The 57,171-nt window shown below is 67.6% G+C and carries 46 protein-coding genes, 1 rRNA gene, 2 pseudogenes and 1 other annotated feature (2 of these 50 only partly in view); of the genes and pseudogenes, 28 read left to right on the top strand and 21 right to left on the bottom strand.

The annotated features are described in order from the left end of the window. The 9 genes and pseudogenes from rseP to C1926_RS17195 form a co-directional block, all read left to right on the top strand. A protein-coding gene (gene rseP, locus C1926_RS17235) for an RIP metalloprotease RseP (protein WP_108760040.1) crosses the window boundary here: on the top strand, window positions 1-715 show its 3' portion. The gene continues 644 nt to the left of window position 1, outside the view; only the last 715 of its 1,359 coding nucleotides appear in the window; the start codon falls outside the window, past its left edge; its stop codon occupies window positions 713-715. 74 nt (window positions 716-789) lie between these two features. Further along, window positions 790-3,213: an outer membrane protein assembly factor BamA gene (bamA, locus tag C1926_RS17230; RefSeq protein ID WP_108760039.1), complete on the top strand. Its 2,424-nt coding sequence runs from the start codon at window positions 790-792 to the stop codon at window positions 3,211-3,213. 424 nt (window positions 3,214-3,637) lie between these two features. Then, window positions 3,638-4,660 carry a UDP-3-O-(3-hydroxymyristoyl)glucosamine N-acyltransferase gene (gene lpxD / locus C1926_RS17225; RefSeq protein WP_079221249.1) on the top strand — a complete coding sequence of 341 codons (1,023 nt, stop codon included), beginning with the start codon at window positions 3,638-3,640 and terminating at the stop codon, window positions 4,658-4,660. Beyond that, complete coding sequence (gene fabZ / locus C1926_RS17220; protein WP_108760038.1) at window positions 4,657-5,112, top strand: 3-hydroxyacyl-ACP dehydratase FabZ; 456 nt, start codon at window positions 4,657-4,659, stop codon at window positions 5,110-5,112. The genes lpxD and fabZ overlap by 4 nt, the downstream gene beginning before the upstream one ends. A gap of 19 nt (window positions 5,113-5,131) precedes the next feature. Further along, complete coding sequence (lpxA, locus tag C1926_RS17215; RefSeq protein ID WP_108760037.1) at window positions 5,132-5,923, top strand: acyl-ACP--UDP-N-acetylglucosamine O-acyltransferase; 792 nt, start codon at window positions 5,132-5,134, stop codon at window positions 5,921-5,923. A gap of 92 nt (window positions 5,924-6,015) precedes the next feature. Continuing rightward, window positions 6,016-7,179: pseudogene (gene lpxB, locus C1926_RS17210) on the top strand (lipid-A-disaccharide synthase); the annotation flags it as partial. After that, window positions 7,176-7,847: a ribonuclease HII gene (locus C1926_RS17205; protein WP_108746291.1), complete on the top strand. Its 672-nt coding sequence runs from the start codon at window positions 7,176-7,178 to the stop codon at window positions 7,845-7,847. The pseudogene lpxB and the gene C1926_RS17205, both read left to right, overlap by 4 nt. A 198-nt stretch (window positions 7,848-8,045) precedes the next feature. Next, entirely contained in the window at window positions 8,046-11,645 is a 3,600-nt protein-coding gene (dnaE, locus tag C1926_RS17200; RefSeq protein ID WP_079221244.1) for a DNA polymerase III subunit alpha, read from the top strand. Window positions 11,646-11,776: 131 nt separating this feature from the next. Continuing rightward, window positions 11,777-12,736, top strand: coding sequence for an acetyl-CoA carboxylase carboxyltransferase subunit alpha (locus C1926_RS17195; RefSeq protein ID WP_079221243.1), 960 nt, complete (start codon window positions 11,777-11,779; stop codon window positions 12,734-12,736). Between the two features lie 133 nt (window positions 12,737-12,869). On the opposite strand, the gene C1926_RS17190 is transcribed toward C1926_RS17195, so the two are convergent. After that, window positions 12,870-13,325, bottom strand: coding sequence for a CopD family protein (locus C1926_RS17190; protein ID WP_079221242.1), 456 nt, complete (start codon window positions 13,323-13,325; stop codon window positions 12,870-12,872). Between the two features lie 189 nt (window positions 13,326-13,514). Here C1926_RS17190 and C1926_RS17185 point away from each other — a divergent pair, with 189 nt between their 5' ends. Both C1926_RS17185 and phaZ read left to right on the top strand, forming a co-directional pair. After that, window positions 13,515-14,105 carry a class I SAM-dependent methyltransferase gene (locus C1926_RS17185; RefSeq protein ID WP_108760035.1) on the top strand — a complete coding sequence of 197 codons (591 nt, stop codon included), beginning with the start codon at window positions 13,515-13,517 and terminating at the stop codon, window positions 14,103-14,105. Window positions 14,106-14,198: 93 nt separating this feature from the next. Continuing rightward, complete coding sequence (gene phaZ / locus C1926_RS17180; protein WP_108760034.1) at window positions 14,199-15,506, top strand: polyhydroxyalkanoate depolymerase; 1,308 nt, start codon at window positions 14,199-14,201, stop codon at window positions 15,504-15,506. A 109-nt stretch (window positions 15,507-15,615) separates the two neighbouring features. On the opposite strand, the gene C1926_RS17175 is transcribed toward phaZ, so the two are convergent. Both C1926_RS17175 and C1926_RS17170 read right to left on the bottom strand, forming a co-directional pair. Then, on the bottom strand, window positions 15,616-16,593 hold the full coding sequence (locus C1926_RS17175; RefSeq protein ID WP_108760033.1) for a sensor domain-containing protein: 978 nt from the start codon (window positions 16,591-16,593) through the stop codon (window positions 15,616-15,618). Continuing rightward, complete coding sequence (locus C1926_RS17170) at window positions 16,590-16,955, bottom strand: PadR family transcriptional regulator (RefSeq protein WP_079221238.1); 366 nt, start codon at window positions 16,953-16,955, stop codon at window positions 16,590-16,592. The genes C1926_RS17175 and C1926_RS17170 overlap by 4 nt, the downstream gene beginning before the upstream one ends. Before the next feature lie 220 nt (window positions 16,956-17,175). On the opposite strand from C1926_RS17170, the gene C1926_RS21585 reads away from it, so the two are divergent. Continuing rightward, entirely contained in the window at window positions 17,176-17,649 is a 474-nt protein-coding gene (locus C1926_RS21585; protein ID WP_159095135.1) for a lytic transglycosylase, read from the top strand. 131 nt (window positions 17,650-17,780) lie between these two features. Further along, a complete protein-coding gene (locus C1926_RS17165) occupies window positions 17,781-18,683 on the top strand; it encodes a peptidylprolyl isomerase (protein WP_108760032.1) in 903 nt (300 codons plus the stop codon). 67 nt (window positions 18,684-18,750) lie between these two features. Here C1926_RS17165 and C1926_RS17160 read toward each other — a convergent pair whose 3' ends face one another. Continuing rightward, on the bottom strand, window positions 18,751-19,623 hold the full coding sequence (locus tag C1926_RS17160; protein ID WP_108760031.1) for a DMT family transporter: 873 nt from the start codon (window positions 19,621-19,623) through the stop codon (window positions 18,751-18,753). 115 nt (window positions 19,624-19,738) lie between these two features. Here C1926_RS17160 and C1926_RS17155 point away from each other — a divergent pair, with 115 nt between their 5' ends. Both C1926_RS17155 and C1926_RS17150 read left to right on the top strand, forming a co-directional pair. Next, complete coding sequence (locus C1926_RS17155; RefSeq protein WP_108760030.1) at window positions 19,739-20,683, top strand: LysR substrate-binding domain-containing protein; 945 nt, start codon at window positions 19,739-19,741, stop codon at window positions 20,681-20,683. Between the two features lie 68 nt (window positions 20,684-20,751). After that, on the top strand, window positions 20,752-21,045 hold the full coding sequence (locus C1926_RS17150) for a hypothetical protein (protein WP_079221233.1): 294 nt from the start codon (window positions 20,752-20,754) through the stop codon (window positions 21,043-21,045). A gap of 63 nt (window positions 21,046-21,108) precedes the next feature. Here the strand turns inward: C1926_RS17150 and C1926_RS17145 are convergent, their stop codons facing one another. Next, window positions 21,109-21,903, bottom strand: a complete 795-nt coding sequence (locus C1926_RS17145; RefSeq protein WP_108760029.1) for a DUF4349 domain-containing protein — start codon at window positions 21,901-21,903, stop codon at window positions 21,109-21,111. Window positions 21,904-22,062: 159 nt separating this feature from the next. Here C1926_RS17145 and C1926_RS17140 point away from each other — a divergent pair, with 159 nt between their 5' ends. After that, window positions 22,063-23,871: a DUF885 domain-containing protein gene (locus tag C1926_RS17140; protein WP_108760028.1), complete on the top strand. Its 1,809-nt coding sequence runs from the start codon at window positions 22,063-22,065 to the stop codon at window positions 23,869-23,871. 481 nt (window positions 23,872-24,352) lie between these two features. Here C1926_RS17140 and agp read toward each other — a convergent pair whose 3' ends face one another. The 3 genes from agp to C1926_RS17125 all read right to left on the bottom strand — a co-directional run bounded on the left by agp (window position 24,353) and on the right by C1926_RS17125 (window position 29,212). Continuing rightward, complete coding sequence (gene agp / locus C1926_RS17135; protein ID WP_108760747.1) at window positions 24,353-25,573, bottom strand: bifunctional glucose-1-phosphatase/inositol phosphatase; 1,221 nt, start codon at window positions 25,571-25,573, stop codon at window positions 24,353-24,355. A gap of 119 nt (window positions 25,574-25,692) precedes the next feature. Beyond that, entirely contained in the window at window positions 25,693-27,525 is a 1,833-nt protein-coding gene (gene smrA / locus C1926_RS17130; RefSeq protein ID WP_108760027.1) for a multidrug efflux ABC transporter SmrA, read from the bottom strand. A 112-nt stretch (window positions 27,526-27,637) separates the two neighbouring features. After that, window positions 27,638-29,212: a serine hydrolase gene (locus tag C1926_RS17125; RefSeq protein WP_108760026.1), complete on the bottom strand. Its 1,575-nt coding sequence runs from the start codon at window positions 29,210-29,212 to the stop codon at window positions 27,638-27,640. Between the two features lie 110 nt (window positions 29,213-29,322). On the opposite strand from C1926_RS17125, the gene C1926_RS17120 reads away from it, so the two are divergent. Both C1926_RS17120 and C1926_RS17115 read left to right on the top strand, forming a co-directional pair. Further along, window positions 29,323-29,766 carry a VOC family protein gene (locus C1926_RS17120; protein WP_108760025.1) on the top strand — a complete coding sequence of 148 codons (444 nt, stop codon included), beginning with the start codon at window positions 29,323-29,325 and terminating at the stop codon, window positions 29,764-29,766. Continuing rightward, the gene (locus tag C1926_RS17115) at window positions 29,763-30,626 is read left to right on the top strand and encodes a DUF72 domain-containing protein (RefSeq protein WP_108760024.1); all 864 of its coding nucleotides are present in this window, start codon (window positions 29,763-29,765) and stop codon (window positions 30,624-30,626) included. Before C1926_RS17120 ends, C1926_RS17115 begins: the two co-directional genes overlap by 4 nt. Here the strand turns inward: C1926_RS17115 and C1926_RS17110 are convergent. Further along, window positions 30,547-31,161, bottom strand: a complete 615-nt coding sequence (locus C1926_RS17110; RefSeq protein WP_108760023.1) for a Pr6Pr family membrane protein — start codon at window positions 31,159-31,161, stop codon at window positions 30,547-30,549. The two genes, C1926_RS17115 and C1926_RS17110, sit on opposite strands and share 80 nt — an antisense overlap. 79 nt (window positions 31,162-31,240) lie before the next feature. Between C1926_RS17110 and C1926_RS17105 the strand changes: the two genes are divergently transcribed. Next, window positions 31,241-32,188 (top strand): DMT family transporter, encoded by a 948-nt coding sequence (locus tag C1926_RS17105; RefSeq protein ID WP_108760022.1) that lies wholly within the window; start codon window positions 31,241-31,243, stop codon window positions 32,186-32,188. A gap of 103 nt (window positions 32,189-32,291) precedes the next feature. Here C1926_RS17105 and C1926_RS17100 read toward each other — a convergent pair whose 3' ends face one another. From C1926_RS17100 to C1926_RS17080, 5 genes are all read right to left on the bottom strand, one after another. Continuing rightward, window positions 32,292-33,362, bottom strand: a complete 1,071-nt coding sequence (locus tag C1926_RS17100; RefSeq protein WP_108760021.1) for a sensor domain-containing diguanylate cyclase — start codon at window positions 33,360-33,362, stop codon at window positions 32,292-32,294. A gap of 88 nt (window positions 33,363-33,450) precedes the next feature. Beyond that, window positions 33,451-34,173, bottom strand: a complete 723-nt coding sequence (locus C1926_RS17095; protein ID WP_079221222.1) for a pseudouridine synthase — start codon at window positions 34,171-34,173, stop codon at window positions 33,451-33,453. Window positions 34,174-34,207: 34 nt separating this feature from the next. After that, window positions 34,208-35,872 (bottom strand): sensor domain-containing diguanylate cyclase, encoded by a 1,665-nt coding sequence (locus C1926_RS17090; protein WP_108760020.1) that lies wholly within the window; start codon window positions 35,870-35,872, stop codon window positions 34,208-34,210. A gap of 685 nt (window positions 35,873-36,557) precedes the next feature. Further along, a complete protein-coding gene (locus C1926_RS17085; RefSeq protein WP_108760019.1) occupies window positions 36,558-38,975 on the bottom strand; it encodes an EAL domain-containing protein in 2,418 nt (805 codons plus the stop codon). Window positions 38,976-39,182: 207 nt separating this feature from the next. Then, complete coding sequence (locus C1926_RS17080) at window positions 39,183-41,138, bottom strand: DEAD/DEAH box helicase (RefSeq protein WP_108760018.1); 1,956 nt, start codon at window positions 41,136-41,138, stop codon at window positions 39,183-39,185. A 245-nt stretch (window positions 41,139-41,383) separates the two neighbouring features. On the opposite strand from C1926_RS17080, the gene C1926_RS17075 reads away from it, so the two are divergent. Next, window positions 41,384-41,605 (top strand): RNA-binding S4 domain-containing protein, encoded by a 222-nt coding sequence (locus tag C1926_RS17075; RefSeq protein ID WP_108760017.1) that lies wholly within the window; start codon window positions 41,384-41,386, stop codon window positions 41,603-41,605. Window positions 41,606-41,624: 19 nt separating this feature from the next. Here C1926_RS17075 and ubiM read toward each other — a convergent pair whose 3' ends face one another. From ubiM to C1926_RS17055, 4 genes are all read right to left on the bottom strand, one after another. Next, complete coding sequence (gene ubiM / locus C1926_RS17070) at window positions 41,625-42,803, bottom strand: 5-demethoxyubiquinol-8 5-hydroxylase UbiM (protein WP_108760016.1); 1,179 nt, start codon at window positions 42,801-42,803, stop codon at window positions 41,625-41,627. An 86-nt stretch (window positions 42,804-42,889) separates the two neighbouring features. After that, window positions 42,890-43,279 (bottom strand): MAPEG family protein, encoded by a 390-nt coding sequence (locus C1926_RS17065; protein WP_079221217.1) that lies wholly within the window; start codon window positions 43,277-43,279, stop codon window positions 42,890-42,892. Between the two features lie 12 nt (window positions 43,280-43,291). Further along, on the bottom strand, window positions 43,292-43,846 hold the full coding sequence (locus C1926_RS17060; protein WP_079221216.1) for a DUF4019 domain-containing protein: 555 nt from the start codon (window positions 43,844-43,846) through the stop codon (window positions 43,292-43,294). Window positions 43,847-43,904: 58 nt separating this feature from the next. Beyond that, on the bottom strand, window positions 43,905-45,071 hold the full coding sequence (locus C1926_RS17055; RefSeq protein ID WP_079221215.1) for a hypothetical protein: 1,167 nt from the start codon (window positions 45,069-45,071) through the stop codon (window positions 43,905-43,907). 353 nt (window positions 45,072-45,424) lie between these two features. Between C1926_RS17055 and C1926_RS17050 the strand changes: the two genes are divergently transcribed. The 3 genes from C1926_RS17050 to C1926_RS17040 all read left to right on the top strand — a co-directional run bounded on the left by C1926_RS17050 (window position 45,425) and on the right by C1926_RS17040 (window position 48,967). Then, complete coding sequence (locus tag C1926_RS17050) at window positions 45,425-46,903, top strand: DNA-3-methyladenine glycosylase 2 (protein ID WP_108760015.1); 1,479 nt, start codon at window positions 45,425-45,427, stop codon at window positions 46,901-46,903. Then, entirely contained in the window at window positions 46,900-47,391 is a 492-nt protein-coding gene (locus tag C1926_RS17045) for a methylated-DNA--[protein]-cysteine S-methyltransferase (RefSeq protein WP_108746268.1), read from the top strand. The genes C1926_RS17050 and C1926_RS17045 overlap by 4 nt, the downstream gene beginning before the upstream one ends. Window positions 47,392-47,722: 331 nt before the next feature. Then, on the top strand, window positions 47,723-48,967 hold the full coding sequence (locus C1926_RS17040) for an ectonucleotide pyrophosphatase/phosphodiesterase (protein ID WP_108760014.1): 1,245 nt from the start codon (window positions 47,723-47,725) through the stop codon (window positions 48,965-48,967). Window positions 48,968-49,191: 224 nt separating this feature from the next. On the opposite strand, the gene C1926_RS17035 is transcribed toward C1926_RS17040, so the two are convergent. Both C1926_RS17035 and C1926_RS17030 read right to left on the bottom strand, forming a co-directional pair. After that, window positions 49,192-49,371, bottom strand: a complete 180-nt coding sequence (locus C1926_RS17035; protein WP_079221211.1) for a 30S ribosomal protein THX — start codon at window positions 49,369-49,371, stop codon at window positions 49,192-49,194. A gap of 110 nt (window positions 49,372-49,481) precedes the next feature. Beyond that, window positions 49,482-49,895, bottom strand: a complete 414-nt coding sequence (locus tag C1926_RS17030) for a MerC domain-containing protein (RefSeq protein ID WP_079221210.1) — start codon at window positions 49,893-49,895, stop codon at window positions 49,482-49,484. A 135-nt stretch (window positions 49,896-50,030) separates the two neighbouring features. Between C1926_RS17030 and C1926_RS17025 the strand changes: the two genes are divergently transcribed. From C1926_RS17025 to C1926_RS17010, 4 genes are all read left to right on the top strand, one after another. Beyond that, window positions 50,031-52,232: a TonB-dependent receptor gene (locus C1926_RS17025; RefSeq protein WP_108760013.1), complete on the top strand. Its 2,202-nt coding sequence runs from the start codon at window positions 50,031-50,033 to the stop codon at window positions 52,230-52,232. Between the two features lie 302 nt (window positions 52,233-52,534). Then, window positions 52,535-53,101: a TetR/AcrR family transcriptional regulator gene (locus C1926_RS17020; RefSeq protein WP_079221208.1), complete on the top strand. Its 567-nt coding sequence runs from the start codon at window positions 52,535-52,537 to the stop codon at window positions 53,099-53,101. Further along, a complete protein-coding gene (locus tag C1926_RS17015; protein ID WP_108760012.1) occupies window positions 53,101-54,774 on the top strand; it encodes an MFS transporter in 1,674 nt (557 codons plus the stop codon). Before C1926_RS17020 ends, C1926_RS17015 begins: the two co-directional genes overlap by 1 nt. Before the next feature lie 10 nt (window positions 54,775-54,784). Beyond that, window positions 54,785-55,969, top strand: coding sequence for an HlyD family secretion protein (locus C1926_RS17010; RefSeq protein ID WP_108760011.1), 1,185 nt, complete (start codon window positions 54,785-54,787; stop codon window positions 55,967-55,969). 9 nt (window positions 55,970-55,978) lie between these two features. Here the strand turns inward: C1926_RS17010 and C1926_RS17005 are convergent. After that, window positions 55,979-56,134 (bottom strand): annotated as a pseudogene (locus C1926_RS17005) (integrase core domain-containing protein); the annotation flags it as partial. 31 nt (window positions 56,135-56,165) lie between these two features. On the opposite strand from C1926_RS17005, the gene rrf reads away from it, so the two are divergent. Further along, window positions 56,166-56,278: ribosomal RNA gene (rrf, locus tag C1926_RS17000) — 5S ribosomal RNA — on the top strand. A gap of 509 nt (window positions 56,279-56,787) precedes the next feature. Next, window positions 56,788-57,171, top strand: a sequence feature (16S ribosomal RNA rRNA prediction is too short) (it continues 114 nt past the right edge of the window).

Here is a 57,171-nt window from a genome sequence, read left to right as displayed (position 1 = left end):
GCAGGCCGCGCTGCAGCCGGCGCAGGTGGACAGCCTGACGGCCGATTCAGCTGTGGCCGGCCTGCTGCAGGCGGGCGACGTGATCGTGGCCATCGACGGCCAGCGCATCGACGGGGCCGACCAGGTCAGCCCGCAGATCCAGGAACTGGGCCGTCGTGGCGGGCCCGGCATGATCGAAGTGCTGCGCGGGGGCGAGCGCCTGGCGCTGGAAGTGACCCCGCGCCAGGGCAAGGACGGCCAGGGCAAGCCGGTCTGGCAGATCGGCGTGGCCTTCTCGGGCGCCTTCAGCCCCGCCTATGACACCCTGATGCGCTACGGCCCGCTCGATGCGGTGACCGTGGCCGTGCGCGAAACCGGCCGCCTGGCCTCCGATTCGCTGGGCATGATGGCCCGCATCGTCACCGGCAAGGCCTCGCTGCAGAACGTTTCCGGCCCGGTCACCATCGCCCGCGTGGCCAATGTTTCGGCCAAGCGTGGCCTCGACTGGTTCCTGCAGTTCCTCGCGCTGCTGTCGCTGAGCCTGTGCATCATCAACCTGCTGCCCATTCCCATCTTGGACGGCGGGCACCTGCTGTATTACCTTATCGAGTTGGTCAAGGGCAGCCCGCTGAGCGAGCGTGCCATCGCCGCGGGTCAGTACATCGGCCTGGCGTTGCTGGCCGGGTTGATGGGGCTGGCGTTCTACAACGACATCCTCGGCCTGGCCACGCGATGAACTTTTCCACGTTTTTGGCGTCTACAGCGCCGGCACCCCGTACCAATGAAATCGACCTTCCTACCGGACGTGACATGACGCGACTCCCCAATCGCCGCCTGCTGGCCCTCGCCCTCGCCGCCGTCACCGGCGCTCCCGCCCTGGCCCAGGCAGCCGAGCCCTTCACTGTCAGCGACATCCGCGTCGACGGCCTGCAGCGCATCAGCTCGGGTACGGTGTTCACCTACCTGCCGGTGGAACGTGGCGAGACGGTCACCGACAGCAAGGTCGGCGAGACCATCCGCGCCCTCTACAAGACCGGCTTCTTCGAAGACGTGCAGCTGGACCGCCAGGGCAACATCCTGGTCGTGACCGTCAAGGAACGGCCGGCGATCAACAAGCTGACCGTCACCGGCAACAAGGACATCAAGTCCGACCAGCTGCTGAAGGGCTTGTCCGACATCGGCCTGACCGAAGGCGGCACCTTCGACCGCCTGAGCCTGGACCGCGTGACCCAGGAACTGCGCCGCCAGTACAACGATCGTGGCAAGTACAACGTCGAGATCACCCCGACGGTGAGCCCGCTGGACCGCAACCGCGTGGACATCGCCATCGCGATCAAGGAAGGCAAGGCCGCCAAGATCCAGCACGTCAACCTGGTCGGTACCGAAAAGTACGACAGCAAGGACATCCTGGAAATCTGGGAATCCAAGGAGCACAACTGGGCGTCGTGGTACCGCCGCGATGACCAGTACTCCAAGGAAAAGCTGTCCGGCGACCTGGAAAAGCTCAACTCCTGGTACCTGGACCGCGGCTACGTCGATTTCAGCATCGACTCGACCCAGGTCTCGATCAGCCCGGACAAGCGCGACATGTTCGTGACGGCCGGCGTGACCGAAGGCAACCAGTACAAGATCTCCGACATCAAGGTCAGCGGCGACACCATCCTCCCGCAGGAAGATGTCGAGCGCATGGTCGTGCAGCGCGCCGGCGACACGTTCTCGCGTGCGCTGCTGGAGTTCAGCTCCGACGCGATCACCAATTCGCTGTCCAACATCGGCTACGCGTTCGCCAAGGTGAACCCGATCCCGACCACCAACCGTGCCGAGCAGACGGTCGCGGTGAACATGCAGGTCGTCCCCGGCCCGCGCGTGTCGGTGCGCCGCATCATCTTCAAGGGCAACACCCGCACCTCCGACGAAGTGCTGCGTCGCGAAATGCGCCAGTTCGAGAACACCTGGTACTCGCAGGCGGCGATCGATCGTTCCAAGATCCGCCTGCAGCGCCTGGGCTACTTCGAGTCGGTGGACGTTGAAACCCCGCCGGTCAGTGGCAGCAACGACCAGGTCGACGTGGTGTACAACGTCAAGGAAACCACGTCGGGCAGCTTCGTGTTCGGCCTGGGCTACTCGCAGTCCTACGGCATGACCACCTCGGTGCAGCTGTCGCAGAACAACTTCCTCGGCGGCGGCAACCGCGTGTCGGTCGAAGCCTCGCGCAGCAGCTACCTGCAGCGTTACGGCTTCAGCTACACCAACCCGTACTTCACCGATGACGGCGTGTCGCTGGGCTACAACCTGTCCTGGCGCGAACTGGATTACTCCGACTTCAACACCGCGCAGTACAACAGCACCAATGGTTCTGCGCAGGTGGTGTTCGGCGTGCCGCTGACCGAGACCGACAGCGTCTCGCTGATGTTCGGCATCGACAGCAACCAGATCACGACCTACCAGAACGCGACGCCGCAGTCGATCATCGACTACATCAATGCTCTGGGCACGAAGACGTTCCATGCGTGGCGCAGCGAGCTGGGCTGGGCGCGCGATTCGCGTAACGACTACTTCATGCCGACCCGTGGTACGTACCAGCGCATCGGCCTGGAAACCACCCTGCCGGGCTCGACCGTCGAGTACTTCAAGCTGAACTACCAGATCAGCAAGTATTGGCCGATCATGCCCTCGCTGGTGATCAACACGCGTGCTGAAATCGGCTACGGCGACAGCTACGGCAAGGACCAGATCCGCGACCTGTGCTGGACCGCGCCGAGCGAAGCCAACAAGAACCCGACGCAGACCGTCGACTGCAACCCGAGCTCCTCGGACTACGTGAAGACGGTCAAGGCCTCCGGCCTGCCCTTCTACGAGAATTTCTACGCTGGCGGCACCAACTCGGTGCGCGGCTTCGAGGACAACACCCTTGGCCCGCGTTCGGAAGCGATCAATGGTTACTCGAACGGCCAGCCGCTGGGTGGTTCGCTGAAGACCGTCGGGTCGGTGGAAGCCTATTTCCCGCGCCTGTTCGACAGCCCGTCGGCGCGCGTCTCGGCCTTCGTGGACTTCGGCAACGTCTACAACGGCGTGGACAACTTCAAGGCCAACGAACTGCGCGTGTCCACCGGTGTGGCCCTGCTGTGGCGCGCCCCGGTCGGCCCGATCTCGATCAGCTACGCGTTCCCGCTGAAGAAGAAGGACGGCGACGAAATCGAGCGCCTGCAGTTCACCTTCGGCGGGCAGTTCTGACGGACCGCGTCGCGGTTCGCCAGAACTGCACACGCATTCCACCTATCCCCCGCGCCGTTGGCGCGCCCCCCTTAACAGAAGGGGGGCTCTCCACCAGACGGGTTACGAAGCGCCGGGCTCTGCCCGGCGTTTTTGTTTGTGGAGCCCGCGCGAGCGCGGCGGGCGAACTGCTTTTGATTTTTTCTGTTTTTCCGTGGCTGGCACTCGCGCCAGACTGTCGGGGGTCGGACGGGTGGGGCCGGCGGGGGTGTGAGCCGCATGGATGCGGCGACCAAGGCTACATGGATGTACTTGCGCCGTCCCCCGCTGGCCCTACCCGTCCGACCCTGCCACGGGCCTTATCCTGCAAGCCACGAGGGGCCCTGCCGGTGGCCGTGGAACCGCCCCGCATGACCGGACTGGCGTCACACGTTAAACTCCCGCCGTGAATACTCCTACCTACACCGCCCAGCAACTCGCCGATCAGTTCGGCCTGCAGGTCCATGGCGACCCCGCCACCGCCATCCGTGGCGTGGCTACCCTCGCCCATGCCGGTGCCGGCCAGCTGACCTTCCTCGCCAACCCGCGCTACCGCGCCCAGCTGGCCGACAGCCAGGCCTCGCTGGTGGTCCTGCGTGCCGAAGACGCCGAAGCCGCCCCCGGCGCCGCCCTCGTCGCCAAGGATCCCTACACCACCTTCGCAAAGATCGCCGCGCTGTTCGACGTCGCACCCGTGCGTGAGCCGGGCATCCACCCCAGCGCGGTCATCGACCCGCAGGCCCAGGTGGCCGCCAGCGCCCACATCGGCCCGTTCGTCACCATCGGTGCGCGCAGCGTGGTCGGCGAGAACTGCATCATCGGCGCCGGCAGCATCATCGGCGAAGACTGCACCCTGGACACCGGCTGCGAGCTGATTGCCCGCGTTACCCTGGTCACCCGCGTGAAGCTCGGCAAGCGCGTGCGCATCCATCCCGGTGCCGTGCTCGGCGCCGATGGCTTCGGCCTGGCGATGGACGCCGGCAAGTGGATCAAGGTGCCGCAGCTGGGCGGCGTCCGCATCGGCGATGACTGCGAGATCGGCGCCAATACCTGCGTCGACCGCGGGGCGCTGGAAGACACCGTGCTGGCCGAAGACGTCCGCCTCGACAACCTGGTGCAGATCGCGCACAACGTGCAGATCGGCGCCCATTCGGCCATCGCCGGCTGCACCGGCATCGCCGGCAGCGCCAAGATCGGCCGTTACTGCCTGCTCGGCGGCGCCGTCGGCGTCGTCGGCCATCTGGAAATCTGCGACAAGGTCGTGATCACCGGTAAATCGGTGGTCCGCAACTCCATCACCGAACCGGGCGAATACTCGTCCGGGACGCCCCTGACCGACAACCGCACGTGGCGCAAGAACGCCGCGCGCTTCAAGCAGCTCGATGCACTGGCCCGTCGCATCCTGTCTGTGAGCAAGGAGAAAGAATGAGCCAGCCCCAGACCCTGCCGGACATGGCGCAGATCCAGACGCTGCTGCCGCACCGCTACCCGTTCCTGCTGGTCGACAAGGTTCTGTCGATCGACTACGACGCCCGCAAGATCGTCGCCACCAAGAACGTCAGCATCAACGAGCCGTTCTTCCAGGGCCACTTCCCCAACCAGCCGATCATGCCGGGCGTGCTGATCATCGAAGCCATGGCCCAGGCCGGCGGCGTGCTGACCCAGCTCACCCTGGGCCGCGATTCGCAGTCCAAGCTGTTCTACATGGTCAAGGTCGACAAGGCCCGCTTCACCAAGCAGGTGGTGCCGGGCGACGTGCTGGAAATGCACGTGGAGATCAAGCGCGTGATCCGCAACATGGCCGTGTATGACTGCGTGGCCAAGGTCGACGGCGAAGTCGTCGCCTGCGCCGAGGTGCTGTGCGCCGGCACCCGCGACTGACCCTGTACGGAGGACCGAGATGACCGATAGCGCTCCCCTGATCCATCCCACCGCCGTGATCGATCCGTCGGCACGACTGGCCGACGACATCCGCGTGGGCGCGTTCACGATCATCGGGCCCGACGTCGAGATCGGCGCCGGCACCGAGGTCGGTCCGCATTGCAGCATCCATGGCCCGACCCGGATCGGCCGCGACAACCGTTTCATCGGCCACGTCGCGGTCGGTGGCGAGCCGCAGGACAAGAAGTTTGCCGGTGAACGCACCGAACTGGTGATCGGCGACCGCAACGTGTTCCGCGAATTCGTCACCCTCAACCGCGGTACCGGCGGCGGCGGTGGCATCACCACCATCGGCAACGACAACTGGATGCTGGCCTACACGCACGTGGCGCATGACTGCCACGTCGGCGATTTCTGCGTGTTCTCCAACAACACCACCCTGGCCGGGCATGTCACCGTCGGCGACTACGTGATCATCAGCGGCTTCGCCGGTGCCCACCAGTTCTGCCGCATCGGTGCCCACGCCTTCCTGGGCATGGGCGCGCTGACCAACGGCGATGTGCCGCCATTCACCATGGTCGGCACCGATTCGCTGGGCCGCCCGCGCGGCATCAACAGCGAAGGCCTCAAGCGCCGTGGCTTCGATGCCGAACGCATCACCGCCATCAAGCGTGCCTACCGCACCCTGTACGTGGCAGGCCTGCCGCTGGCCGAAGCCAAGCAGCAGCTGGCCGAGCAGGCACAGGCCAGCGATGACGTCCGCTCCATGCTGGACTTCATCGAGCACACCGAGAGGCACCTGCTGCGATGAGTGCCACGACCGGCCAGGCGCCGGCCGGCGCCGCCGTCATCCCGCTGGCCTCGATGGCCGGCAGCGTGCCTGCGCAGCGGGTGCTCAGCGAGCGCCCGTTGCGGATCGCGCTGGTGGCGGGCGAAGCCTCCGGCGACCTGCTCGGCGCGGGCCTGGTGCGTGAGCTGAAAGCGCGCTTCCCGCATGCCGAGTTCGCCGGCATCGGCGGCGACGCGATGCGCAATGCGGGCTGCCAGACCTGGCACGATGCCAGCGAGCTGGCGGTAATGGGCCTGACCGAAGTCCTGCGCCACCTGCCGCGCCTGCTCAAGCTGCGCTCGGCGTTCCGCGAGCGGGCACTGGCGTGGCGGCCGGATGTCTTCATCGGCATCGATGCGCCGGATTTCAACCTGGGCATCGAGCGCTGGCTGAAGCAGCGCGGCATCCCCACCGTGCACTACGTCAGCCCCTCGGTCTGGGCCTGGCGCGAGAAGCGCGCGGAGAAGATCGGCAGCAGTGCCGACCTGGTGCTGTGCCTGTTCCCGATGGAACCGCCCATCTATGCCAAACACGGCATCGACGCGCGGTTTGTCGGCCACCCGATGGCCGATGACATTCCGCTGCACGGTGACCGCGATGCGGCCCGTGCCGCGCTCGGCCTGCCCGCCTCAGCCAAGGTGCTGGCGGTGCTGCCGGGCAGCCGCCTGGGCGAGATCTCACGCCTGGGCGAACCGTTCTTCGAGGCGGCCTGGCAGGTCTCCGAACGCATCCCCGGCCTGCACGTGGTGGTGCCGGCGGCCAACGCCGCCTGCCGCCGCCTGATCGAGGAACAGCTGTCACGCTCGGCGCTGCCGGTGGCGTACTCGCATGTTCTCGATGGCCAGGCCCGCACGGCGATGATCGCCGCCGACGTGGTGGTGCTGGCCTCCGGCACGGCCACGCTGGAGGCCATGCTGGTGAAGCGGCCGATGGTGGTGGGCTACCGGGTCAACGAACTGACCTACCGCCTGGTGAAGGCGCTGGGGCTGATCAAGGTCGACCGCTTCGCCCTGCCCAACATCCTCGCTGCGCAGGATCTTGCCCCGGAACTGATGCAGCACGACTGCACGCCGGACAAGCTGGCCGCGGCCATCCAGCAGTGGTTCGACCACCCGCAGCGCAGCGCCGACCTGCAGGGCACCTACGAGCGCCTGCACGAGCGCCTGCGCCGCAATGCCTCGGCGCGCGCCGCCGACGCGGTGGGCGAGCTGCTGGTCAGCAAGCAGGAAACCGCATGAGCCGTCGCGCGGCCGCGGCGGCCAGCCTGGCCCTGTTCGATGGCGCGGCGGTGGTCGAGCCCGAACGCCTGGTGGCCGGCGTGGACGAAGCCGGCCGTGGCCCGCTGGCCGGCCCGGTGGCCGTGGCCGCGGTGGTCTTTGACCCGTCGCGGCCGCGCATCAACGGCCTGGACGATTCCAAGCAGCTGACCGCCGCGCGCCGTGAGCAGCTGCACGACCGCATCATCGAACGGGCCCTGGCCTGGAAGGTGGTGCTGGTGGACGTGAACGCCATCGACCGCCTGAACATCTACCAGGCCACCCTGCAGGGCATGCGCGACGTGGTGGCCGCCGTGGCCCACGTGGCCGGCTTCGCCCGCATCGATGGCAACGTCGTGCCCAAGGGCCTGGTGCTGCCGGCGCAGGCGCTGGTGGGCGGTGATGGCATCGACCGCGCGATCATGGCGGCCTCGATCCTGGCCAAGGTCTCGCGCGACCGCTACATGCAGGAACTGCACGTGCGGCACCCGCAGTACGGCTTCGACCAGCACAAGGGCTATGGCACCCCCGCCCACCTGGCCGCGCTGCGCAGCCACGGCCCCTGCGACGAGCACCGCCGCAGCTTCGCGCCGGTGCGTGAATGCCTGGAAGCGCCGCAGGTTGTGGCGGCCGAGATCGCGATTGCCTGAACAACGGCCGCCGGGCATGGCCCGGCGCTACCCTGAACGCGTGACCGCGCCCGGCGGATCCGCGCAATCGCCGCACCGTCAAGTCCTTGTCGCCACCCCCTGCCCTCGTTACCCTGACCGGGCACTCCAGCGCTTCCCGACCCCGGTGACGATTTCCCCGTCAGCACCCGGGGCCCGCGCGCTCCAACCTGGTCCGGCATGTCCAACTCCCGCTTCGTACATCTCCACGTCCACACCGAGTTCTCGCTGGCGGACTCGACCATCCGCGTGCCGGCCAAGCCGGACCAGGCCGACCCGAAGAAGGCCAAGCAGGCCAATCTGCTGTCGCGCTCGGTCGAACTCGGCCTGCCCGCGCTGGCGGTGACCGACCTCAACAACCTGTTCGCCCTGGTGAAGTTCTACAAGGCCGCCGAAGGCGTGGGCATCAAGCCCATCGCCGGCGCCGACGTGATGATCGCCGAGGAAGGCCAGGACCCGTGGCGGATGACCCTGCTGTGCCGCGACCGCGAGGGCTACCTGAGCCTGTCGCGGCTGCTGACCCGCGCCTGGATGGAAGGCCACCGGCCCGAAGGCGGCGTGGCGATCCACCCGGACTGGCTGAAGGCCGGCAATGCCAACCTGTTCGCGCTGGCCGGCCGTGACAGCCTGGCCGGCCGCCTGGCGCTGGACGGCAAGCACGACCTTGCCGAGCAGCAGCTGGCCGACTGGCAGCGCGCGTTCGGCGACGGCCTGCACCTGGAACTGACCCGCACCGGACGCGAAGGCGAGGAAACCTTCAACCGCTTCGCGCTGATGGCCGCCGGCCAGCGCGGCCTGCCGGTGGTGGCCAGCAACGACGTGCGCTTCCTGGCGCCGACCGATTTCAGCGCGCACGAAGCGCGCGTGTGCATTTCCACCGGCCGCGTGCTGGACGACCCCAAGCGCCCGCGCGAGTACAGCGACCAGCAGTACCTGAAGTCGGCCGAGGAGATGTGCGCGCTGTTCGCCGACATCCCCGATGCCATCGACAACACGCTGGCGCTGGCCGAGCGCTGCAACATCGAGATGCGGCTGGGCACCTACTTCCTGCCCAACTACCCGGTGCCCGACGACGAGACCCTGGACACCTGGATCCAGAAGATGTCGCGCGACGGCCTGGAAGAGCGCCTGGAGAAGAATCCGCTGGCGCCGGGCAAGACCCGCGAGGAGTACTTCGAACGCCTGGAGTTCGAACTCAACACCATCATCAAGATGGGCTTCCCGGGCTACTTCCTGATCGTTGCCGACTTCATCCAGTGGGGCAAGAACCAGGGCATCCCGATCGGCCCCGGCCGTGGTTCGGGTGCCGGTTCGCTGGTGGCGTGGGCGCTGAAGATCACCGACCTGGACCCGCTGCCGTACAACCTGCTGTTCGAGCGGTTCCTGAACCCGGAACGCGTGTCGATGCCCGACTTCGACATCGACTTCTGCATGGACCGCCGCGATGAAGTGATCGACTACGTCGCGCGCAAGTACGGGCGCGAGCGCGTCAGCCAGATCATCACCTACGGCACCATGGCGGCCAAGGCCGTGGTGCGCGATTCCGGCCGCGTGCTGGGCTTCCCGTACGGCCTGGTGGACGGCGTCTCCAAGCTGATCCCGAACATCCTCGGCATCCACCTGAAGGATGCGCTGGGCAAGGGCAAGGAAGGCCCGAGCTCGGAAATGGCCTCGGCCGAACTGATCCAGCGCTACGAGACCGAGGACGATGTCCGCGACCTGATCGACCTGGCGCTGCAGCTGGAAGACCTGACCCGCAACGCCGGCAAGCACGCCGGTGGCGTGGTGATCGGGCCCGAGCCGCTGAGCGAGTTCTGCCCGCTGTACGCCGAACACGACGAGAACGGCCTGGGCAAGAACCCGGTCACCCAGTTCGACAAGAACGACGTGGAAGAAGTCGGCCTGGTGAAGTTCGACTTCCTCGGACTGCGCACGCTCACGATCATCGACTGGGCGGTGAAGGCGATCAACAAGCGCCACGAGCGCGCCGGCATCCCGCCGGTGGATATCGCCGCGATCCCGCTGGACGATGCGCCCACCTACAAGGACATCTTCGCCAACGGCAACACCGGTGCGGTGTTCCAGTTCGAATCCTCGGGCATGCGCCGCCTGCTGAAGGACGCGCGGCCCGACCGCTTCGAAGACCTCATCGCGCTGGTGTCGCTGTACCGACCCGGCCCGATGGACCTGATTCCCTCCTTCAACGCGCGTAAGCACGGCCAGGAAGAAATCATCTATCCCGATCCGCGCACCGAAGCGATCCTGAAGGACACCTACGGCATCATGGTGTACCAGGAGCAGGTGATGCAGATGGCGCAGATCGTCGGCGGCTACTCGCTGGGCGGCGCCGACCTGCTGCGCCGTGCGATGGGCAAGAAGGTGCCGGCCGAAATGGCCAAGCACCGCGAAATCTTCCGCGAAGGTGCGGCCAAGGACGGCGTCGACGAGGCCAAGGCCGACGCGATCTTCGACCTGATGGAGAAGTTCGCCGGCTACGGCTTCAACAAGTCGCACGCTGCCGCCTACGCGCTGGTCAGCTACCAGACCGCCTGGCTCAAGCGCCATTACCCGGCCGAATTCATGGCGGCCACGCTGTCCTCGGACATGGACAACACCGACAAGGTGGTCGGCTTCCTGGACGAGGTGCGCAACCTCGGCCTGACCGTGCTGCCGCCGAAGGTGAACCAGTCCGCCTTCATGTTCGAAGCGGCCACGCCGGACACCATCCAGTACGGCCTGGGCGCGATCAAGGGCGTCGGCCAGGGTGCCTGCGAAGCGGTCGTGGACGAACGCCTGAAGGGCGGCCAGTACAAGGACCTGCTCGACTTCTGCACCCGCATCGGTTCGGCCAAGCTCAACCGGCGCACGCTGGAAGCGATGATCAACTGCGGCGCGCTGGACGACCTGGGCCACAACCGCGCCTCATTGATGCTGCAGTTGCCGGAAGTGATCAAGGCCACCGAGCAGATGGCGCGCGAGCGTGCCTCGGGCCAGAACTCGCTGTTCGGCGGCCCCGACCCGAGCACGGTGACCATCCAGCTGGACCTGGTCGAAGCCGAGGAATGGCCGCTGCTGCAGCGCCTGAACGGCGAGCGCGACACGCTCGGCTTCTACCTCAGCGGGCACCCGTTCGATCCGTGGCGCGACGATGTGCGCGACCTGGTCGGCAACGACCTGGGTTCGGTCGAGAAGATCTGGAGTTCCAGCAACAGCGGCGGCGGTGGTGGCAACGGCGGTGAAAAGCGCTGGCGCCCGGAAGTGCCGACCGTGCTGGCCGGCCAGGTGGTCGGCGTGCGCCGCAAGGGCGAAAGCCAGATCTTCATCCAGCTCGAGGACGGGCGCGGCCGCGTCGAGTGCAGCGCGTTCTCCGATGCCATGGCCGAGTTCGGCCACCTGATGACCAAGGACCGCATCCTGGTGGTCAAGGGCGGCCTGCGCGAGGACGAGTTCAACGGCGGCTATGCGCTGCGCATCCGCCAGTGCTGGGATTTCGACGAGGTCTGCGCCAACTACGCCACGCGCCTGTCGCTGCGCCTGGACCTGCGCCAGCAGCGGCCGGTCTGGGAACGCGTCAATGCCGTGCTCGACCGCCACCGCCCCGGGCGCACGCCGCTGCGCCTGGACCTGCTGCTGAAGGGCCCGCAGGGCGGCGTGGCCGGCATGCTCGATGTCTCCGGGCAGAGCGCGGTGCGCATCGATTCCAAGCTGATGGAGGCGCTGCGCGCCGACCCGGCCGTGCGCACGCTGAAAGTGCGCTACAGCCCGCCGTGGGCCAACTGAGGCTGGCCCACGCCCCGGGCTGACTGGCGCCCCCTGCCCGGCTGGGGTACCGTCGCCTTCCAGACGAAGGCGTACGGGCCATTGCTGCGCATTCGGCTAGAATTCCCCTCTTCTTTACACGACGGCTTCCGATGAATCCGAACTACCTCGACTTCGAGCAACCCATCGCCGACCTGGAAGCCAAGATCCAGGAACTGCGCAACGCCAGTGCCGGACCGGCGGTCAATGTCGAGGCCGAGGTTCACGCCCTGCAGGACAAGCTGCGCCTGCGCACCGCGCAGATCTTCCGCAACCTGACCTCCTGGCAGGTGCTGCAGCTGGCCCGCCACCCGTCGCGCCCGTACACCGCCGATTACCTGCGCATCATCTTCGATGAGTTCCAGGAACTGGCCGGTGACCGCGCCTTCGCCGACGACAAGGCCATCATGGGTGGCCTGGCCCGCATCAACGGCCGTTCGGTGATGGTGATCGGCCACCAGAAGGGCCGCGACACCAAGGAAAAGATCAAGCGCAACTTCGGCATGCCCAAGCCGGAGGGCTATCGCAAGGCCCTGCGCCTGATGAAGATGGCCGAACGCTTCGGCCTGCCGGTGCTGACCCTGATCGACACCGCCGGTGCCTGGCCGGGCATCGACGCCGAATCGCGCGGCCAGTCCGAAGCGATCGCCCGCAACCTGATGGAGATGGCCGAGCTGAAGGTGCCGGTGATCTGCACGGTGATCGGCGAAGGCGGTTCCGGCGGCGCGCTGGCGCTGGGCGTGGGCGACCGCACCGTGATGCTGGAATACGCGGTGTACTCGACCATCACCCCGGAAGGCTGCGCCTCGATCCTGTGGAAGGATGCCGGCAAGGCCAAGGACGCTGCCGAGCAGCTGGGCCTGACCGCGCCGCGCCTGAAGAGCCTGGGCCTGGTCGACAAGGTGGTGCGTGAGCCGACCGGCGGCGCCCACCGCAACCCGACCCAGATGGCCAAGCGCCTGAAGGCCGTGCTGCTGAACGAGCTGGAAGCACTGGACGGCCTGTCCACCGAGCAGCTGCTGGAGCGCCGCTACACGCGCCTGCGCAGCTACGGCACCTACGAAGCCGCATAAGCCCGGTAGTGCCGGCCGCTGGCCAAACCTGGTAGTGCCGGCCGCTGGCCGGCAACATGCAGGCGATTGCAGAAACGAAAGAGCCGGGCAGATGCCCGGCTCTCTCCGTTTGCGCGTTGACGGCATCCACGCCTCAGAACGGCTTGGCCAGCACCAGCCAGACAATCGGAATGAAGGCCAGCAGCGGAATCTCGTTGATCCAGCGCAGCGCGCGCGAGGACGGCAGCGTGCGGCCCTTGGCCACGCCCTTCAGCAGGCGCCCGGTCCAGATGAAATACACCAGCAGCAGCACCACCAGGCCCAGCTTGGCGTGCAGCCAGCCGGCGCCACCGGGTGCGACCATGGTCGGGAAATCCGGGATGACCTTGTAGCCCAGCCACAGCACCAGGCCCAGCACGAAGGCCAGCCCGAACATCGAATGGCCGAAACGGTACAGGCGCAGGCCCATCAGCTGCAGGCGCTCGCCCACCGCCGGCTGGCCCGCGGTCTCGGCCAGGTTCACCAGGATGCGCGGCAGGTAGAACACGGTTGCCATCCACGCCACCACGAACACGATGTGGAAGGTCTTGACCCAGTAGTAGCTCTGCATGCGCTCGCTCCGGCGGCTGGCGGTGATGGGCGCCCATTGTCGCAGTAGAGCCACCCCGTGGGTGGCTGCCGCGGCCAATTGCCACATCACAGTAGAGCCATCCCATGGATGGCTGCCCACCGCACCATCGCAGCCACGCATGGCGTGGCTCTACTATTACGCTCCGCTTTCATCACCGTGCCCTGCCCCATGGACAAGACCTACGACGCCGCCTACTTCCAACGCTGGTACCGCCGGGCCGATATCGGCGGCAGCGCCCGCCTGGCGCGCAAGGTCGCCCTGGCCGTGGCCACCGCCGAGTACTACCTGGAGCGGCCGGTGCGCAGCGTGCTCGACATCGGCTGCGGCGAAGGCGCCTGGCGCGCGCCGCTGCTGAAGCTGCGTCCAAAAGTCCAATACCTCGGCTTCGACAGCAGCGAGTACGCTGTGCGCCGTTACGGACGCACCCGCAACCTGCACATGGCCAGCTTCGGCGATTTCGCCTGGCTGCGGCCCTGTGCCCCGGTCGACCTGCTGGTGTGCTCGGACGTGATGCACTACGTGCCCGACCGCGAACTGCGCGCTGGCCTGGCCGGCGTGGGCGAGCTGACCGCCGGGGTGGCCTTCCTGGAGACCTTCGCCGCCGAGGATGCGTTCGACGGCGACCACGAGGGCTTCCAGGCCCGGCCGGCGCGCTGGTACCGCCGCGAGCTGGCCCGCCAGGGCCTGCAGGCCGTCGGTTCGCACCTGTGGCTGGGCCCGGGCTTGGCCAGCGAGGCCGCCGCGCTGGAAAAGATGTGAATCCGGATTCATTATTTTTGCCCGACTTAACCTGTGGGACACCCGGATGGGATATGCTGCGCGGCAACATATGACCATACATATTCGGTCGTCATGCTCTATCAACTACACGAACTGACCCGCAACCTGCTCGCCCCCTGGGTGCACCAGGCCCAGGCCAACGCCAAGTTCTTCGCCAACCAGGGCCACTGGTGGTCGCAGATGCCGGGCGCTGATCGCCTGGCGGCGGTCAATGAACTCTTCCATCGCATCGGCAAGGATTACGAGAAGCCCGAATGGGGCATCAACGAAATCGACGTCGAAGGCGAGCGCGTGCCGATCGTCGTGCACGAGGAAGTGAGCAAGCCGTTCTGCAAGCTGCTGCGCTTCAAGCGCCACAGCAACGAAGCCGACCAGCTGCACACGATGCTCAACCAGCCGTTCGTGCTGGTGGTGGCGCCCCTGTCGGGCCACCACGCCACGCTGCTGCGCGATACCGTGCGCACGCTGCTGCGCGACCACCGCGTGTACGTCACCGACTGGGTGGATGCGCGCATGGTGCCGGCCAGCGAAGGTGAGTTCGGGCTGGACGACTACATCGCCTACATCCAGGAATTCATCCGCCACCTCGGCGTCGAACGCCTGCACGTGGTGAGCGTGTGCCAGCCGACGGTGCCGGTGCTGGCCGCGGTTTCGCTGATGGCCAGCCGTGGCGAGCCGACCCCGCGCTCGCTGGTGATGATGGGTGGCCCGATCGATGCGCGCTGCAGCCCGACCGCAGTGAACAACCTGGCCACGCAGAACCCGCTGTCGTGGTTCGAGAACAACGTCATCCACACCGTGCCGGCCAGCTACCCCGGTGCCGGCCGCCGCGTGTACCCGGGCTTCCTGCAGCACGCCGGCTTCCTGTCGATGAACCCCAGCCGCCACTTCAGTTCGCACTGGGATTTCTACACCGACCTGGTCAAGGGCGACCTGGAAGACGCCGACGCGCACCGCACGTTCTACGACGAGTACAACGCGGTGCTGGACATGCCGGCCAAGTACTACCTCGACACCATTTCGGTGGTGTTCCAGGACTTCCTGCTGCCGCGTGGCGAGTGGGTGGTCAATGGCGAGAAGGTCGACCCGTCGGCCATCCGCGATACCGCGCTGCTGAGCATCGAAGGCGAGCTGGATGACATCGCCGGCCTCGGCCAGACCGAAGCCGCGCAGGCGCTGTGCACCGGCGTCGCGGCTGACCGCCGCGAGCATTTCATCGTCGAAGGCGCCGGCCACTACGGCATCTTCAGCGGCCGCCGCTGGCGCGAAGTGGTGTACCCGAAGGTGCGCGATTTCTTCGCCGCCCATGCCGAGGCACCGGCTGCCAAGGCCACGAAGAAGAAGAGCAACGTCACCCCGTTGCGGCGCAAGGCGGGTTGATTCCCTGCCCGGGGTCGGATCCCTTTCCAACGGAAAGGGCTCTGACCCCTGCGTGATCGAACTTGGGGTCAGAGCCCTGTTCTGCGAACAGGGATCCGACCCCAGGCGCTTACAGCCGCACCAGCAGGTGCTTGGCCAGCAGACCGTGCAGCTTGCCGATGCCGCGGGCCAGGTGCATCGTCAGCAGCAGCAGCAGCGCGCCCACCACGGCCAGCACCGGGGTTGCAGCCAGCGGCAGCACGTTGGTGCCGTCGATGTAGATGCTCGGCACGCTCAGGTCGAGCAGCGCCGCCACCGGCGACCAGATGAAGGCCAGCGACACCGACAGCAGGGTGACCGCAATCGTGAAGTAGACCACGCCCAGCGGCAGCATCAGCAGGAAATACAGCAGCGTCAGCCAGGTGCGGCCGTCGGTGAACATATCGCCGATGCGCTGCAGCCACGTGCGGCTGCGGTCGGTGTAGCGCGGCCGGCGCGGCATGCGCTCGCCCAGCAGCGCTTCCACCAGGCGCCCTTCCAGCAAGGCCAGCCCACGCACCGAGCCGAAGAACAGCACGGTCAGCGGTATGCCGATGATCAGGATCATCAGGCCCAGCGACAGCGACAGGCCGGTCACCACCCAGGTGAAGAAGAAGGTGCCCGTGGCCAGCGACAGCAGCATGTAGAACAGTGCGCCGTAGGTGTGCGGATCCATCACCACGCCGAAGAAGCGTGCCGCCAGCGAACGCTGCACCGGTGCGGGTGTCGGCGCGGCTGGTGCCACGCCGCTGGCTTCGGCGGCGGCGCGCAGCACCGGGCTGGTGTCGGCACGCGGCGTGCGCAGCGCGCGGTTCACGGTCACCTCGGTTTCGCGGTAGATCTCCGCCACTTCCGCCGGTGCGCCGTAGCTGCCGGCGACATCGGCGATCACCTCGGCTTCGCTGCGGCCCGGCTGTGCGGCCAGTTCGGAACGCAGGTATTCCTCGGCGTCGTACAGGGCGTCCTGCACCATCGCCGCGTCGGCGCCCTGCAGCGCCGCACGCAGCTGCGCCAGGTACTGGGTGATCGTGGTGGGCAGGCCAGTGCCTGCCAGGTTCTGCTCGTTCATTGCGGTACCCCCTCCAACACGGAATCGACGGAATCGCGGGTGGCCTGCCAGGCCTGGCGCCACTGCGCCAGCACTTCGTGGCCACGTTCATTGATGCGGTAGTAGCGGCGCGGTGGCCCGCTGCTGGACGGCTCGACATGGCTCTCGAGCAGGCCGGCACCCTCCAGGTTGCGCAGCACCGGGTACAGCGCGCTCTGCTTGCCACTCAGCACGCCCTCACCCACGCGCTCCAGCTCCTTGGCGATGAGGTACCCGTACAGGGGCTCCCCCGCCCGGGCCAGCACCGCCAGCAGGGCCAGCGACACCGTTCCGGCGCTGAGCTCCTTCTGGAACTTCTTCAGGTGGACGTCGTCTTCGGTCATGACCGGCCCTCCACTATGTTGGAGTCAACAGTAGTGCGAAGTCCGGTATAGCGAATGTGTCGTTAGTCACCCTGCCGGTTGGTGTGGGGCGACTGACCACTTGGCCGGGACGCCCGTTCGCTTGCTTGCCCCTCTTCGAGCCGCGGCATACCGTCGGCTTTCGAGAGCGCAGCGTCTGATCCAGCCTCTGCAAGCAAGATGATCCCGGGAATGCCCACTTATGACAGAGCTTCACTATTGCGACTTCTGGTTTTCTGCGAAGAAGTCCGCGCGAAACATAATCAGTGAATCCGAGGCCAGATCGAGACATGAGAGCCAGGCTCGCTACACGGTTCTCGTTGGCTCCCCCACCACGCCATCAGCAATTGTCGATGTGCTGTTGGACAAAGAAATGATTGGCGTCGACTTTCTGGATGAACATCTAAGGGAGCGCCTGACGTATCAGTTCCAGCAGGTAGCACCGGGAAATCTGTTCCTGAGCATGGCGGTACATAGAACGTTCGCTGAGAAAAGTGACAGCATTGCAGAAGGAACCAGCTACCTCTTCAATGAAGATGGGCGGCTCACGATAACCAGGGAGACTTTCTCGCCTCATCATCTGGAAGAGTCTTCAACTACGCATGATCCAACAGACAACTATGAGCCTGTTCCTATCTTCGGCCATTACTCTGGTCTAATTGCAGAAGAAAGATAAACGCTGATGCCAGACCGATTGGATCGTCCCAAAAGGCGGCGCGCAGGCTGACGCGAATGCCCCGCATGTCACTTGGCGATACGGTATCTCGTCGCGCAGAATCGAGGCCTCGTTCATGTTCCGGGGTTCCCATGTCGCACCGCCGTCGCCTTGCCCTGACCGCCCTTGCCCTCGCCTGCCTGCTGCCCGCCCTGGCCAGCGCGGCCACGCCGTACCGCAGCCCGCAGCAGATCCTCGATGCGTCGGCGGCCAGCGACTGGCGCACGCCGGACCCGGCCAACCTGCTGTACATGGACCTGCCGGCCGGGCGGGTCATCATCGAGCTCGCGCCGCAGTTTGCTCCGCGCCATGTGGCCAACATCCAGACCTTCGCCCATGAGCACTTCTGGGATGGCACCAGCATCTACCGCTCGCAGGACAATTTCGTGGTGCAGTTCGGCGATGCCGACGCCGATGACGCGGCCAAGGCCAAGCCGTTCGGCAGCGCCGCGCGCAAGTTGCCGGCCGAATTCGAGCGCGCCAGCGCCGGCCTGAAGGTGGGCGTGCTGCCCGACCGAGATGGCTGGGCAGCGCAGACCGGTTTCGTCGAGGGCTTCCCGGTGGGCCAGGATCCGCAGGCCGGCAAGGCCTGGCTGGCACACTGCTACGGCATGCTCGGTGCCGGCCGCAGCAATGAAGAAGACAGCAGCATCGGCGCCGAACTGTACGTGGTGACCGGGCAGTCGCCGCGCCAGCTGGACCGCAACATCACCTTGGTCGGCCGCGTGCTGAAGGGCATGGAACTGCTCAGCGCGATCCCGCGCGGGCCGGCGCCGATGGGCTTCTATGAAGACCCGAAGCTGCGCACGCCGATCGTCTCGATCCGCCGGGCGAGCGATGTGCCCGCAGCCGAGCGCACGCCGATCCAGGTGCTGCGCACCGATTCGAAGACCTTCGCCGATACGGTGGAAGCACGCCGCAACCGCGTGGATGACTTCTACAAGCGCCCGGCCGGGCATATCGACCTGTGCAATATTCCGGTGCCGGTGCGGTAGCGCCGGGCCATGCCCGGCGAGCGCAGCGGAGAGCATCCACGCGTGGCGTGGATCTACTGCAGAGCCGTCAGCCCTTCTGGCTGACGGCCACGCTGCCGAGGATCAGGCCGCCGGCAATCAGCATCTGCAGGGTCACCGGTTCGTCGAGGAACAGCCACGCGAATGCGGCGCCGAACAGCGGAATCAGATAGGTCACCGTCGACGCGCGCGAGGGGCCGATGCGGCCGATCAGACGGTAGAACATCAGGAAGGCCAGGCCGGTGCACGCCACGCCCAGCGCGATCGCTGCGCCCCAGGCCTTGCCCGGAATTGCGGCCTGCGGCCAATGCGTCACCGCCATCGGCAGCATCCACAGCGAGGCACAGCCCAGCGTTGCCGCCGCCGCTGCAGCCGATGGCAGGCCGGTCATGTGCCGCTTCACCAGGTTCACGCCGAGGCCGTACAGCAGCGAGGCGGCCGCGCCGGCCAGCACCGCCATGCCGATGCTCAGGCCGGACACTTTGGCCGTGGCCAGCACCACCACACCGGCAAACCCGACCAGCAGCGCGCCGGCACGGCGCACGCCGATCTTCTCGCCGAAGAACAGGAAGGCGATCAACGCGGCAAACAGCACCGTCATCGCGTTGCAGATGGCGCCGATGGCCGCTGGCGCCTGCTCGGCCGAATAGGCGAACAGCACGAACGGCAGCGCTGAGTTGATCAGGCCGATCGGCGCCAGCCACAGCCAGCGGCGCGGCGGGAACTGCGCGCGGGCACGCCACAGGAACGGCATCAGTACCAGCGCGCCCAGCACCAGCCGCACCTCCACCAGCGCGAATGGGCCGAACGAGGGCACGGCCACGCGCATGAACAGGAACGAGCAGCCCCAGATCGCACCCAGCAGGGTCAGCTCCAATGGGGTGCGCCAATCGCGCTCAGCCACCTGCGGTACCGCGTTCATGCCCTGCCTCCGTCCTGCGCCTGCGCTGTGTCTGGGCCGACAGGATCGTCCGCAGACGCCCGCTGCACAAGCGCGTAGTATCGCTGCCAGCCACAAATATGGTTTGAGGCTCGACATGCAGCTACGCCCTTCCCTGCTCCCCGCACTGGCCGTGTTCGCGGTGGCCGCGCGCCACCAGAACTTCGCACAGGCCGCCCAGGAGCTGCACCTGACTGCCAGCGCGGTCAGCCACCACGTGCGCCGCCTGGAGGAGGTGCTGGAGGTGCGCCTGTTCCTGCGCCATGCGCGCGGGGTGCGCCTGACCGCCGAGGGCCGGCAGCTGGCCGACGCCGCCAGTGCCGCGTTCACCGATGTCGCCGCCGTCGCCCACCACCTGCAACCGGATGCGGACAGCGTGCCGCTGCGCATCACCACCCTGCGCTCGCTGTCGTACTGCTGGCTGCTGCCACGCCTGCCGCGCTTCACCCAGGCGCACCCGCACATCCGCATCGAGCTGCACACCGGCAGCGGCCTGGACCGCTACGACGAGAACGGGCCGGAGGTCGGCATCCGCTACGGGCTGGGCCAGTGGCCGGGCCTGCATGCGCAGCACCTGATGGACGACAACCTGTTCCCGGTGGCCTCACCGGCCCTGCCTGGGGTGGAAGCACTGCAGGACCCCGCGCGCATCGCCGACCTGCCCCTGCTGACCGATCTCTCGCCGCAGGGCTGGCGCGACTGGTTCCGCCATGCCGGCGTGCGGCCGCCCTCGCCCTTGCCGCCCATGCACACTTTCGCCGACAGCACCGATGCGATGCGCGCGGCGGTGTACGGCATGGGCGCGGTGCTGGCGCGTACCCACGTCGCCCAGCCCTACCTGCAGCGCTATGAAGTGGTGCGCCTGCCCGGCCCGGCACTGAAAGCGCGCTACGCCTACTACGTGGTGCATGCCGAAGCGCAGCCGCCCAGCCCGGCCGCACGCGTGTTCATCGACTGGCTGCTGGCCCAGGCGCAGGACGAGCGCACGCCCATCCCCGCCCTGCCCGACAGCCTGCTGGGGCGCCCGCCCACGGCCGGCTGACTGCGCCCTCACCCGGTCTTTTCCCTTCGCTGGCTAGGCTGCAGGCAACCCCACTCTGTGTACCCGCCATGCCAATGCTGCGACTGCGCATCACCGGAACCGAAGACGACGCCCGCGCCATCAGCGACCTGCTGCTGGGCCTGGAAGGCATCGAACATGTCGAAGAAACCGACGACCTGATGCCGCACATGGACGACGATGATTCCAGCTCGGCCGGCCTGTCCGATGACATCGGCCCGGGCATCCACGAACTGGAAGTGGAAGTCGGCAACGAAAGCACCGCGCAGAAGGTGCGCGATGCGGTGCAGGAACTGGCACTGGAACTGGACGTGTTCGTCGAGTACGAGACCGACGAGGGCTGAGGGCTTCGCCGGGCCTGGCCCGGCGTTACCCGTTACCCGTTACCCGTTACCCGTTGCCGGCGCTTACGCCTTGCGGCGCCGCCTGCGCCACAGCGCCAGCCCCACCCAGCCCAGCAGCCACAGCACCACGCCCACGGGCACCAGTGCCGCAACAGCGCGGATGACGAAGGCCACGCTGCTGGTGAACACGCCGCCGAAGTCGCGTACCGCAGCGCCGATCTCGCTGCGCCCGGTTTCGCCCGACGGCGGTTCCAGCTGCACGGTCACCAGCTGCGTATCGATGCGGCGGCGCTGCTGTGCAGCCTCGCGGTTGGCGGCTTCCAGGCCGGCCTCGATTTCCGACATGCGCTGCGAGATGGCCAGCAGGTCGGCCACCTTGACGTCGGCCCGCTGCTGCATCACCGACAGCTTTTCGTATTCGCGCTGCAGGCGGTCCTGCGTGCGGCGGGTGTCGGCCACCTGCTCGGCAAGGTCTTCCGCATCTGTGGACCGGTTGGCAACGTGCCCGTCGCGGCCGGCCAGTGCAATGAACGGCCCCACCCCGTCGGGCGCGAGACGGACGCGGATGCGCGCCTCGTGACGCAGCGCGTCGGGGCGTGGCGTGTAATCGCCTTCGCTCATCTCCAGCAGCGTGCAGTCACCAAACTGGGCCTTCTGGCAGGACTCCACCAGGGCCTGCAGGCGCGGGCCGATGCGTTCGCCGTCCAGTTCAACGCGGACCTCGTGGGTGTAGGCCAGGAACTGACCCTCGCCCTGCTTGATCGCGGCCATGGGTGCGGGCGCGCCACCACCGGGTGCGCGCTCCTTGTTGGCGCAGCTGGCGCCTGCCAGGACCACCAGTGCCAACAGCGCGATCATCGCGCCCCGCCCGGGGAAAACGCTTCTTCCTTGAACCTGCATCTCGTTGCCCTCCTGGGGCGTGGGATTCCTGCCAGCGCCCATGGTAATCCTATGGCAGGGGGACAAAGCGCCCCGCGCGCCCTATGCTCGGGGATTGATCCCAGTACAGGAACGCCGATGCGCCCGCATCTCCTTGCCCTTGCCCTGGTCGCCGCCCTGGCCGGTTGCCAGCCGGCTGACGCCCCGACCAACGGTTCCACCCCGGCCGCCAGCCAGCAGGCCGGCGACGCGGCGGTCGATGCCGCCTTCGCCGACCTGTCCAAGCGTGCGCTGGACACCTGGATGCAGCTGTCCCCGGTCAGCGCCACCCAGATCGGCGACCACCGCTATGACAGCGAGATCGACGACCTGAGCGCGGCCGGCCAGCAGAAGACCGTGGACGCGTACAAGGGCCTGCTCGCCGAGCTGGACAAGATCGACGTGGCCAAGCTGGGCCGCGAGAACCAGGTTGACGCGGCGATCCTGCGCAACCAGCTGGAGTCGGAAATCTGGAACAGCGAGGTGCTGCAGTCCGGCAAGTGGGACCCGCAGCTCTACAACGGCCTGGCCGGCAGCGCGCTGTACGGCCTGATGGCCCGCGAGTTCGCACCGCTGCCCGACCGCCTGAAGTCGGCCACCGCGCGCATGGAAAAGTTGCCGGCGATCTTCGCCCAGGCCCGCGAGAACCTCGACCCGGCACGCGTGCCGAAGATCCACGCCGAGACGGTGGCCAAGCAGAACAAGGGCATCCTCAGCATCGTCGATACCTTCATCACCCCGCATATCGGCGAACTGCCGCAGGCCGACCAGCAGCGCCTGCAGGCTGCCATCGACGGCCTGAAGAAGGCCGTGGACGAACAGCAGGCCTGGCTCGACAAGACCCTGGTGCCGAACGCCAAGGGTGACTTCCGCATCGGTGCGGAAAAGTACGACCAGAAGCTGAAGTTCGCGCTGAATTCCTCGCTGTCGCGCCAGGAGATCGGCGAGCGTGCACGCGCCGAACTCAAGCGCGTGCGCGAGGACATGTACGGCATCGCGCAGACCGTGCTGAAGGACAAGCCGGGCGCACCGGAGATGCCGGCGCAGCCGACCGACGAGCAGCAGCAGAAGGCCATCGAGGCCGCGCTGGAGCTGGCGTACGCCGACAAGCCGGCGCGCGACAAGGTGGTCGACGATGCCAAGGCCGCGCTGGAGCAGTCCACCGCGTTCGTGCGCGAACACGACCTGATGACCCTGCCCGATGCGCCGGTGGACATCATCCTGATGCCCGAGTTCCAGCGCGGCGTGGCCGTGGCCTACTGCGATTCGCCGGGCCCGCTGGACAAGAACCTGAAGACCTTCTACGCCGTCTCGCCGATTCCGGACGACTGGAGCGACAAGCAGGTCGATTCGTTCCTGCGTGAGTACAACTCGCGCATGATCCACCTGCTGAGCATCCACGAAGGCACGCCGGGTCATTACCTGGAAGGCTGGCACTCGGCCAAGTTCCCGTCGACCCTGCGTGCGGTACTGCGTTCGGGCCTGTTTGCCGAAGGCTGGGCGGTCTACACCGAGCGCATGATGCAGGAGCAGGGTTACCTCGACAACGACCCGCTGTTCCACCTGGTGCAGCTGAAGTTCTACCTGCGCACGATCTCCAACGCGATCCTCGACCAGGGCGTGCACGTGGACAACTGGGATCGCGAGAAGGCGATGCACCTGATGACCCACGACGCGTTCCAGCAGGAAAGCGAAGCCTCGGGCAAGTGGGTGCGCGCGCAGCTGACCTCGGCGCAGCTGCCGACCTACTTCGTCGGTGCGCAGGAACACTTCGACACCCGCAAGGCGATGCAGGACAAGCTGGGCGACAAGTTCAACCTGAAGGCCTACCACGACCAGATGCTGTCCTACGGCGCGCCGCCGGTGCGCTTCGCACGGCAGCTGATGCTGGACCAGCCGATCGAGTGATCGATCAGGCGTGAGTTGGAAAAGGTGGGTGCGGACCGTTGGTCCGCACTGCGGATAGGTTCATCCACGCATGGCGTGGATCTACTGCACTCCGGTGGTGGGTGCGGACCGTTGGTCCGCACTGCGGATGGGTTCATCCACGCATGGCGTGGATCTACTGCCCCCGGTGGTGGGTGCGGACCGTTGGTCCGCACTGCGGACAGGCTCATCCACGCATGGCGTGGATCTACTGCACTCCGGTGGTGGGTGCGGACCGTTGGTCCGCACTGCGGATAGGCTCATCCACGCATGACGTGGATCTACTGCACCCCGGTGGTGGGTGCGGACCGTTGGTCCGCACTGCGGATAGGTTCATCCACGCATGGCGTGGATCTACTGCACTCCGGTGGTGGGTGCGGACCGTTGGTCCGCAACGCGGATGGGTTCATCCACGCATGGCGTGGATCTACTGCACCCCATCCACGCATGGCGCGGATGGCATTCAATCCACCGCGCGATGCAGCAGGCGCTTGAACTGCACGTCACTGCATCCGTCCTGCCCACATCCGGGCAGCGCCAGCTCCACCCGTCCGGGCGGCTGTGCATCACTCAACGGCAGCGCATCACGCAACTGCATGCGGGTGGGATAGACATACACCAGCCGGTAGCGCGCTTCGCCGCTGTGCACGCGCCAGCGCTCGAACTGCAGCAGACCGCCGATCGGTGTTTTCTCAAGCTGGCCCGGCAGCGTGTAATCCGCGGCACCCAATGCCGCCAGCACGGCGCCGATGTTGGAATCGTGGCCGACCAGCAGGCTCACCTTCGGCGACTGCGGATCGGCGAACAGGCCATCAATGTGCGACAGCAGCGGCGCGGCCACGTCGCGTGCCACCTCCGGGGTGCCGAACAGGATGTCCTGGTAGCCGTTGCGGACCCGCGCCAGGGCCTGCCACTGGGCGTCGCCGTGCACGCGGCCCCAGCCTGCCGGTGTTCCGCTGCCATTCTGGTAGTCCTGCATCAGCAGCGCATCGACCATGCCGTTGGCCAGCGACAATGAACCGGAGGCCCCCGGCTCCCTGCCCGCTTCGACGCGGAAACGGCTGTCGCCGGCCTGCAGCGCGCACGGGCTGCGCCCGGCACAGGCTGGCGAGGATGCGTGTTCCACCACGCCCTCGACGACCTGCAGGTCCGGGCCCAGCCGTGCCTGCGATTCGGCCTTCTGCATGGCCCGCAGCGCGCGGCGCTGGAAGCCGGCGTCGTCGCGGTGGATCACCGGGTCGAACAGCGGGTCCATCGTGCCCAGCGGCCTGCGCTGTTGCACCGTGACGTGGCAGCCTGGAAACGCCCCGGCAACGAAGAACTGCGCGGTGGCCTGGGTGCGCTGCAGGCCGTTGGCCAGCGCGTGGAAATCGCCCTCCTGCGGGCAACCCGTTGCCGGCAGTACCTGCTGCTGGCGCAGCCATTGGCCGAGGTAGCGGCCCAGGTAGACCTCCAGTACGCCGCCCTTGGTGCTCAGCTCGCCGGCGGCAACGTCCCAGGTGGCCCACGCGTGTGGCGTGGCGTCGGCCAGCGCGCCCGAAGACACCAGCGGTGCGCGCAGGTTGTGGCGGCTGAGCAGGACGACCTGCTCGAGGGCTTCGCCTTCCACTGATGGCGATGCAGCGGCTGCGGTCGTGGCGACCAGTGCCAGCGCCAGCACCAGGGGGCGTAGAGAACGGATCATGCAGGTCTCCGGAAACATGCTGGGGTCAGAGCCCATTCCTGCGGAAAGGGATCTGACCCCAAGGGATGCATGGCTGGGGTCGGATCCCTCCCGCAGGGAGGGCTCCGACCCCGATCCCATCATTGATCGGCGGACACGAACCCACCGGTCTGCCGCGCCCACAGGCGCGCGTACAGCCCACCGGCGGCGATCAGTTCGGCATGGGTGCCGGTTTCGGCGATACGGCCCTGGTCCATCACCACCAGCCGGTCCATGCGCGCGATGGTCGACAGGCGGTGCGCGATGGCGATGACCGTCTTGCCGCCCATCAGCTCGTCCAGGCTGTCCTGGATCGCCGCTTCCACTTCCGAATCCAGCGCCGAGGTGGCTTCGTCCAGCACCAGGATCGGCGCGTCCTTCAGCAGCACGCGGGCGATGGCGATGCGCTGGCGCTGGCCACCGGACAGCTTCACGCCGCGCTCGCCGACATGCGCGTCATAGCCACGGCGCCCCTGCCCGTCCACCAGCGTGTCGATGAAGGCTTCGGCACGTGCCTTGGCCACGGCCGCGCGCAGCTGCTCATCGGTCGCGTCGGGGCGGCCGTACAGCAGGTTGTCGCGGATCGAGCGATGCAGCAGCGAGGTGTCCTGGGTGACCACGCCGATCTGCTGGCGCAGGCTTTCCTGGGTGACGTGGGCGATGTCCTGGCCGTCGATCAGGATGCGTCCGCTTTCCAGGTCGTAGAGGCGCAGCAGGATGTTGACCAGGGTCGACTTGCCGGCACCGGACGGACCGACCAGGCCGATCTTCTCGCCGGGCTTCACCACCAGGTCCAGCCCGGCGATCACCCCGCCCTTCTTGCCGTAGTGGAAGTGGATGTCCTGGAAGTGCACGCCACCGTGGGCCACCTGCAGCGGCACGGCGTCTTCGCGGTCCTGCACGGTCAGCGGCTGGGCGATGGTGGTGATGCCATCCTGCACCGTGCCGATGTCCTCGAAGATGCCGTTGATGGTCCACATGATCCAGCCGGACATGTTGTGGATGCGGATGACCAGGCCGGTGGCCAGGGTGATCGCGCCCACCGTGATGTGCCCGCCGTTCCACAGCCACAGCGCCAGGCCGCAGGTACCGGCAATCAGGAAGCCGTTGACGATGGCGATGGTCAGGTCCATGCCGGTGGTGATGCGGGTCTGCGCGCGGTGCTTGACCGCCAGCTCCTGGATCGACTCGGCCACGTAGGTCTGCTCGCGCCCGCCGTGGGCGAACAGCTTCAGCGTGGGGATGTTGGTGTAACCATCGACGATGCGGCCCATCGCCTTGGAACGTGCCTCCGACGCAATCCAGGCCCGTTCCTTCGCGCGCGGCACGAAGTAGGCCAGGATCACCGCGTAGGCCAGCAGCCACAGGATCAGCGGCACCATCAGGCGCCAGTCCGCCTGCGCGAACAGGTAGAGCGCGGTGCCGGTGTAGACCACGATGTACCAGAGCGAATCGACCATCTGCACGGCCGATTCGCGCAGCGAGGTGCCGGTCTGCATCACCCGGTTGGCGACGCTGCCGGCAAAGTCGTTCTGGAAGAAGCTCAGGCTCTGCCGCACCACGTAGTTGTGCATCAGCCAGCGCGAGCGGTTGCTCAGCCCGGGCACGATGGCCTGGTTGACCAGCAGGTTGTGCAGGCCGACCAGGATCGGCCGCGCGATGACCGTGATGAACAGCATCCAACCCAGTTCGTTGGCATGGCGCTGGAAGAAACCGGCACCGGGCTGCTCGGCGACCATGTCGACGATGCGGCCCAGGTAATCGAACATCGCCACTTCCACCAGCGCCAGCAGCAGGCCGGCGATGAGGGTGGCCAGCAGCACCGGCCACACCGGGCGCAGGTAGTGCAGGTAGAACGGCAGCACCTTCTGCGGCGGCATGCGGCCGTCCACGGGCGGGAACACCGGAATCAGGGATTCAAACCAACGAAACATCACATTCCCTCGCCAGATCAGCGCGGGGATTATCCCATGGCCGGTGTGTTCCCGGCGTTCGCCGGGCATGGCCCGGGTTCGTGGTCATGCCGGCCAGCGGCCGGCACGACCGTTACTCTTTGACCGGGGTGAACAGCAGGTCCTGGAAGTCGAAGCTGAAATCGGTCAGGTCCGAGATCGGCTGCATGCGCACTTCGCGCACCTTGCCGTCCGGGTCCAGGCTGAAGTTGACGAAGGCATCGGCGTTGAGCGAGCGGTCATCCCAGCGCACGATGAACGTGTCGTGCTGCCAGTGCTCCAGGCGGCCGCTCAACTGCGCCGTTTTGGCAAAACGCAGACGCAGGCCCTTGCCCTCTGCAGACACCACCATGTCGCCATACCAGCGGTCGCGGTACGTGGCGGCATAGCGCGCCAGCGGCAGCGACGGCGTGCTGCCCTTGGCGCGCTCGGCCTGGTGCTTGGCCCAGGCTTCATCAGCCTTGTCCTGCCCCTTGGCCACGCCATTGGCATAGGCGTCCACCCAGTCGTGCTTTTCGCCGCCCAGGTAGGCATCGAGCACGCTCAGGGTGATGGCATTGAATGCCGCGCCCGCTTCCTGGTTGGTCAGCACCACCACGCCCAGCTTGTGCCCCGGCACCAGGGTCAGGCGCGAAACCATGCCCGGCCAGCCACCGGTGTGCCAGACCAGCTTCTGCCCGCGGTAGTCGCTCAGGCTCCAGCCCTCGCCGTAACCGGCGAAGTTGGCGCGCGCCGGCTCCAGCTCGGGCACGCTCGGCGCCGCGATGGCCTGCGGCGTGATCATCTGCCACATCTCTTTCTGGGTCTTGGCACTGAACAGCGGCGTACCGTCGGCCAGCGTGCCCTCGGCCAGCTGCACCTGCATCCAGCGCGCCATGTCATGTGCGCTGGAATAGATGCCGCCGGCACCGGCGTTGTTCGACCAGGTCAGCGGCGCGACCGTGCGCAGGTCCTTGAAATCGTACTTGGCATGGCCGATCGCCGCGTTGTCACCGGCCTGCAGGTGGTCGGCGTTGTAGCGCGTGCCGGCCATGCCCACCTTGTCGAAGATGCGCGTCTGCAGGAACTGCTGGTAGCTCATGCCCGACACCTTCTCGATGACCTGCTGGGCCACCGCATAGAGGATGTTGTCGTAAGCGTAGCGCTCGCGGAAACCACCCTTCAGCGGCACCTGGCCGAGCCGCTGCACCACCTCGGCATTGCTGTAGGACGTGGTCGGCCAGAACAGCAGGTCGCCTGCCCCCAGGCTCAGGCCGCTGCGGTGCGAAAGCAGGTCGCGCAGGGTCATCTGCCCGGTCACGAACGGGTCGGACATGCGGAACGACGGCAGGTGGTCGATCACCTTGTCGTCCATCTTCAGCTTGCCGTCCTCGGCCAGCAGGTTCAGCGAGGTAGCGGTGAACGCCTTGGTGTTGGACGCGATGGCGAACAGGGTGTCGGCCTGCACGGGCGCCGGCTTGCCCAGTTCACGCACGCCCCAGCCGCGCTCCAGCACCACCTTGCCGTCCTTGACCACGGCCACGGCCACGCCGGGCACGTCGAACTGCGCGCGCACGCGCTCGACGGTCGCATCCAGGTCCTGCAGCTGCGCCGGGGTCGGCGCGGTTTCAGCGGCATGTGCCATCGTCGCGCAGGCCAGCAGCACGGCGCCTCCAATCCAGTTGTTCATCCAGCACCATCTCCGAACGGGGGTTGCGGCCGTGTGCAGGCCATCACCGGGGTTTCGCGCGATGGTAACGGCCAGCGGCCGATCCTGCCCTGTGCCATAGGAGGGGTGTCATGGCCCACAGCGATCCATCCAGCACCGGTTCCACCATCATCCCGTGCCTGCGCTACCGCAACGCACTGTCCGCCATCGACTGGCTGCAGCGCGCGTTCGGCTTCCATGCGCAGGCGGTGTACGCCGAAGGCGAAACGGTCTTCCACGCGCAGCTGGTGTTCGGCCAGGGCATGGTCATGCTCGGCTCGGCCAGCAACAGCGGTGAATGGTCGAAGCTGGCGGTGATGCCCGACGAGGTCGATGGGCGGCAGACGCAGAGCGCGTGCGTCATCGTTCCCGATGCCGACGCCCACTACGCGCGGGCCAAGGCCGCCGGCGCGCGCATCGTCATCGACATCGCCGACCAGGACTACGGCGGCAGGGGCTACGCCTGCGCCGATCCGGAAGGCTACCTGTGGTGGTTCGGCAGCTACGATCCCTGGCGCGCGGACCACGGCCAGTGACAGCCGCAGCGATCCGTTGCGGCATTGGCGGCTGGGTGTTTCCGGCGTGGCGCGGCGGGGTGTTCTACCCCGACGGCCTGCCGCAGCGCGAAGAGCTGGCCCACGCCAGCCACGCTCTGCGCTGCATCGAGATCAACGGCACCTTCTACCGCACACCCACCGAAGCGCAGTGCGCGCAGTGGGCTGCACAGACGCCGGATGGCTTCCGCTTTTCAATGAAGGCGCCGCGCTACCTCGTGCAGCGCCGCGATCTGTCGTCCACCGTCGAAGCGGCCGCACCCTTCCTGCAGGCCGCGCTGGCACTGGGTGACCGGCTGGGTCCATTGCTGTGGCAGTTCGACCCCAGGCACCCCGCTGACGCGGTGGCACTGGAAGCACTGATGGCTGCGCTGCCGCAGACCCTGCAGGGCGTGCCGCTGCAGCACGCGCTGGAAGTGCGCAACGCGCAGGTGCACGGGCCGGAGCTGGTGGCCGCCGCGCGCCGCCATGGCGTGGCCCTGGTGATCGAAGACAGCGACGAGGCACCGTTGCACGGCGATGTCAGCGCCGGCTTCGTCTACGCGCGCATCAAGCGCAGCCAGGCGCGCCTGCGCGAGGGCCTGCCACGCCCGCAGCAGCAGCGCTGGGCTGAACGCGCGCAGCGCTGGTCACGCGGCGAACCCGTGGACGACCTGCCCTGCCTCGCCGAGCCCGCCATGCCGCAGCCACGCGAGGTCTACCTGCTGTGCATCGGCGCGGGCAAGGCACGCAACCCGGCGGCGGCGATGGCCCTGCAGCGGCTCAGCGACGGCGCCAGCGATCCAGCGCCCACAGCAGGCTCCAGCCCAGCACGAACACGCCGGCCACCCGCAGCACGTTGAGCGCGAATGCCGCTGCACCGATCCGTTGCCATTCCAGGAACGGGTACGGTGCCTGGCCCAGCATGGCGGCCACCGCCATCGCCCAGCCCAGGTAGGCCACCGGCACCAGCAGCACCCTGCCCAGCGCGCGCCAGCGCAGGTGCCCGTGCGGCAACAGCAGCAGCCAGCCACCCAGGTACAGCAGCGGCACCGCGTAGTGCAGGCCCATGTCGACCCACCATTGCAGGCCGGTGGGCTGCCACAGCCCCTGGAGGGCCACCGCATAGACCAGGCTGGTCACGCCAATGCACAGCGCCAGCACCGCCGCCGGGGTCGCCCGCAGCGCTCGTCCCGACGCCAGCCACAGGCAGCCCACGCACACCACCAGGTTGCTGAGGATGGTGAAGTAGCCGAAGAAGCGCAGGGTCGCCGCGGCAATGCCGGCGCTGCCGCCGGGGCCGGTGACCAGCAACAGGTACTGCAGCAGCAGTGACGCGGCGGCGACCAGCGCGGTCAGCGCGGCCCAGCCCCGCAGCAGCGAACGGTCGGCAGGCATGCACGGGCTCCAGGGACAGGATGCAGCGGGCAGGCCACCGGCATCGCCGGCCGCCCTGCGCTTGCCGCACAATACACGGATGACGACCCCCGACACCCGCAAAGCGCTCTGGCAGATCCATTTCTGTGTCCTGTTGTGGGGCGTCACCGCCATCCTCGGCAAGCTGATCACCCTGCCGGCGCTGCCGCTGGTGTGGTGGCGCATGCTGCTGGTGGTGGCCATGCTGGCCCTGCTGCCGCGGGTCTGGCGCGGGCTGCGCACCCTGCCGCTGCGGCTGGTGGCCGGTTATGCCGGCATCGGTGCGCTGGTCGCCCTGCACTGGCTGACGTTCTATGGCGCGGTGAAGCTGGCCAATGCCTCGGTGGCCGCCACCTGCATCGCACTGGCGCCGGTGTTCACCTCCATCATCGAACCGTGGGTGGCCAAGCGGCCCTTCCAGGTGCGCGAGCTGGCCTTCGGCCTGGCGGTGCTGCCGGGCGTGGCCCTGGTGGTCGGCGGCGTGCCCGATGGCATGCGCATGGGCATGCTGGTCGGCGCACTGTCGGCGCTGCTGGTGGCGGTGTTCGGCTCGCTCAACAAGCGCATGGTCAGCCATGCCGATCCGCTGACGGTGACCGCGCTGGAACTGGGCGCCGGCACCCTCACCCTCACCCTGCTGGCGCCGGTGCTGCCGTACCTGCTGCCGGCGCTGGCCAGCCCCCTGTGGGTGGTGCCCGACCTGCACGATGGCATCCTGCTGCTGGTGCTGGCGGGCGCCTGCACGCTGCTGCCGTTCGCCCTGGCGCTGGTCGCGCTGCGCCATCTGAGCGCCTATACCGTGCAGCTGGTGACCAACCTGGAGCCCGTCTATGCCGTGCTGCTGGCGGTGGTGCTGCTGCGTGAGCAGCATGAAGTGACGCCGTGGTTCTACCTGGGCGTGGCGATCATCGTCGGTGCGGTGTTCCTGCATCCGCTGCTGAACCGCCGCAAGCCGGTGCAGCATCCGGAGATCCTGGGCACGGCCGAGGCGCGCAACATCGCCGAGTAAGGCGCTTTTGTAGAGTCGAGCCATGCTCGACTGTTCTCCGCGAGAATCAGCCAAGCATGGCTTGGCTCTACAGAAGAGCAGAAGCAGTCGAGCAAGCTCGACTCTACGGCGCCAGCTCCACCCGGTCGCGTCCGTTGGCCTTGGCCCGGTACAGCGCCGCGTCGGCGCGCGCCAGGGTCTGGTCGGTGGTTTCGCCGGCCTGGTGCTGGGCCACGCCGATGCTGACCGTCACCGGGAAACCCAGTGGCAGGTCAGCCACCGCCATGCGCAGGAACTCGCATTGCAGCTCGGCGGTGCGCAGGTCCACGTCCGGCATCAGCGCCACGAATTCCTCGCCGCCATAGCGCGCGGCCAGGCCGCGGCCGGCGAAGTGCGAACGCAGCAGCACGCCCAGTTCGGCCAGTACCCGGTCGCCGGTGGCATGGCCCTGGAAATCGTTGATGTGCTTGAAGTGGTCGATGTCCACCAGGGCCACGCAGGTCTGCCGCGGCTGGCCATCGGCGCTGGCCACCGCGTCCTGCAGGGCAGCGGCCATCGCGCGCCGGTTCGGCAGCCCGGTCAGCGCATCGGTGCGGCTCTGTTCGGTCAGGTCGGCGTTCTGCGCCAGCAGCACGTCGTGGTACTCGGACAGCAGGCGCTCGTAGTCATCGCGCTGCACCATGTGGCTCTGGATATCCAGCGCGAAGCGGCGCAGTTCCATCACCAGCATGACCTGGCGTGACAGCGCGGCCAGCGCCTCGGCCTTGTCCGGGGCCAGGTGCTGCGGGGTGGGATCGAACACGCACAGCGTGCCCAGCGGCAGGCCGTCGCTGCTGATCAGCGGCGCACCGGCGTAGAAACGCACGTGCGGATCGCCGGTCACCACCGGGTTGTCGTGGAAGCGGATGTCCTGCTGCGCATCCTCCACCACCATGAGCTCGCGCGGCTGCAGGATGGCGTGGCCGCACATCGATTCGCTGCGCAGGTTCTCGGTGGCGTCGATGCCCTGGATCGACTTGAACCACTGCCGTTCAACGTCGATCAGGGTGACGGCGGCCATCGACGTACCGCATACCGCCTTGGCGATGACCACCAGGTCATCGAAGGACTTCTCGCGCTGCGAATCGAGGATGCGGTAGCGGTACAGCGCGTCCAGGCGCTGGGCCTCGTTGGCAGGCTTGTCGGGCTTGATCATGCAGCGTCATGTTCCGGCAGGTCACTGCCGAGTCCAGCCGATGATGCAGCCCGCCAGCCGAGCATGGGCCCGGCTCTACAGGCGTCGGTTACCAGTCCTGCTGCTTGGGCAGCAGCCCGCGCAGTTCCTGCTCGGTCAGGTTGCGCCACTGCCCCGGCTTCAGCGCACCGATCTTGATGTTGTCGATGCGCACGCGGCGCAGCTGGGTGACGCGGTAATCGAACGCGGCGGCCATCAGGCGGATCTGCCGGTTCAGGCCCTGCTCGAGGGTGATGCGGAAGCCGAACTTGGCGATGCGCGAGGTGCGGCACGGCAGGGTCATCTGGTCGTGGACGCGCACGCCGCGGGCCATGCCGCGCAGGAATTCATCGGTGACCGGCTTGTTGACCGCCACCAGGTACTCCTTCTGGTGGCCGTTCTCGGCACGCAGGATCTGGTTGACGATGTCACCGTTGCTGGTCATCAGGATCAGGCCCTCGGAATCCTTGTCCAGGCGGCCGATCGGGAAGATGCGCTGCTCATGGCCGACGAAGTCGACGATGTTGCCCTTGACCGAGCTTTCGGTGGTGCAGGTCACGCCCACCGGCTTGTTGAGCACGATGTAGACGTGCCGGCGGGCGCCCGGCTTGCGGGCCACGCGCACCTGCAGCGGCTGGCCGTCCACCAGGACGGTATCGCCCTCGCCGACCACGGCGCCGGTACCGCCGGGGTGGCCGTTGACGGTGACCCGGCGGGCGGCGATCAGGCGATCGGCCTCGCGGCGGGAGCAGAAGCCGGTTTCGGCGATGTATTTGTTGAGTCGGGTGGTCATGGCCCCATTATCGGCCATCCCCGCCCCGCCCGGGTCACGCCGGCAGCAATGGATCGACGGTTTCGCCGTCGAAGACCCGGTTGCGGCCGCTACGCTTGGCCACGTACATGGCATGGTCGGCCCGCCGCAGCAGCGCGGCCAGGTCGTCCTCGCCCGGGCGCCACTGCGCCAGGCCGATGCTGGCGGTCACCTCCAGGCCCGGCACCTGCAGGTCCTGGCAGAGCTCGGTGATGCGCTGGCGCAGCTGCTCCAGGCGGGCGGCGGCCGTGTCGCGCGGCATGCCTGGCAGCAGCAGCAGGAACTCCTCCCCGCCCATGCGCACCACTTCGTCCTGGTTGCGCACGGCCGCGCGCAGGGCCTGGGCCACGGCCACCAGCACCTGGTCCCCGACCGCATGGCCGTGGCGGTCGTTGATGTCCTTGAACAGATCGATGTCGAGGAAGCCGATCACCAGCGGGCCGCCGTCGCGCTGCACCCGTTCCAGCTGCTGGGCGAGCTGCTGCAGGCCGGCGCGGCGGTTGGGCAGGCCGGTCAGCATGTCCGTCTCGGCCAGCTGGCGCATCTCGTCCCGCTGCTGTCGCAGCCGGCCCAGGCGCTGGTTGAGCGCGTAGGCCAGCATCATCAGCAGCCAAGTGACGGCCATCTGCAGCGATTCCACCCGGTATTCGAACAACCAGCGCGCGCGGGTGGCATCGGCCACCACCAGCACCAGCATCGGCGCCAGCGAGGCCAGCCCGGCCACGGCCCAGGCATCCCCGCGCAGGCGTGCCCACACGCCCATGGCCAGTGACAGCAGGCAGCCACCAATGAAGCAGGCCTGCAGCACCCGCGCGACGACGGCCAGGCTATCGCGCTGCAGCCAGGGCACCAGCACTGCGATGGCCATCAGACCGCCCAGCACCAGCTGCTGGGCCAGCCGCGAGCGTGGCAGCACGCGGTCACCGCCGTTGAGCCGCCACAGCGCCGGCAACACCAGCGCCAGCGTGGCCGCGGTCAGCGACAGCAACCACCACGGGCCGCGCTGGCCGACCGGCAACCACGGCTCGGGGTAGCCACTGAGACCGCCGAGGATGGACTGCCACAGCACCAGCACCACGGTGGCGGCGATGTAGAACAGGAAACTGCGATCACGCGTCGTCAGGTAAGCCATCAGCGCCGACAGTGCCAGGGCGATGGCCACCGCGATGCAGGCCGCGCGCACCAGCAGGCGCGCGGTGTCGTTCTGCTGCACGGGGCTGGGCGCGCCCAGCAGCAGCGTCGGCACCCAGCGTGCCTTCAATGGCCGCTGCCAGGACACCACGAACGGTTCATGGCTGCCGGCCGGCGGCACTGCGACCATGCCGATGCCGGCGCGGAAGCGCGAATCGCGGGTCCGCGCGTCGTGCATGTTGCCGCAGATCTCGCGGTCGCCGTGCTTGAGGCGCACTTCGCCGGCAAACACGTTGAACACATCCAGCGCTTGCGGCTCGCCGGACCACCCTCCGGGCGGCGCTTCGACGGTGACCTGCTGGCGGTCGCCGGACAGCATCTGCGGCGTGCAGGCACGATGGGGGGTGGGTTCATCGGTGGCGGCACCGACCAGCAGGTAATCGCGGCCGTTCTCGACCGTGCGCGCATGGCCGAGCCAGGGTGCGGCGAGCACCATCAGCAGGACGACCAGCACCGCCCCCGTTCCGTAACGCCACTGCCTGCCGACCACGCTACATCCTGTTTCTGCTCACGCCCGCGCCCGCTGCGCGTCGCCCCTGGCGGGCATTATCGCAGCGGAATGCGCCAGGAATGTGTAGGCCAATGGTGGTAGGTGGGGGGTGTTGGTTGGCAGGGCTTGCAGCCCTGCACCTGCAGAATCAACTTCAACTTCAACGGCAAAAGCTGGGTTCCTGTGGGTTGGCGGGGTGGGTCCGGTTGAGGGGGACGCCGTAAACCCATCCATGGGGGCTTGGTCGCGGCATCCATGCCGCTCACACCCCCTCAACCGGACCCACCCCGCCTTCGACAGACTTCCGCGATCTGTCAGAACAGCGTTCTGCTTTGGTGGGTGCCGACCGTTGGTCGGCACGGGGTCGGATATCGATGTCTGACAGATGTGTCGACCAAGGTCGACACCTGCCAACAGCCGCACGTCCCAGTAGATCCACGCCATGCGTGGATGAATTCATTCGATATCTGACAGATGTGCCGACCAACGGTTGGCACCCACCAACAGCCACCGGCCAACTGTCAGAGGCGGGGCGGTGTGGGTGGGCAGGACCGTTGGCGCCGGCGTGTCCTGCCCACCCACACCGCCCCGCCATCCCACGGAATGCCGCTCTTGATCTTGAGGTTGCCGGCCAGCGGCCGGCACTACCGCAGGTGCAGGGCTGCAAGCCCTGCCGAACACCCCCCTACCCCTGCGGGCCCGGGGTACCCACCAGACGCACCGGCCGCTGGTTGGCCAGCGTCAAACGCTCCAGCGGCTGCGGCCGCTCGATGGCATAGCCCTGCAACCCATCCACGCCCATGTCGGCCAGCGTCTGCGCCACCTCCGCCGTCTCCACCCACTCGGCCACCACCTCCATCTGCAGCTCGCGACCCAGCTCGCTGATCGCGCGCACCGTCGCCCGGCTCACCGCGTCGGTGTCCATGTCACGCACGAACGCGCCGTCGATCTTCAGGATGTCCGCCGGCAGCTGCCGCAGGTAACCGAACGAGGACAGGCCCGAGCCGAAGTCATCCAGCGCCATGCGGCAGCCGCGTGCCTTCACCGCGTCGATGAACGCACGCGCCTGGGTCAGGTTGCTGATCGCTGCCGTCTCGGTCACTTCGAAGCAGAGCTTGGCCGCCAGCGCGCGGTTGCGCTCCAGCAGGTCGCAGACGAAGGCCAGGAAGCTCGGCTCGGCGATCGACTGCGCCGATACGTTGACGTTGCACAGGCCCAGCTGGCGCACGTGCGCCGGGCACACCTGCAGGTGGCGGAACAGCAGGCCAAGCACGTGGCGATCCAGCGCCACGGCCATGCCATAGCGCTCCACCGCCGGCATGAACTGCCCCGGCATGTGCAGCGCACCGTCGGCATCGCGCATGCGTACCAGCACCTCGTAATGCAGGTAGCCCGGATCGCCGACCTTGGCGATGCGCTGGGCATACAGCAGCATGCGGTTCTCGGCCATCGCCCGGCTTACCCGCTGCAGGCGCTCGGCTTCATGGCGGCGTTCGTCCAGCGCCAGGCGGTCCTCGTTGAAGCAGTGGACGCGGTTGCGGCCGGCCTGCTTGGCGGCATAGCAGGCGCTGTCGGCCGCGCTCATCAGCCAGTTCACGTCCGGTGCGTCGGCAGTCACTTCCACCACGCCGATGCTGCAGCTCAACTGCGGGCTGCCTTCGCTGATCGGGAACGTGGCCTGGCCCAGGTTGCGGATCAGCCGCTGCAGTACGCGCTTGGCCTCGTCCTGGCTGGCGCGGCCGAGGAAGACCGCGAATTCGTCCGCACCCAGCCGCCCCACCCAGTCGCCATCGCGTACCGCGCCCACCAGGTATTCGGCGAACCCGCGCAGCATCTGGTCACCGGCGGCGTGGCCGAAGCTGTCGTTGACCAGCTTGAAGTGGTCCAGGTTGATGTAGCACAGCGCATGCGTGCCGCCCTCGGAACGGACCTGCAGCAGCGCCCGTTCCAGCAGCCGCTCGATCTCGCGGCGGTTGATCAGGCCGGTGAGCGGATCGTGGCTGGCATGGTGCTCGATCTCGCGGGCCAACGCATGGTTCTGGCTGACATCCTCGATGATCGAAAACACCGACAGCCGGCCGCCGGCGCTGCGCACGCCGGTGCCGCTCCAGCGGCCCCAGACCAGGCTGCCGTCGCGGCGGCGGAAACGCAGTTCGCCCGGCCGCAGCTGGCGGTCCCAGTTGATCCGCCCGTCATCGTCCAGCACCAGTTCGCCTTCCATCAGCAGGTCGCCCAGGGCCATCTGCTGCAGCACATCGCGCCGGTAGTCGAGGATGTCCGCCATGGCCTGGTTGGCCTCCATCACCCGCCCGGCCGCATCCAGCTTCAGCATGCCCACGTTGGCCTGGTAGAAGGCAGCGCGGAATCGGCTCTCATGCTCGGTCAGGTCCTTGCCGACGCGCCGCGCCAGGGCCACCGCCATCAGGGTGATGGCCAGCACCGAGAAGCCGCCGACGATCAGCGTGGCAATGCGCACCGTATGCGCCATGCGCAGCAGGGCCTGGGAGAACGCCTCGGCCTGCGACTGCAGCTGCAGGTCCACGTCGTGCACGCGCTGCATGTAGCGGTCGCGCACGCTGGGCTGCTGCAGCGCTTCCGGCGGGACGTTCTCCAGTTCTTCGATCAGCGCCTGCATGGCCAGCAGGTGCGCGTCGGTCTGCCGCCACAGCCGGGTGGCTTCGCGGAACTCGCCGAGGTCGCGTGCGTACCGGAAGGAGAAGATCAGCCGCGACACATCCGAACGCGCGTTGCCGCCGCGCAGGAAACCTTGGCGCGCCTGCGCCTCGTCCGGTTGCGGCTGCTCCAGCGCCAACCGCGCATGCAGATCGCCCAGCGGCACCTGCAGGGCGCGCCGGGCGTCCTCCAGGTCGTGCGCCGCCCCCCGCGCCAGATAGCGGCTGAGCGCAGCGGTGGCATCCTGCTGGCCGCGCGACCAGTGCCCCTGGCCCGCAATCCAGGCGGTGGACGCCGCCTGCAGTTCCTGGATCAACGCGGACAGGCCGACCAGTCCGATCGCCATGCCCGTCAACAATGCGAACCGCAGCCCCAGCCCACGGGTCATCGGCACCCGGTGCTGATGCTGCTCCTTGCCACCTCTACCCATCCCGGATCCCCCCGAATGTGCCGTGACAGCCTCCTTGTCCAACTATGCCAGCCTATGGACGGCCATGTGTGGACGATGCGAAACCGGGCGCGACGGTCTGGGGGGGCGGGCGGGTTTGAACCGATTCACCCCCCGCTGCCGTTTCGGGCAGCGGAAACGAACAACGCCAGCCCGGAGGCTGGCGTTGTTCTGGCACATCACTGGGGATCAGTAGCTGCGCGGGCCGCGCGGCTTGAAGCCGTCACGACGCGGCGGGCGGCTGTCGCGGTCACCGCCGCGGTCGCCACCATGGCCACCCGGGCCACCCGGACCACCACGACGCGGGCCACCCGGACCACCCGGACCGCCCGGGCCACGCTTGTCGAAGCGCGGCTTGAACGGACGCGGGGCGGGGTTGGTGTCTTCACCCGGGGCCAGCGCACGCATCTGCAGCTGCTGGCCGGACACCCAGACCTTCTGCAGGTGCGACAGGACGTCAGACGGCATCTGCGCCGGCAGGTCCAGCAGCGAGAAGTCGTCGTGGATGTCGATGCGGCCGATGAAGCGGCTTTCCAGGCCGGCTTCGTTGGCGATGGCGCCGACGATGTTGGCCGGCTTCACGCCATGCTGGTGGCCCACCGAGATGCGGTAGGTCTCCATGCCCTGCTCCGGCGCACCGCGCGGCGGAACGTCACGGCGCGGGCGCTGCTCGAAGCCACCCTCGCCGTCTTCACGGCGCGGGCCACGTTCGAAGCGCGGGCCACGCTCGTTGCGGTCGAAGCGATCGCCACGCTCCGGGCGGTCGCCACGGTCGAAACGCTCGCGCGGCGCACGCTCTTCACGCGGGGCGCGCACCGGCGGCTGCAGCAGGAACGGGGTATCACCCTGCAGCATCTTGGCCAGGGCAGCAGCCACTTCGATGGCCGGCACGTTCTGCTCGGTCTCGAAGCGCTCCAGCAGCTGGCGGTAGAAGTCCAGGCCGCCGGCGCCGAGGGTTTCGGTGATGCGCGTGGTGAACTTGCTGATGCGGTTGTCGTTGACCGCTTCCACGCTCGGCAGCTGCATTTCTTCGATCGGCTGGCGGGTGGCGCGCTCGATCTGGCGCAGCATGCCCTTCTCGCGCGGGGTGGCGAACAGGATCGCCTCGCCGCTGCGGCCGGCACGGCCGGTACGGCCGATGCGGTGCACGTAGCTTTCGGTGTCGTACGGGATGTCGTAGTTCAGCACGTGGCTGATGCGCTCCACGTCCAGGCCACGGGCGGCCACGTCGGTGGCGACCAGGATGTCCAGCTTGCCTTCCTTCAGCATGGCGATGGTGCGCTCACGCTGGGCCTGCTGCATGTCACCGTTGATGGCGGCAGCGGCCAGGCCACGGGCCTGCAGCTTGCTGGCCAGTTCCTCGGTGCCGGCCTTGGTGCGCGCGAAGATGATCATCGCGTCGAACGGCTCGACTTCCAGGATGCGGGTCAGCGCGTCCAGCTTGTGCATGCCACTCACCCACCAGTAGCGCTGGCGGATGTTGGCCGAGGTGGTGGTCTTGGCCTGGATGGTGACTTCGACCGGATCCTGCAGGTAGGTCTGCGCGATGCGGCGGATCTGCGGCGGCATGGTGGCCGAGAACAGGGCCACCTGGCGCTGCTCCGGCAGCTTCTTCAGCACGGCTTCGACATCGTCGATGAAGCCCATGCGCAGCATTTCGTCGGCTTCGTCCAGCACCAGGGTCTTCAGCTCGGACAGGTCCAGGGTGCTGCGGTCCAGGTGGTCGATCACGCGGCCGGGGGTACCGACCACGATGTGCACGCCGCGGCGCAGGGCCGACAGCTGCTGGCCGTACGGCTGGCCGCCGTACACAGGCAGCACGCGGAAGCCCGGGATCTTCGACGAATACGACTGGAACGCCTCGGCGACCTGGATGGCCAGCTCGCGGGTCGGCGCCAGGACCAGGGCTTGGGGCTTGATCTGCTGCAGGTCGATGTTGGACAGTACCGGCAGTGCGAACGCTGCGGTCTTGCCGGTACCGGTCTGGGCCTGGCCCAGCACGTCGCGGCCTTCCAGCATCGCCGGGATGGTGGCAGCCTGGATCGGCGACGGGGTTTCGTAGCCGATGGCGGTGACCGCCTGCATCACGGGCTCGGACAGGCCGAGCTGCGCGAACTGCAGCTGCGCTTGGGAATCTTGGGACATGGGGAACTCCAAAGGCACGGCCATCTGCATGGCAGTGCGATAAAAAAGGGATGGTCCGCGCTTTGGGCGCCCTTCTTATCGCGTGCCCTGGCGCTGCTCGGTCGGAGGAGATTTCACTCACTCAGAGCGGAATGATACCGCACTCTTCCTGAACCATGCGTACAGGAAACCATTCGCATCCCCTTCCGGGCCGCGCTGGCGCACAATACGCGCCCTTCCCGCCCCCTCTCCAGGACACCCACACCATGCAGATCCTCGAATTCGACCTCGACGGCGACTACGTCGAGCTCAAGCAGCTGCTCAAGCTGGCCGACCTGGTCACCAGCGGCGGCGAGGCCAAGATGGTCATCAGCGAGGGCCAGGTCCTGGTCGACGGCGAAGTCGAGCTGCGCAAGGCCTGCAAGATCCGCGCAGGCCAGGTGGTTGAATTCGCCGACAGCCAGATCCGCGTGCTGGCCGCCAGCTGAGCCTGGGGGCCAGGCCCGTTCAGGCCACCCGCTGGGTCAGGTGCGAGGCGATCAGCTGCCGGAACGGCGCCACGCCCTGCGCCACCCGCAGCCCGGCCGCGCGCAGCAGGCGTGCCGGCCGGCGGTCGTCGGTGTACAGGCTGGCAATGGCGTTGGTGGCCTCGTACAGCGGCCGCGACGCCAGCCGGTGGCCGCGCTGGTAGGTGGACAGCATGCCGGCCGCGGCGATGTCCGCGCCCCGCCGCTGCTGCGCCAGGATGCCCTGCGCCAGCCGTTGTGCGCTGGCCAGGCCCAGGTTGAAGCCATGCGCGGTGACCGGGTGCATGCCCACTGCGGCATCACCGATCAGCGCACAACGCTCGCCGACAAAGCGGTGTGCGTACACCCCCACCAGCGGATAGGCCTGCGGCGTGGCCACCGGCTGCATCTGCCCCAGGCGGTGCTCGAAGCACGCGGTGATGGCCTCGCCGAAGCCCACCTGGTCCATCGCCAGCAGTTCCTCGATCTGCCGCGGCGGCAACGTGATGACCGCCGAGGCCTGGCCTTCGTTGAGCGGCAGCAGCGCCATCGTGCGGCCATAGCCGAACCACTCCCACGCAGCGTGGTGGTGATCGCGCTCGACCTGCATGCGGCAGACCAGCATCGACTTGCCGAAGTCGCGCATCTGCGCACCGATGCCGAGCATGCGGCGGGTAGTGGAAAAACGGCTGTCGGCGGCGACCAGCAGGCGGGCATGCAGCTCGCTGCCGTCATCCAGCTTGACCACGTGGCCCTGCGCGTCGGCCTGCACGGCCAGCACCTTGCGCCCATCGAACAGTTCCAGCCCGTCCTGGCCCTGCACCGCCTCCCACGCCGCGCGGCGGATCAGGTGGTTGGGCACCAGCCAGCCCAGCGGCTGGCCATCGACCTGGCCACTGGCGAAGGTCAGCGCGAACGGCGAACCGCCGTTCATCACCCGCGCATCGCGCAGCTCGGCAATCTCGGCGTCGGGCAGGCGCTGCCACAGGCCCAGCTGTTCCAGGCTCTGCCGGGAGGCATGGGTCAGGGCGATCTCGCGGCCGTCGAAGGCGGCCTGCGCCAGCGCCTGCCGCGGCTGAACCTCGACCAGCCCGACCAGCAGGCCACTGCCGGCCAGCGCACGCGCGAAGCACAGGCCCGCCGGGCCGGCACCGACCACCACTACGTCCATCCTGCGCATCCGCGCCTCCTGCCGTTGATCCAGTCGCGCCCAGCATAGCGCCAGGCGCATGACTGGCCTTGATCTGGATCAGGCCCGCGTGCGTATCACAGCAGTGCGAACACCAGCTTGAGCACCGCCACGATCGAGACCACCCAGACCAGGCTGCGCACGTAAGGCACGCCGGCGGCATACAGCGGCAGGTAGACCACGCGCGCCCAGAAATAGACCTGCGCCGCCAGCACCGTGGTATCCGTGCTGCGCCCGGCCACCACCACCGCGATCGCGGCGGCGGCGAAGAACGGGAACGTCTCGAAGAAATTGGCCTGCGCCCGCTTCAGCCTTCCCGCCAGCGGGCTCAGTGGCACGTCGGGCGCATCACGCGCCGACGCGTTCCACTTCATCCCGCGCTCGCGCGTGACCACGGCCGATGCCGCGAAGATGTGCACGAAGCCCAGCAGCATCGCCCACGCCAGCAGTGTCAGCTCGGTGGCCATCGAGGTTCTCCGTCAGGGCGCGGACGCGCGCAGGCTGTAACCGGCCAGGCGCCAGGTCTGGTCTTCGTCGAAGCGGAACGACACCAGTTCGCGCACCGGCTGCGTGCTGTTGGCGAAACGGGTCGGGAAGCTGACATTGATGTACAGCCCCTCCGGCACCGCAGCCCCGGCGGCGTACTTGACCCGGGTGATGGTGGGTTGGCCGCGTCCGTTCATCGTGCCCAGGCGCGTGCGGTCGGCCGCAAGCTGGCTGACGAAGGCCGCCTTGGGCACCGCGCGGCGGGCCACGGCGGAAGCGCCATCCCACAACTCGCCGGCACGGTTGCTGTCGACCAGTTGCGCAGCCATCAGTGCCGCAGCGCTCATGTCGGCATCCTGCTTCTGCACCTGTGCCTGCTGCGCAGCGGTGAGGACCGGCGCAGCCGTGGCCGGCTTGGCGGCTGCCGCTGCAGCAGGTGCCGGGCGCGCCGGAGCCGGCGCGGGCGTGGCCGGCGCGGGCGCCTGCGCCAGCGCGGTCATCGGCAGCAGGGACAACAGCAGGAACTTCGGCAAACGCACGCGCTTCATGGACACCGCCGGTTCTAGGGTAAGAACCGCAGTCTACTTCAGCCCGGTGAGTACGCTGTCAGCGCGCGGGTGTGCTGGCTTCCACCGTCGCGGCATCGCCCTGCGCGGCCGGTGCGGCACCCTCGCCCGCCGGCTGCTCTGCCACAGGCGGCTTCTCCGGCGGCGCCGGCGGCATCGTCGCCACGTCGATTTCCGAGAGCGGGCTTTCTTCCGGGCACACCTCATCGGGGAAACCGAAGCGCTGCTTCAGCGCCTGGCCGCAGCTGTTGATCGATTCCATGTCCGCGCCCTCGCGCTTGCACTGCTGGTCGAAGGCCACCAGGAAGGCATCCTTGCGCTGCACGAAATCATCGCCGCAGGCGCGCATCTGCTTGATCCGCTCCAGGTCGTCCTGCACCGCATTGGTACCGTCCAGCCCGTACTGGCGCAGCTCGTCGGGGGTGAGCAGGCGCAGGCTGCGGTTGGGCACGGTCATCATCAGGTCGGCCACGCCCACCGCAACGCCGTTGCGCTGCAGGTAATCCTTCACGTTGTCGTAAACCTCGTGCAGCTCGCGGTTGAGCTCGGCGCGCGAGGTGGCCTTGGAGCTGATGCGCATCATCCGGTGGATGCCGACCTTGCCCGACAGCAACCGGTTGTCGCCCGCCGCCAGCACGAACACACAGGCGCTGTGGCAGATGGAGCCCTCGCGCACCCAGATGGTCCAGCCCGACTCACCGATGCTGTCGCCGGCCACGATGGCCGATTCGACCTGGCCACCACTGGAGTCCAGATCGAGGATGCGCTTGTGGATCTTCAGCGCGTCGGCCACCACGGCCAGCCGCCACATCATTTCGGCGAAACCGGGGTTGATCTTGCCCTGGTAGCGCACGCGCAGCAGCCCGCGCTCGACGCAGGGCTGCAGGGCCTGCTGGACCTGCTCGCGCTGCAGGCCTTCCAGTTCGATGCCATCACCGCCGTCAGCGGCATAGTCGGTGCCACAGCTGACCCAGGCCTTGCCGTTCTCCAGCTGCGCCTGCGGCCACGGCCGATCGGCACGGCTGCGTGGCGGCGCCACCGGCGGCGGCGGTGCATCGGCCGCATTGATGGAGACCATGTTCTCGCCATCACTGGCCGGCGCCCGCGTCGCCTTGTCAGCGGCGGTCACGTTGCCAGGGTTCTCCAGCTGGCTGCAGCCCGCCAGGGCCAGGCACAACAGGGGCAACCAGCGGAATCTGACGGACATCGGGCAACCGGTTTTCATGGAAAGGAGGCCCCCAGTCTACCCGTCCCCGGTGCGTATTCAGCGCGCGCCACTGAACCCCCTCTGACCCTGGGGAAAGCGTGTCGACCAAGGTCGACACCTACCGACAGCAGAAGCGTGCCGACCAACGGTCGGCACCCACCAACTGCAGAGCAGAAGCGTGTCGACCAACGGTCCTGCCAGCCCACACCGCCCCGCCATCCCACGGATAGCCAGCTGTTGACTTGGACGTTGACGCTGCGGGTGCAGGGCTGCAAGCCCTGCCAACAACCCCCTCCAACATCCATGTCCGAATCCGGCGAGTATCTGCCCCCGCCCCGCCCTAGACTGGCGCCATGGACACCGCCCCCACCCTCGACCCCGCCGCCTGCGACCGTGCCCGTCTGGCCCGTGACGCGCGCTTCGACGGTGTGTTCTTCACCGCCGTGCGCAGCACCGGCATCTATTGCCGCCCGGTCTGCCCCGCCCCGCCGCCGAAGCCGCGCAACATCACCTACTACCCCACGGCCGCTGCCGCCGCCGCCGCGGGCTACCGGCCGTGCCTGCGCTGCCGCCCGGAGCTGGCACCGCAGGCGCAGCAGGCGCTGGCCGGGCAGACCGTGCAGCGCGCGCTGGCGCTCATCCACGCCGGCTACCTGCAGGAACAGGCCGTGGCCGAACTGGCCGCGAAGCTCGGCCTGAGCGCACGCCAGCTGCAACGCCTGTTCGTGGACCACCTGGGCGCCACGCCGGGGCAGATCCATGCCACCCATCGCCTGCTGCTGGCCAAGCAGCTGCTGACCGAAACCACCCTGCCGGTGACCGACGTTGCGCTGGCCGCCGGCTACAACAGCCTGCGCCGCTTCAACACCGCCTTCCTGCAGGGCTGCGGCATGGCGCCGACCGCGCTGCGCCGCCAGCATGCTCCGTCGGCAGCCGATGACGGCAGCCTGGTGCTGCGCCTGGGCTACCGCCCGCCGCTGGATTTCCCGCGCATGCTCGCCTTCCTGCGCAAGCGCAGCCTGCCGGGCATCGAACTGATCGGCGAAGACAGCTACCAGCGGGTGCTGGGCACGCCCGAGCGCCCCACCCTGCTGCGGGTCACCGCGGACCCGAAGCGTCCCGAACTGCGCCTGCAGCTGGGCGCGGTCGATCCACGGCTGATTCCGGACATCGTGCGCCGCGTGCGCCGCGTGTTCGATCTGGATGCGGACCTGCAGCAGGTGCACGCTGCACTGGCCGAAGAGCCGCTGCTGGCTCGCGGCATCGCCGAACGGCCAGGCCTGCGCGTGCCGGGCGGCTGGGATGGTTTTGAAGTGGCCGTGCGCGCAGTGCTGGGCCAGCAGGTGACCGTCGCCGCTGCCACCACCTTCGCGCGCCGCCTGGTGGATGCGTGGGGTGCGCACCTGCCGGGCATGCCGGCCGAGTTCGACCGCCAGTTCCCGGCACCGGAGGTACTGGCCGACGCGCCGCTGGAATCCATCGGCCTGCCGCGCACCCGTGCAGCCACCGTGCGTGCCCTGGCCGCGGCGTGCGCCAGCGGCGAACTGGACTTCGGCCCGGGCCAGGCCCTGGACGATTTCGTCGCCCGCTGCGTGGCCCTGCCCGGCATCGGCCCGTGGACGGCGCAGTACATCGCGCTGCGCGGGCTGGGCCAGCCCGATGCGTTCCCCGCCGGCGATCTGGTGCTGCAGCAGGTACTGGGCCACGCCCAGGGCCAGCGCCTGAGCGAACGTGCCACCGAGGCGCGCTCGCAGCCATGGCGCCCCTGGCGGGCCTATGCAGTGCTGCACCTGTGGCATCTGTCCGGCACCTTTGTTGGAGAACCGACATGACCTTGTTGTTCGATCGTTTCGACAGCCCTATCGGCGAGCTGACCATCGCCGGTGACGAGCATGGCCTGGCCCATGTGCTGTTCCCTGAAAACCGCCATCCGGCACGTGGCCGTGGCGACTGGCGGTACGCACCGGGCGCGTTGCCGGAGGCACGCGCGCAGCTGCTGCAGTTCCTGCACGGCGAGCGCAGCACGTTCGATCTGCAGCTGGCGCCGCACGGCACGCCGTTCCAGCTGCGGGTGTGGCATGCGCTGGCGCTGATCCCGTTCGGGCAGACCTGGAGCTACCTGCAGCTGGCGCAGCATCTGGGCCAGCCGACGGCGACGCGTGCGGTGGGCGCGGCGAATGGGCGCAATCCGTTGCCGATCATCCTGCCGTGCCATCGCGTGATTGGCAGCAACGGCGCGCTGACCGGGTTTGGCGGCGGGCTGGAAACCAAGGCTGCACTGTTGCGGCTGGAGCAGCGGCAGGCACCGCTGTTTGCCTGAGGGGTTGGTTTTCCGGCAGGGCTGCGCCCTGCACCCGCCGAGGCGAAAGCACAAGCAACTGCAACAGCAACAGCGGGCATTCCTTGGGATGGCGGGGCACTGTGGGTTTGCGGGGACGCCGTAAACCCGTCCATGGGGGCTTGGTCGCCGCATCCATGCGGCTCACACCCCGCAAACCCACAGTGCCCCGCCTTCGACAGGTTCACGCGGCTGTTGGTAGGTGTCGACCTTGGTCGACACGCTGTGTCCGTACACGGAAGGATGCGTGGACACGGCGCGCTTTCGCGCGCCGTGTCTTGGGTGCGTCATTGCTGCGGCTTATGATTGCGGGATGACTTCCGTACGCCTGACCTGCTCGCTGGCATTGCTGCTGCCCCTGGCGGCCTGCACGACCACGCCTTCTTCGTCCGCGCCGGTCGCGCGCGCCGACGCGCCGCCGCCGAAACTGCTGCTGGTTTCCATCGATGGCCTGCGCGCCGATGCGCTGGACCGGGGGATCACCCCGAACCTGCAGCGCATCATCGATACCGGCGTGCGTGCGCGCTGGATGACCCCGTCCTATCCGTCGCTCACCTTCCCCAACCACTACACCATCGTCACCGGCCTGCGCCCGGACCACCACGGCATCGTCAACAACAGCATGGACGATGCACAGCTCGGCCGCTTCAGCCTGGGCGACCGCGATGCGGTGACCAACAGCGCCTGGTGGGGCGGCGAACCGATCTGGGTCGGCGCCGAGAAAGTGGGCGTGCGTACCGCGACCACGTCGTGGCCGGGCAGCGAGGCCGAGATCGATGGCACCCGCCCCAGCCAGTGGCAGGTCTACAACAGCAAGGAACCGCTGCAGCAGCGCGCGCGCACCGTGCTGGAATGGCTGGCGCAGACCGATGCCGATGCGCCGCGGCTGACCACGCTGTACATGGAAAACGTCGACAAGGCTGGCCACAACCATGGCCCCGATTCGACCGAGTACCGCGATGCGATCATGCAGGCCGACCAGATCATCGGCCAGGTGCTTGATGGCCTGGATGCCGGCGGGCTGGCAGCCAGCACCAACGTCATCGTGGTCTCCGACCACGGCATGGCCGGTGTGGCCGAAGGCCATGTGGTGTCCACCGAATCGATGGTCGATCCCTCCATCGCGCGCAATGTCAGCCAGGGCCAGTCGGTCGGTTTCGCGCCGGTGGCCGGCCGCGAGGCACAGGCCGAGCGCGCCCTGCTGGGCCGCCACGCGCACTACGAATGCTGGAAGAAGGAATCGCTGCCGGCACGCTGGCAGTACGGTTCGCACCCGCGCGTGCCGCCCATCGTCTGCCAGATCGATGAAGGCTGGGACGCACTGCACGCCGAGCGGATCGCCAAGCGCGACCACCAGGATCGTGGTTCGCACGGCTATGACAATGCCCTGCCGTCGATGCGCGCGGTGTTCGTGGCGCGCGGCCCCTCGTTCCAGCAGGGGCTGGTGATCGATGGCTTCGACAACGTCGATGTCTACCCGCTGCTGGCCCATCTGCTGCAGGTGCCGGCCGCGCCCAACGATGGCAACGCCGAAACGTTGCAGAAGGCGCTGCGTTGAACCACAACGGCCGCCGGGCATGGCCCGGCGCTACTGCGGTGGGTGGCCGCCGGGCATGGCCCGGCGCTACTGCGGTGGGTGGCCGCCGGGCATGGCCCGGCGCTACCGGCAGGCCCGAAGGTAGCGCCGGGCCATGCCCGGCGAGCGCAGCGGCACCGATGCCGGGCACAAAAAAAACGCGGCGCCAGGCGCCGCGTTTTTCTTTGGACCTCTACCCGGCCGGATCAGGCCTTGGCAGCAGCCTTCTTCGCCACGGCCTTCTTGGCCGGAGCCTTGGCCACGGTCTTCTTGGCAACCGGGGCACCGGCGCCTACAGCGACCTTGCTCGCGGTGTGCGAACGGGCGTTGCCGTAGCTGGCGTTGTAGCGCTTGCCCTTGGCGGTCTTGCGGTCACCCTTACCCATGTCTTCAACTCCTAAAGTGTGAAATCTGGTTACCCCGTGCTGACACGGGTTCGGCGGGGCCGTCTTGCTGGACGCCCCCGCGCACGATCGGAAAGCCTAACACGACGCGCCTAGTGCGCGCAGCTGGCGTCATGGACGTGGACGTGGTTCAGCCGCAGGTTGACCAGGTGGGCCACGCCCACCAGCAGGCCGCCGAGGGTCATCACCACCGCGTGCGGCACCGCATTGTGATGCAGCGCGTCGACCAGCACGCCCGCCCACAGGGCGACCAGGCCCGGCAGCAGGAAGCCCAGCGCGCGCAGCGCGCCATGGCGGCGGTAGCCCATGACCAGGCTGAACAGCCCGAGCAGGGTGACGAACACCACCAGGGTCATTTCCACCCCGTCGCTCAGCCAGAACGAAAGGCCCAGCGAGGGGGCGATCGCCAGCAGCACCGGGATCACCGCGCAGTGCACGGCGCACAGCATCGAACCAGTGGCGCCGAAGCGGTCGAGCAGGCGGCGGAAGGAGGAGGACAGGGACATGACTTCCAGCAGGGTCGGCGAATCGTTATGGAATAATATAACATCCGTCCCCGACCCGCACGGTTTCCCTCCCCCTGTCCCACGACGGGATACGTGCGCCACCCAATTGATACAATGTAACAAAGGAAGCACCGGATGCCCTCTCACGCCCCTCGTTTCAAGCCACATTCGCTGGCCATCGCCCTCGCCGCCCTGCTGCCGTCGGCCGCGTTTGCCGCCGCCGACCAGGACACCCATCGTGACCGCCACCTGACCGAGCTGTCGTCGGTGCAGGTCACCGCCTCCCCGCTGCAGGGCGATGCCGAGTCACTGGCGCGCCCGGTGGACGTGCTGGCCGGCGAGCGCCTGGACGAGCAGAAGGCCGGCACCCTGGGTGACACCGTGGCCAAGCTGCCCGGCGTGCAGAGCACCTTCTTCGGCCCCGGCGTCGGCCGCCCCATCATCCGCGGCCAGGAAGGCCCGCGCGTGGCCGTGCTGTCCAACGGCATGGGCAACATGGATGCCTCCACCGTCAGCGCCGACCACGCCACCAGCATCGAGCCGTTCCTGGCTGACCAGATCGAAGTGCTGAAGGGCCCGGCCACGCTGCTGTTCGGCAGCGGCGCCATCGGCGGCGCGGTGAACGTGGTCGACGGCCGCATCGCCCGCGAACTGCCGGACCGCCCGCTGAGCGGCCGCGCCGAACTGCGCGGCAACTCGGTCAACGACGAGCGCAGCGGCATGTTCCGCCTCGACGGTGTCAGCGGAAATGTCGTGCTGCACGTCGATGGCCTGGTGCGCAACGGCGATGACTACCGCATCCCCGGCTACGCGGTGATCGACAGCCTGGAAGACCACCACGAAGACCATGACCACGACCACGCGGGCGAAGAAGGCGAAGAGCCGCGCCGCGGCCGCCTGGACAACAGTTCCATCCGCACCCGGGCCGGCGGCGTCGGTGCCACCTGGCTGGGCGAAGGCGGTTACTTCGGCGTGTCGGCCAGCACCTACCGCACCAACTACGGCATCCCCAACGGCGCCCACGTGCATGCCGATGGCGATGACCACGACCATGACCACGACCATGGCGACGAGGAGGAGGAAGGCGACGAGCACGACGTCCGCATCGACATGGTGCAGAACCGCTTCGAGACCAAGGCCGGCATCTACAACCCGGTGTCGTTCCTGAAGAACGTCAACGCGCGCGTGGCCTACACCGATTACGAGCACGTGGAACTGGAGGCCGGCACGCCGTCCACCCGCTTCACCAACCGTGGCATCGAGACGCGCGTGGAAGCCGTGCAGCAGCAGATCGGCGGCTGGGACGGCGCCTTCGGCCTGCAGTTCGGCAACAGCGATTTCGGCGCCAAGGGTGAAGAAGCCTTCGTGCCGGACACCAACACGAAGAACGTCGGCCTGTTCGTGCTGCAGGAAAAGCAGTTCGGCCCGTTCAAGCTGGAACTGGGTGGCCGCCACGACCAGGTCAAGCTGGACCCGACCGGTGACTACCGCCGCCGCAAGTTCGACGCCACCAACCTGTCCGCCGCCGGTATCTGGAAGCTCAACGATGCGGTCGACCTGCGCATCGGCGTGGACAGCTCCGAGCGAGCGCCGACCAACGAAGAACTGTATGCCGCCGGTGCGCACATCGCGACCCGTTCGCTGGAGATCGGCGACGCAGACCTGAAGACCGAGCGCGGCCAGCGTGTCGAGCTGGGCATCCACACCCACAGCGAACGCCTGGACTTCTCTGCGGCGATCTACCAGACGAAGTTCAAGGACTTCATCTACCTGGCCGACACCGGCATCACCGAAGGCCTGCCGGTGCGCACCTGGACGCAGCAGGATGCGGTGTTCAAGGGTGCCGAGGCCGAGGCGCTGGTGCACCTGTTTGAAGGCAACGCCGGTGACTGGGACCTGCGCGTGTTCGGTGACTACGTGCAGGCCAAGCTGGACGGCAACGGCAGCCGTACGCTGGATATCGCCGTGCCGCATGGCGACCACAACCACAACTACAGCGTGGACCTGGCCAACACCGGCTACCTGCCGCGCATCGCCCCGGCCCGCGTCGGCGCCGACCTGCGCTGGGCGAAGGACGGCTGGCGCGCGTCGGTTGGCGCGGTGCGTTACAGCCGGCAGAAGGACGTGGCCCAGAACGAGGAGCCGAGCAACGGCTACACCCTGGTCGATGCGCACTTCGCCTACCGCTGGGACCGCAGCGACAGCAACAGCTACGAGGTGTTCCTGGATGGCAGCAACCTGACCAACCGCGAAGTGCGTCCGCATACCTCGCTGCTGCGTGACTACTCGCCGCTGCCGGGCCGTGGTGTCGCCTTCGGCATCCGCGCGTACTTCTGATCGCGCCATGAGGGGTCGGATCCCTTTCCACAGGAAAGGGCTCTGACCCCACCCAACCATTTGAACCACCGCGGGGTCGGATCCCTTTCCACAGGAAAGGGCTCTGACCCCAGCCAACCATTTCCTGGCGACGTTCATCGCCGTTCTCTCCCGGGGGCCTCCATGGCCCCCGTTTTTTATGCGCGCGCTCCCGGCACCACGATCTTCACGCCACATTTACAAAGATGTGCGTAGAGCAACAAACGGACAATCCCGTCACTCAACGTCTCGCCAACCGGACATATTTGTCCGATACTGAAGCCATGACCACCCAACGTGCTGATGCTGCTGCCCGCCGTGCCCTCATCCTCGATGCCGCCGACCATGTGTTCGGCCAACACGGCGTTACCGCGCCACTGGACCTGGTGGTTGAACGCGCCCAGGTGGGCCGCGCGACCCTGTACCGCAACTTCCCCGACCGCACCGCCCTGATCCAGGCGCTGCTGCAGCGGACCGTTGACCGCATCCGCCGCCAGGTGGAACAACTGGGCGACCGCGATGACGCCCTGTTCGAGGTCTTTGAAGGCATGGCCCAGCGCATCATCGACTCGCCGGCGCTGGCCGATTACTGGCGCGCGGTGGATTCGGACGTGGCGGCCATGCGCATCGCCCGCGAAACGGTGCGCGACCTGCTGGAAGCCCCCATCGCCCGCGCAAAGGCCGCCGGCTTGTGCCGGCCCGACCTGGAAAAGACGGATATTTCACTGATCTCGGGCATGCTGGGCGCGGCCCTGCGTGGCAAGACCCGCGAGGAGCGCGCCCACCTGGCCGGGCGCGCCCTGCAACTGCTGCGCGGCGGCCTCCAGGGAGCAGCCAACCAGGGGCGCTGATGGTCCAGCCGTATCTCAAGCCGGTTCCGGACTGGGAGGAGCACGAGAAGCCGACCATGCCTGGTTCGGCCTCGATGCCCTGGCATCCTCCGTACCGCCGCGCGGCCTATGCGCTGGTGTCACTGCTGGTGGCCATCACCGGTGGCCTGGGCAATGCGCTGGTCACCGCCAACCTGCCCTTCCTGCAGGGCCAGCTCGCGCTGACGCCCACCCAGGGCAGCTGGCTGGTGGCCGCCTACGCCATGGTCAATGTCACCGCCAACCTGCTGGCCTTCAAGTTCCGCCAGCAGTACGGCATCCGCCTGTTCGCCGAGATCGGCCTGGGCCTGTATGCGGCACTGGCGGTGCTGCACCTGTTCGTGGGCAGTTTCGAAACCACGATGCTGACCCGCGCCGCCAGCGGCTTCGCCGGTGCGGCCTGCTCGACGCTGGGCACGCTGTACATGCTGCAGGCGCTGCCGCGGCGCTTCACCGGCAACCTGCTGGTGATCGGCGTGGGCCTGTCGCAGCTGGCGGTGCCGATCGCCTGGATCGTCTCGCCGGCGCTGGTCGATACCGGCCAATGGCACCAGTTGTATTCGTTCGAGGCGGGCCTGGCGCTGTGCGCATTCGCCGCCGTGGTGCTGCTGAAGCTGCCGCCGGGCGTGCAGATCAAGGCCTTCGAGCCGCTGGATTTCCTCACCTTCGCCCTGCTGGCACCGGCCGTTGCGCTGCTGGTGGTGGTGCTGGCGCAGGGCTACACGCGCTGGTGGTTGAACACGCCGTGGCTGGGCTGGGCGCTGGTGGCCTCGATCGCGCTGGCCACCACGGCACTGGTCATCGAACACTACCGGCGCAATCCGCTGCTGCAGATCCGCTGGCTGTCGACGTTGCCGGTGCTGCATTTCATCGTCGGCGCGTTCCTGCTGCGCTTCCTCACCACCGAACAGTCCTACGGCGTGGTCAACCTGATGCGCACCCTGGGCATGGGCCCGGACCAGATGCGGCCGCTGTTCGTGGTGATCCTGGCCGGGGTGATCGTCGGCATCGCCGGTGCCTCGCTCACCTTCGGGCCGAAGCGGCTGATCGCACAGCTGCTGATGGCCATCCTGCTGCTGGGCACCGCCGCGTTCTTCGACCAGAGCCGTACCAGCCTGGACCGGCCGCACGACTTCTACATCAGCCAGTTCCTGGCCTCGGTCGGTGCCGGCATGTTCATGGGCCCGCTGATCATGCTCGGCATCTCCGCCGCGCTGAAGCAGGGCGTGGACCACATGATCACCTTCCTGGTCACGCTGTCGATCACCCAGACCCTGGGTGGCCTGGCCGGTTCGGCCGTGCTGGGGACGTTCCAGCTGCATCGCGAGCAGCTCTATTCCAGCGCCATCACCAGCCAGCTCGACCCCGCCGACCCGGTGGTCGCGCAGCGCCTGCGCATCCAGCAGCAGATCTACGCCGCGCAGATCACCGATCCGGTGCTGCGCAGCGCACAGGGCACTGCGCAGCTGGCGCAGACCGCGCGCCGCGAAGCCAACGTGCGCGGCTTCAATGATGTGTTCACCCTGAGCGGTTGGCTGGCGATCGGCTTCCTGTGCTGGTTGCTGCTGCTGTCGCTGCGTACCGCCATCCTCAAGCAATGGCACAAGCGCCACCCGTCACCGCCCGTTGCGGCCCACGCCGCCCCGCCCCACTGAGTCCGCCGCCATGTCCCCGCTACCGCCCCGCTCCGACAGCGACGCCCCCGACAATGTCAGCCCGCCACCGCCGACCGACGCGGCACCGGCGCCCACGCCCGCCGCACCGGCGGCGGCACCGAAGTACCTCAAGCCCAGCGCGCGCAGCGTGGTGGTGATGGTGGTGGTGGCACTGCTGGGCATCGCGCTGATCCTGCGCGCCTGGAGCCTGTGGCCGTTCACCAGCAGCGTGATGGTCACCGACAACGCCTATGTGCGCGGGCAGATCACGGTGATGGCGCCGCAGGTGGCCGGCTATGTCACCGAGGTGCTGGTGAAGGACTTCCAGCACGTGAAGAAGGGCGAGCCGCTGCTGCGCATCGACGACCGCATCTACGCGCAGAAGGTGGCGCAGGCCGAAGCGGCGCTGGACAGCGCGCGCGCGGCACTTGCCAACTCGGACCAGTCGCAGGCGCAGAACCGCGCGCAGATCGCCTCGGCGCGCGCCACCCTGTCGTCCGGCCAGGCCGAGCTGCAGCGCTCGCGCAACGAGGCCAAGCGTTACGAAGAGCTGGCGGCGCAGCAGCTGGTCTCGATCAACGACCGCGACAAGTTCCGCACCACCCAGGCCTCGGCACAGGCCAGCGTGCAGCAGTCGCAGGCACAGATCCGCATCGCCGAAGAGACGCTGGTATCGACCCAGGTCGCGCGCAAGAGTCTTGAAGCGCAGGTCGAGAGCGCGCAGGCGCAGCTTGAACTGGCACGCATCGACCTGGCCAACACGGTCATCCACGCCCCGCGCGACGGGCAGATCAGCGAGGCCAGCGTGCGCGTCGGCCAGTACGTGGCGGCCGGCTCGCAACTGCTGTTCCTGGTGCCGGAGGCGCTGTGGGTGGTGGCCAATTTCAAGGAAGGCCAGACCTGGCAGATGCGTATCGGCCAGCCGGTGACGTTCTCGGTGGATGCGTTCAAGGGCCAGCGCCTGCGCGGGCACGTGGAGCAGATCGCGCCGGCCACCGGTTCGGAGTTCAGCGTGCTGCGCCCGGACAATGCGAGCGGCAACTTCACCAAGGTGGTGCAGCGGTTGCCGATCAGGATTTCGATTGATCCGGGGCAGGAACTGGCGGCGCGGCTGCGGCCGGGGATGTCGGTGATCGCGCGGGTGGATACCGCGGCGGAGCCTGCGCCTGCGGCGGCACCAGCACCGGAACGGTAGAGTCGACTGTTAGTTGTGTAAACCCACCACGTTGTTCAGCGGCACTCTGGAGATAGGTGGCTGGCCACCAATGGCCATATGGGGACGGTGCCAGTTGTAGTGGTGCAGCCATTGGTTCAACACGGAATTGCGCTGGTCCGAGGATGCGTACTCGCAGGCGTAACTCGCAGGCGTAACCAAAAGCCTCCCTGGTGAAATTAGCAATTAGCGCTGTGGAACCACCCGATCCCATCCCGAACTCGGAAGTGAAACGCAGCTGCGCCGATGGTAGTGTGGCTCAAGCCATGCGAGAGTAGGTCATCGCCAGGGTTTATACCCAAAAACCCCGCTGCATGCGCAGCGGGGTTTTCCTTTTTTTGCAGGCACCTGGTTTTGACCTGGACTTGCAGCAACAACTTCACGAAGAGCTTCAAGTTCCTCAAACAAGTTGTTGACAAAGCTGAAAGGCCTGCCATAATAGGCGGCTCGCAACGACGAAAGGCCTTCGGGTCCAACGACGAAGCAGCATCGGCAACAACGTCCACTCCGGTGAGACGGCCTTGAAAAAAGGTGTTGACGAAGCGGAAAAGCCGGCTATAATGGGCGGCTCGCTACGAAGGAAACTTCGCAGCACACGGGAACGGCGCTGAGGCCACTTCCCAAGATCTTTGAAAGTATGCGCAGGTATCTTGTGAAGGCGCCTGCAGGAAGGATGATTGTCCATCTTGCAGACGTTTGATCAAGCAACTATTAATTGTTTTAAAGCAAGCGATACGTTGCCAGCATCAATCATCTGCAGCTTTAAATTTTGATCTTCGGATCATGTAGTTTTAAGTGAAGAGTTTGATCCTGGCTCAGAGTGAACGCTGGCGGTAGGCCTAACACATGCAAGTCGAACGGCAGCACAGTAAGAGCTTGCTCTTATGGGTGGCGAGTGGCGGACGGGTGAGGAATACATCGGAATCTACTTTTTCGTGGGGGATAACGTAGGGAAACTTACGCTAATACCGCATACGACCTACGGGTGAAAGCAGGGGACCTTCGGGCCTTGCGCGATTGAATGAGCCGATGTCGGATTAGCTAGTTGGCGGGGTAAAGGCCCACCAAGGCGACGATCCGTAGCTGGTCTGAGAGGATGATCAGCCACACTGGAACTGAGACACGGTCCAGACTCCTACGGGAGGCAGCAGTGGGGAATATTGGACAATGGGCGCAAGCCTGAT

Source organism: Stenotrophomonas sp. ZAC14A_NAIMI4_1, assembly GCF_003086915.1.
Classification (GTDB): domain Bacteria; phylum Pseudomonadota; class Gammaproteobacteria; order Xanthomonadales; family Xanthomonadaceae; genus Stenotrophomonas.
This window is presented reverse-complemented; position numbering and strand designations above follow the sequence as displayed.

Bases quoted from the DNA above. Each gene is read 5' to 3' on its own strand.
- bamA (WP_108760039.1), top strand. From the start codon at position 790: ATGACGCGACTCCCCAATCGCCGCCTGCTGGCCCTCGCCCTCGCCGCC.
- fabZ (WP_108760038.1), top strand. From the start codon at position 4,657: ATGAGCCAGCCCCAGACCCTGCCGGACATGGCGCAGATCCAGACGCTG.
- lpxA (WP_108760037.1), top strand. From the start codon at position 5,132: ATGACCGATAGCGCTCCCCTGATCCATCCCACCGCCGTGATCGATCCG.
- C1926_RS17205 (WP_108746291.1), top strand. From the start codon at position 7,176: ATGAGCCGTCGCGCGGCCGCGGCGGCCAGCCTGGCCCTGTTCGATGGC.
- dnaE (WP_079221244.1), top strand. From the start codon at position 8,046: ATGTCCAACTCCCGCTTCGTACATCTCCACGTCCACACCGAGTTCTCG.
- C1926_RS17195 (WP_079221243.1), top strand. From the start codon at position 11,777: ATGAATCCGAACTACCTCGACTTCGAGCAACCCATCGCCGACCTGGAA.
- C1926_RS17190 (WP_079221242.1), bottom strand. From the start codon at position 13,325: ATGCAGAGCTACTACTGGGTCAAGACCTTCCACATCGTGTTCGTGGTG.
- C1926_RS17185 (WP_108760035.1), top strand. From the start codon at position 13,515: ATGGACAAGACCTACGACGCCGCCTACTTCCAACGCTGGTACCGCCGG.
- phaZ (WP_108760034.1), top strand. From the start codon at position 14,199: ATGCTCTATCAACTACACGAACTGACCCGCAACCTGCTCGCCCCCTGG.
- C1926_RS17175 (WP_108760033.1), bottom strand. From the start codon at position 16,593: ATGAACGAGCAGAACCTGGCAGGCACTGGCCTGCCCACCACGATCACC.
- C1926_RS17170 (WP_079221238.1), bottom strand. From the start codon at position 16,955: ATGACCGAAGACGACGTCCACCTGAAGAAGTTCCAGAAGGAGCTCAGC.
- C1926_RS21585 (WP_159095135.1), top strand. From the start codon at position 17,176: ATGACAGAGCTTCACTATTGCGACTTCTGGTTTTCTGCGAAGAAGTCC.
- C1926_RS17165 (WP_108760032.1), top strand. From the start codon at position 17,781: ATGTCGCACCGCCGTCGCCTTGCCCTGACCGCCCTTGCCCTCGCCTGC.
- C1926_RS17160 (WP_108760031.1), bottom strand. From the start codon at position 19,623: ATGAACGCGGTACCGCAGGTGGCTGAGCGCGATTGGCGCACCCCATTG.
- C1926_RS17155 (WP_108760030.1), top strand. From the start codon at position 19,739: ATGCAGCTACGCCCTTCCCTGCTCCCCGCACTGGCCGTGTTCGCGGTG.
- C1926_RS17150 (WP_079221233.1), top strand. From the start codon at position 20,752: ATGCCAATGCTGCGACTGCGCATCACCGGAACCGAAGACGACGCCCGC.
- C1926_RS17145 (WP_108760029.1), bottom strand. From the start codon at position 21,903: ATGATCGCGCTGTTGGCACTGGTGGTCCTGGCAGGCGCCAGCTGCGCC.
- C1926_RS17140 (WP_108760028.1), top strand. From the start codon at position 22,063: ATGCGCCCGCATCTCCTTGCCCTTGCCCTGGTCGCCGCCCTGGCCGGT.
- agp (WP_108760747.1), bottom strand. From the start codon at position 25,573: ATGATCCGTTCTCTACGCCCCCTGGTGCTGGCGCTGGCACTGGTCGCC.
- smrA (WP_108760027.1), bottom strand. From the start codon at position 27,525: ATGTTTCGTTGGTTTGAATCCCTGATTCCGGTGTTCCCGCCCGTGGAC.
- C1926_RS17125 (WP_108760026.1), bottom strand. From the start codon at position 29,212: ATGAACAACTGGATTGGAGGCGCCGTGCTGCTGGCCTGCGCGACGATG.
- C1926_RS17120 (WP_108760025.1), top strand. From the start codon at position 29,323: ATGGCCCACAGCGATCCATCCAGCACCGGTTCCACCATCATCCCGTGC.
- C1926_RS17110 (WP_108760023.1), bottom strand. From the start codon at position 31,161: ATGCCTGCCGACCGTTCGCTGCTGCGGGGCTGGGCCGCGCTGACCGCG.
- C1926_RS17105 (WP_108760022.1), top strand. From the start codon at position 31,241: ATGACGACCCCCGACACCCGCAAAGCGCTCTGGCAGATCCATTTCTGT.
- C1926_RS17100 (WP_108760021.1), bottom strand. From the start codon at position 33,362: ATGATCAAGCCCGACAAGCCTGCCAACGAGGCCCAGCGCCTGGACGCG.
- C1926_RS17095 (WP_079221222.1), bottom strand. From the start codon at position 34,173: ATGACCACCCGACTCAACAAATACATCGCCGAAACCGGCTTCTGCTCC.
- C1926_RS17085 (WP_108760019.1), bottom strand. From the start codon at position 38,975: ATGGGTAGAGGTGGCAAGGAGCAGCATCAGCACCGGGTGCCGATGACC.
- C1926_RS17080 (WP_108760018.1), bottom strand. From the start codon at position 41,138: ATGTCCCAAGATTCCCAAGCGCAGCTGCAGTTCGCGCAGCTCGGCCTG.
- C1926_RS17075 (WP_108760017.1), top strand. From the start codon at position 41,384: ATGCAGATCCTCGAATTCGACCTCGACGGCGACTACGTCGAGCTCAAG.
- ubiM (WP_108760016.1), bottom strand. From the start codon at position 42,803: ATGCGCAGGATGGACGTAGTGGTGGTCGGTGCCGGCCCGGCGGGCCTG.
- C1926_RS17065 (WP_079221217.1), bottom strand. From the start codon at position 43,279: ATGGCCACCGAGCTGACACTGCTGGCGTGGGCGATGCTGCTGGGCTTC.
- C1926_RS17060 (WP_079221216.1), bottom strand. From the start codon at position 43,846: ATGAAGCGCGTGCGTTTGCCGAAGTTCCTGCTGTTGTCCCTGCTGCCG.
- C1926_RS17055 (WP_079221215.1), bottom strand. From the start codon at position 45,071: ATGTCCGTCAGATTCCGCTGGTTGCCCCTGTTGTGCCTGGCCCTGGCG.
- C1926_RS17050 (WP_108760015.1), top strand. From the start codon at position 45,425: ATGGACACCGCCCCCACCCTCGACCCCGCCGCCTGCGACCGTGCCCGT.
- C1926_RS17045 (WP_108746268.1), top strand. From the start codon at position 46,900: ATGACCTTGTTGTTCGATCGTTTCGACAGCCCTATCGGCGAGCTGACC.
- C1926_RS17040 (WP_108760014.1), top strand. From the start codon at position 47,723: ATGACTTCCGTACGCCTGACCTGCTCGCTGGCATTGCTGCTGCCCCTG.
- C1926_RS17035 (WP_079221211.1), bottom strand. From the start codon at position 49,371: ATGGGTAAGGGTGACCGCAAGACCGCCAAGGGCAAGCGCTACAACGCC.
- C1926_RS17030 (WP_079221210.1), bottom strand. From the start codon at position 49,895: ATGTCCCTGTCCTCCTCCTTCCGCCGCCTGCTCGACCGCTTCGGCGCC.
- C1926_RS17025 (WP_108760013.1), top strand. From the start codon at position 50,031: ATGCCCTCTCACGCCCCTCGTTTCAAGCCACATTCGCTGGCCATCGCC.
- C1926_RS17020 (WP_079221208.1), top strand. From the start codon at position 52,535: ATGACCACCCAACGTGCTGATGCTGCTGCCCGCCGTGCCCTCATCCTC.
- C1926_RS17015 (WP_108760012.1), top strand. From the start codon at position 53,101: ATGGTCCAGCCGTATCTCAAGCCGGTTCCGGACTGGGAGGAGCACGAG.
- C1926_RS17010 (WP_108760011.1), top strand. From the start codon at position 54,785: ATGTCCCCGCTACCGCCCCGCTCCGACAGCGACGCCCCCGACAATGTC.